This window comes from Wocania ichthyoenteri Th78 (genome assembly GCF_000789235.1).
GTDB classification, from domain to species: Bacteria; Bacteroidota; Bacteroidia; order Flavobacteriales; family Flavobacteriaceae; genus Wocania_A; species Wocania_A ichthyoenteri.
On sequence record NZ_KN525716.1, the window covers coordinates 1,775,543 to 1,819,158 of the forward strand.

General features: G+C 31.9%; 44 protein-coding genes and 1 pseudogene (1 of these 45 cut by a window edge). 29 read left to right on the forward strand and 16 right to left on the reverse strand.

Annotated features, from left to right (window positions below; genetic code table 11):
- A pseudogene (locus RG22_RS18320) lies at positions 1-247 on the reverse strand (ParB/RepB/Spo0J family partition protein); it reaches 203 nt to the left of the window's first position.
- Positions 248-510: 263 nt separating this feature from the next.
- On the opposite strand from RG22_RS18320, the gene RG22_RS07665 reads away from it, so the two are divergent.
- The 4 genes from RG22_RS07665 to RG22_RS07680 all read left to right on the forward strand — a co-directional run bounded on the left by RG22_RS07665 (position 511) and on the right by RG22_RS07680 (position 4,174).
- Positions 511-1,341, forward strand: coding sequence for a type IV toxin-antitoxin system AbiEi family antitoxin domain-containing protein (locus RG22_RS07665; RefSeq protein ID WP_034042186.1), 831 nt, complete (start codon positions 511-513; stop codon positions 1,339-1,341).
- Positions 1,341-2,150, forward strand: a complete 810-nt coding sequence (locus tag RG22_RS07670) for a nucleotidyl transferase AbiEii/AbiGii toxin family protein (RefSeq protein ID WP_034042188.1) — start codon at positions 1,341-1,343, stop codon at positions 2,148-2,150. Before RG22_RS07665 ends, RG22_RS07670 begins: the two co-directional genes overlap by 1 nt.
- Before the next feature lie 572 nt (positions 2,151-2,722).
- Entirely contained in the window at positions 2,723-3,682 is a 960-nt protein-coding gene (locus RG22_RS07675) for a hypothetical protein (protein ID WP_034042190.1), read from the forward strand.
- Between the two features lie 3 nt (positions 3,683-3,685).
- A complete protein-coding gene (locus RG22_RS07680) occupies positions 3,686-4,174 on the forward strand; it encodes a hypothetical protein (protein ID WP_034042192.1) in 489 nt (162 codons plus the stop codon).
- A gap of 11 nt (positions 4,175-4,185) precedes the next feature.
- Here the strand turns inward: RG22_RS07680 and RG22_RS07685 are convergent, their stop codons facing one another.
- The 8 genes from RG22_RS07685 to RG22_RS07720 all read right to left on the reverse strand — a co-directional run bounded on the left by RG22_RS07685 (position 4,186) and on the right by RG22_RS07720 (position 12,459).
- Positions 4,186-6,033, reverse strand: a complete 1,848-nt coding sequence (locus tag RG22_RS07685) for a P-loop NTPase fold protein (RefSeq protein ID WP_034042194.1) — start codon at positions 6,031-6,033, stop codon at positions 4,186-4,188.
- 435 nt (positions 6,034-6,468) lie between these two features.
- Positions 6,469-7,614: a hypothetical protein gene (locus RG22_RS07690; RefSeq protein ID WP_034042196.1), complete on the reverse strand. Its 1,146-nt coding sequence runs from the start codon at positions 7,612-7,614 to the stop codon at positions 6,469-6,471.
- A 169-nt stretch (positions 7,615-7,783) separates the two neighbouring features.
- Positions 7,784-8,407, reverse strand: a complete 624-nt coding sequence (locus RG22_RS07695; protein WP_034042198.1) for a hypothetical protein — start codon at positions 8,405-8,407, stop codon at positions 7,784-7,786.
- A gap of 31 nt (positions 8,408-8,438) precedes the next feature.
- On the reverse strand, positions 8,439-8,738 hold the full coding sequence (locus RG22_RS07700) for a hypothetical protein (protein WP_034042200.1): 300 nt from the start codon (positions 8,736-8,738) through the stop codon (positions 8,439-8,441).
- An 8-nt stretch (positions 8,739-8,746) separates the two neighbouring features.
- Complete coding sequence (locus tag RG22_RS07705) at positions 8,747-9,022, reverse strand: helix-turn-helix domain-containing protein (protein ID WP_034042202.1); 276 nt, start codon at positions 9,020-9,022, stop codon at positions 8,747-8,749.
- A gap of 80 nt (positions 9,023-9,102) precedes the next feature.
- A complete protein-coding gene (locus RG22_RS07710) occupies positions 9,103-9,765 on the reverse strand; it encodes a hypothetical protein (RefSeq protein ID WP_034042204.1) in 663 nt (220 codons plus the stop codon).
- Positions 9,758-11,101 carry a phage integrase SAM-like domain-containing protein gene (locus RG22_RS17265; RefSeq protein WP_052143679.1) on the reverse strand — a complete coding sequence of 448 codons (1,344 nt, stop codon included), beginning with the start codon at positions 11,099-11,101 and terminating at the stop codon, positions 9,758-9,760. The genes RG22_RS07710 and RG22_RS17265 overlap by 8 nt, the downstream gene beginning before the upstream one ends.
- Positions 11,102-11,355: 254 nt before the next feature.
- A complete protein-coding gene (locus RG22_RS07720; RefSeq protein ID WP_034042206.1) occupies positions 11,356-12,459 on the reverse strand; it encodes a formylglycine-generating enzyme family protein in 1,104 nt (367 codons plus the stop codon).
- 115 nt (positions 12,460-12,574) lie between these two features.
- Between RG22_RS07720 and RG22_RS07725 the strand changes: the two genes are divergently transcribed.
- From RG22_RS07725 to RG22_RS07755, 7 genes are all read left to right on the forward strand, one after another.
- Positions 12,575-14,137 (forward strand): arylsulfatase, encoded by a 1,563-nt coding sequence (locus RG22_RS07725; RefSeq protein WP_081997695.1) that lies wholly within the window; start codon positions 12,575-12,577, stop codon positions 14,135-14,137.
- 53 nt (positions 14,138-14,190) lie between these two features.
- Positions 14,191-15,048 (forward strand): YicC/YloC family endoribonuclease, encoded by an 858-nt coding sequence (locus RG22_RS07730; RefSeq protein WP_034042207.1) that lies wholly within the window; start codon positions 14,191-14,193, stop codon positions 15,046-15,048.
- Positions 15,049-15,133: 85 nt separating this feature from the next.
- Positions 15,134-15,724, forward strand: a complete 591-nt coding sequence (gene gmk, locus RG22_RS07735) for a guanylate kinase (RefSeq protein WP_034042208.1) — start codon at positions 15,134-15,136, stop codon at positions 15,722-15,724.
- Between the two features lie 2 nt (positions 15,725-15,726).
- Positions 15,727-16,305: a nicotinate (nicotinamide) nucleotide adenylyltransferase gene (nadD, locus tag RG22_RS07740; RefSeq protein ID WP_034042209.1), complete on the forward strand. Its 579-nt coding sequence runs from the start codon at positions 15,727-15,729 to the stop codon at positions 16,303-16,305.
- A 48-nt stretch (positions 16,306-16,353) separates the two neighbouring features.
- A complete protein-coding gene (locus tag RG22_RS07745; protein ID WP_034045885.1) occupies positions 16,354-17,091 on the forward strand; it encodes a lysophospholipid acyltransferase family protein in 738 nt (245 codons plus the stop codon).
- A 9-nt stretch (positions 17,092-17,100) separates the two neighbouring features.
- Positions 17,101-18,093 carry an acyl-ACP desaturase gene (locus tag RG22_RS07750; protein WP_034042210.1) on the forward strand — a complete coding sequence of 331 codons (993 nt, stop codon included), beginning with the start codon at positions 17,101-17,103 and terminating at the stop codon, positions 18,091-18,093.
- 64 nt (positions 18,094-18,157) lie between these two features.
- Positions 18,158-18,817, forward strand: a complete 660-nt coding sequence (locus tag RG22_RS07755; RefSeq protein ID WP_034042211.1) for an HD domain-containing protein — start codon at positions 18,158-18,160, stop codon at positions 18,815-18,817.
- Here RG22_RS07755 and RG22_RS07760 read toward each other — a convergent pair.
- Entirely contained in the window at positions 18,814-19,887 is a 1,074-nt protein-coding gene (locus RG22_RS07760) for a PA0069 family radical SAM protein (protein ID WP_034042213.1), read from the reverse strand. The two genes, RG22_RS07755 and RG22_RS07760, sit on opposite strands and share 4 nt — an antisense overlap.
- Positions 19,888-20,147: 260 nt before the next feature.
- On the opposite strand from RG22_RS07760, the gene RG22_RS07765 reads away from it, so the two are divergent.
- The 3 genes from RG22_RS07765 to RG22_RS07775 are packed head-to-tail and all read left to right on the forward strand — an operon-like array spanning position 20,148 to position 21,803.
- Positions 20,148-20,570 carry a TIR domain-containing protein gene (locus RG22_RS07765; protein ID WP_052143680.1) on the forward strand — a complete coding sequence of 141 codons (423 nt, stop codon included), beginning with the start codon at positions 20,148-20,150 and terminating at the stop codon, positions 20,568-20,570.
- Between the two features lie 2 nt (positions 20,571-20,572).
- Complete coding sequence (locus tag RG22_RS07770; RefSeq protein WP_034042215.1) at positions 20,573-21,412, forward strand: RipA family octameric membrane protein; 840 nt, start codon at positions 20,573-20,575, stop codon at positions 21,410-21,412.
- Positions 21,413-21,425: 13 nt separating this feature from the next.
- A complete protein-coding gene (locus tag RG22_RS07775) occupies positions 21,426-21,803 on the forward strand; it encodes a TIR domain-containing protein (protein WP_034042217.1) in 378 nt (125 codons plus the stop codon).
- Between the two features lie 157 nt (positions 21,804-21,960).
- Here the strand turns inward: RG22_RS07775 and RG22_RS07780 are convergent, their stop codons facing one another.
- From RG22_RS07780 to RG22_RS07800, 5 genes are all read right to left on the reverse strand, one after another.
- On the reverse strand, positions 21,961-22,743 hold the full coding sequence (locus tag RG22_RS07780; RefSeq protein WP_034042219.1) for an enoyl-CoA hydratase/isomerase family protein: 783 nt from the start codon (positions 22,741-22,743) through the stop codon (positions 21,961-21,963).
- 25 nt (positions 22,744-22,768) lie between these two features.
- Complete coding sequence (locus RG22_RS07785; RefSeq protein WP_244462130.1) at positions 22,769-24,211, reverse strand: sensor histidine kinase; 1,443 nt, start codon at positions 24,209-24,211, stop codon at positions 22,769-22,771.
- A 179-nt stretch (positions 24,212-24,390) separates the two neighbouring features.
- A complete protein-coding gene (locus RG22_RS07790; protein WP_034042223.1) occupies positions 24,391-24,939 on the reverse strand; it encodes a CopD family protein in 549 nt (182 codons plus the stop codon).
- Positions 24,940-24,942: 3 nt separating this feature from the next.
- A complete protein-coding gene (gene hemH, locus RG22_RS07795) occupies positions 24,943-25,974 on the reverse strand; it encodes a ferrochelatase (RefSeq protein ID WP_034042225.1) in 1,032 nt (343 codons plus the stop codon).
- A 10-nt stretch (positions 25,975-25,984) separates the two neighbouring features.
- A complete protein-coding gene (locus tag RG22_RS07800; protein WP_034042226.1) occupies positions 25,985-26,884 on the reverse strand; it encodes a helix-turn-helix transcriptional regulator in 900 nt (299 codons plus the stop codon).
- 188 nt (positions 26,885-27,072) lie between these two features.
- Here RG22_RS07800 and hemA point away from each other — a divergent pair, with 188 nt between their 5' ends.
- The 15 genes from hemA to RG22_RS07875 all read left to right on the forward strand — a co-directional run bounded on the left by hemA (position 27,073) and on the right by RG22_RS07875 (position 41,720).
- On the forward strand, positions 27,073-28,335 hold the full coding sequence (gene hemA / locus RG22_RS07805; protein WP_034042228.1) for a glutamyl-tRNA reductase: 1,263 nt from the start codon (positions 27,073-27,075) through the stop codon (positions 28,333-28,335).
- Entirely contained in the window at positions 28,328-29,902 is a 1,575-nt protein-coding gene (gene hemC / locus RG22_RS07810; protein WP_034042230.1) for a hydroxymethylbilane synthase, read from the forward strand. The genes hemA and hemC overlap by 8 nt, the downstream gene beginning before the upstream one ends.
- 72 nt (positions 29,903-29,974) lie before the next feature.
- Positions 29,975-31,423 (forward strand): hypothetical protein, encoded by a 1,449-nt coding sequence (locus RG22_RS07815; protein ID WP_034042231.1) that lies wholly within the window; start codon positions 29,975-29,977, stop codon positions 31,421-31,423.
- A 60-nt stretch (positions 31,424-31,483) separates the two neighbouring features.
- The gene (gene hemE, locus RG22_RS07820) at positions 31,484-32,509 is read left to right on the forward strand and encodes a uroporphyrinogen decarboxylase (RefSeq protein WP_034042233.1); all 1,026 of its coding nucleotides are present in this window, start codon (positions 31,484-31,486) and stop codon (positions 32,507-32,509) included.
- A gap of 53 nt (positions 32,510-32,562) precedes the next feature.
- The gene (locus RG22_RS07825; RefSeq protein ID WP_034042235.1) at positions 32,563-33,318 is read left to right on the forward strand and encodes an EI24 domain-containing protein; all 756 of its coding nucleotides are present in this window, start codon (positions 32,563-32,565) and stop codon (positions 33,316-33,318) included.
- Positions 33,308-33,853 carry a GNAT family N-acetyltransferase gene (locus tag RG22_RS07830; RefSeq protein WP_034045888.1) on the forward strand — a complete coding sequence of 182 codons (546 nt, stop codon included), beginning with the start codon at positions 33,308-33,310 and terminating at the stop codon, positions 33,851-33,853. Before RG22_RS07825 ends, RG22_RS07830 begins: the two co-directional genes overlap by 11 nt.
- 1 nt (position 33,854) lies before the next feature.
- Positions 33,855-34,202: a 5-carboxymethyl-2-hydroxymuconate Delta-isomerase gene (locus RG22_RS07835; protein ID WP_034042237.1), complete on the forward strand. Its 348-nt coding sequence runs from the start codon at positions 33,855-33,857 to the stop codon at positions 34,200-34,202.
- Between the two features lie 4 nt (positions 34,203-34,206).
- Positions 34,207-35,112, forward strand: a complete 906-nt coding sequence (gene hemF, locus RG22_RS07840; protein WP_034042239.1) for an oxygen-dependent coproporphyrinogen oxidase — start codon at positions 34,207-34,209, stop codon at positions 35,110-35,112.
- Positions 35,100-35,816, forward strand: a complete 717-nt coding sequence (locus RG22_RS07845) for a hypothetical protein (RefSeq protein WP_034042241.1) — start codon at positions 35,100-35,102, stop codon at positions 35,814-35,816. The genes hemF and RG22_RS07845 overlap by 13 nt, the downstream gene beginning before the upstream one ends.
- Before the next feature lie 8 nt (positions 35,817-35,824).
- On the forward strand, positions 35,825-36,814 hold the full coding sequence (hemB, locus tag RG22_RS07850) for a porphobilinogen synthase (protein WP_034042243.1): 990 nt from the start codon (positions 35,825-35,827) through the stop codon (positions 36,812-36,814).
- 29 nt (positions 36,815-36,843) lie between these two features.
- Positions 36,844-38,133: a serine hydrolase domain-containing protein gene (locus RG22_RS07855; protein ID WP_052143681.1), complete on the forward strand. Its 1,290-nt coding sequence runs from the start codon at positions 36,844-36,846 to the stop codon at positions 38,131-38,133.
- 40 nt (positions 38,134-38,173) lie between these two features.
- A complete protein-coding gene (locus RG22_RS07860; RefSeq protein WP_034042245.1) occupies positions 38,174-39,292 on the forward strand; it encodes a CNNM domain-containing protein in 1,119 nt (372 codons plus the stop codon).
- A complete protein-coding gene (locus tag RG22_RS07865; protein WP_034042246.1) occupies positions 39,292-39,765 on the forward strand; it encodes a methylated-DNA--[protein]-cysteine S-methyltransferase in 474 nt (157 codons plus the stop codon). The genes RG22_RS07860 and RG22_RS07865 overlap by 1 nt, the downstream gene beginning before the upstream one ends.
- A gap of 94 nt (positions 39,766-39,859) precedes the next feature.
- On the forward strand, positions 39,860-41,017 hold the full coding sequence (locus RG22_RS07870) for a serine hydrolase domain-containing protein (RefSeq protein WP_034042247.1): 1,158 nt from the start codon (positions 39,860-39,862) through the stop codon (positions 41,015-41,017).
- The gene (locus tag RG22_RS07875; RefSeq protein WP_034042248.1) at positions 41,007-41,720 is read left to right on the forward strand and encodes a 3'-5' exonuclease; all 714 of its coding nucleotides are present in this window, start codon (positions 41,007-41,009) and stop codon (positions 41,718-41,720) included. Before RG22_RS07870 ends, RG22_RS07875 begins: the two co-directional genes overlap by 11 nt.
- Positions 41,721-41,801: 81 nt before the next feature.
- Here RG22_RS07875 and RG22_RS17870 read toward each other — a convergent pair.
- The coding region (locus RG22_RS17870; protein WP_204244180.1) for an immunoglobulin-like domain-containing protein at positions 41,802-43,616 on the reverse strand (1,815 nt) is incomplete at its 5' end.

A 43,616-nucleotide genomic window follows, 5' to 3' on the forward strand; every position in this document is an offset into this window, starting at 1 on the left:
TCTTTCTGGTTTTTCGAACTGTGATGGGCTGTAAAATGCCATGTTATTGAATGCTTTTGGAAAGTAATTGTAAAGACTCCTCCTTAAAGGTTTTTCTGGGCTGATTGGGATCAGGGCTGATCTTGCCAATAGGAATCTCTTGAATTTGTAGGCTCACACTTTCGTTGTTCAATTTGGTCTTCACCGGATTTTTGGAATTCCTTCTGGTCTTTCCATTAACAGGTTTCTTTGTTGCTCTTGTTGTCATGATTTAAAATTTTTAGTTAAACAATATGTAAGCAGAACCCAAACGGAAGACAAAATTTTGTCTCAAATTTTCAAGTGAAAAATTGGGAGAAACCTTTGAGGGGGTGCCGATTTTTTATGCAGATAAATTTGAAAGCAAATATTTTGCGAGTTTATCTTTGTGGAGTATTGTATGAGTATATTATTTTATTCTTTAGTAAAAAATAACTTGATTGAATATGTTTTATATATAGTTAGAGGGGTAAATTACCCCTTTTACCCAATATGAAAGATAAAGTTATTACAGAAAATACCGCGGAATTTTTAAGATATCTTATTGATAATAAGAAAGCTTTTTTTACTGTAAGGGATGCTAAAAATTTCATGCCCTCTTTTGCAAAGGATTATATTCAGGAGCTTTTGCAAAATTTGATCGACAGGGAATTAGCCTTACGCATCAAAAGGGGGTTATACGTCATGTTACCATATGACACCGTACTTGAAGAGTTCTCTCCAAATAGACATTTAACAGCATCTGAATTAGTAGGCAAAAGAAGCTATTATATTGGCTATTATACAGCACTACAATTGCATGATTTAACAACACAGCCAGCACTTGTTGAACAAGTTGTGGTAAATAAACAAATGACACCTACTGAACAATCGATACATGGCGTTAAATTCCAATTTATATATCATAACAAGAAACATTTTTTTGGAATCAAAAAAACTTGGGTGGAGTATATAAATCAATCCTATGTCATCAAATATAGTGACCTAGAAAAGACCATAATAGATTGCCTATTCAAACCGGATTATGCCGGTGGTATTGTTGAGATTGGAAAAGCGATTTACCGTGTAGGGTATAAAATGGATTATACTAAACTTCTTAATTATATAAATCAAATGCAAAGTCAATCTGTAATAAAGCGACTTGGGTTTTTATTGGAGCTTTATAGAATTGAAACGCCTATAATTGATCAATTGCAGGCCCTTAAGACAGCCAGTATTACGGTTTTGGACCCAATACACCCAAAACAGGGAAGAATCCAGAACCGCTGGAGCATTCAAGTGAATATAGATTTAGACACCATGTTACAAGCACCCGTTAGTTAATGATTGCAAGAGGAGAAATAGATAAAATCGCAGCCAAAAATAAAGTAGGTGCTGTTGAAATAGAAAAAGACTATGTGATAACATGGGTACTTTATGGGATTTCAAAACAACAAGCTCTAAAAAGCATACTTGCCTTTAAGGGCGGCACTGTATTAAAGAAGGTATATTTTAAAGATTACCGATTTTCCGAAGATTTGGATTTCACTCTACTGGATGAAGATATAAGCAATGATGGCATTCTTGAATTGTTTGAAGCTAGTTTGCAAATTGCGACAGAGGAATCAGGGCTTCAACTTGAAATTGATTACGAAAAAGAGAAATTGCATGAAGAATCTGGAAGTCTAAAGTTCTTTATCAATTATGTAGCTCCTTTACAAGGGGCTATGGGTAGTAGACATCTTAAAGTGGATGTTACACGAGGGGAAATTCTAGAATTTGAATTGGAAGAGCGTTCAGTTTTTGCCGATTATTCAGATTTTGAGGAAGAATTCTCAATACTATGTTACTCTTTATCAGAAGTTGTTATTAAAAAAATGACTACATTAATGGGTCGAACCATTCCTCGTGACGTATATGATTTATGGTATCTTCTTGAAATTCATGGTATGGATATCACGCATCACAACTTTGAATTTGAACGAAAGGCCACTAACAAAGGACGGGATCCAAAAGATTTTCAAGCTGTATTTGAAAAAAAGGAATCCACTTTTAGGCGAGACTGGAATAAAAGTCTTGCAAATCAGATTCACGACCTTCCAGATTTCAATGAGGTTGTGCGTGAACTAAACAAACATTTCAGACAACTTTAATCAAAATTTTGAACTAGAAAAAATAGAAAGAATTGATTTACTTAATGTTAAATCATCTTTCTGCACCAATTAATAACAATCGCACAGCGTTATTTAATAAAAATTGTACAGACATAGAAAATTTTGTTATTACAAAGTAAGCGGAATAATGTAAATCGGTTTAATACTAAATAAAGAAGAAAGGCTAATTAGGTTTAATATTATTTAGTTTTAATTCGTGGCAAAATTCAATTAAATGTTAAAGTTTTCATAAAAAGAGACCTATACGGTGTCCATTGAATTTCTACCCTCTGAAATACCCTTTAAAACCTCATAATTTTGAATTCAAATTAGTTCCACCTTGAGTACTTAAAACCCTGTATTTACAGGGTTTTTTCGTTTATCTAGTCAACATTTAGTCAACAATCTGAAAAAAAGTGTAAAAAAGAGTTTCCTAAAAACTACCATAAACCCAAACCAAATACTTAACATTTTGTTAGAAAATCTGTTTATAATAAGCAAATCTTACAATTCTACGTACTTTTTGGATTACAAAAAGTATATTTACAAAACTTAATTGTATTTTTTTATAAATGGCAAAAAGCAATACCACTCCAACTAAATTTAATTTCTTTTCATTAAGATTTGAGCCATATGCGCATTTAAAAAGTGAATATACTTCTAAGAAAATACTTTTAGAGGTGTTTGGTTATTTAAGAGAATTGCGAAAAGAAGGCAAAGGACACTTAATTGATAGAAACGAGAATAGAGCAGAAAACACCCCTCGTGAACTTTTTATGGTAGGTACTAAAATTTTACCCAATCAAAGGAAGATTTTGTGTACCATGGCTTTGCTTAGAAAAGGCAGGCAGCCAAAATTAAAACCAGTTGACAAATTCAAACTATTGCCAATTGACCAAATTGGAGATATAGCAGAAGAAACACATTTTTTTATTGACTTTAGTACACATACAATTGTTGTTTGCGCAGAATATAATTATCATGGCCCAAGAGTTTCAGATTTAGAATTTTATCTTAGGAATGTTTCAAGGGATAAACTTTCATTATCTAAACAAACAGATGTTGCAATTCATTTTGATAGTACAATTGATAAAACAATTAATGAACTTAGGAACGTACTGCACATAGATATTAAACTTAAACCAAGAAACATTGCACAAATGGATAATGATATTAAAGGCAATTATTTTCTTGGTATGAATAACATAGGTAATATGTTAAAACCTCAATTTTTAAGAGTTGAATCTTATTTTCAAACACCTGGGAAAAATGACTCAAAAATCCAGCTTAATACAGATGCGAATAACATGATGTTCGATTTATTAGGTGTTTTTAAGAAAAGACCAAAAAATATAGGGTGCTTTGAAGATTTTGTTGTGAAGTATGAAAATAAAGATGGTGAAGATGCCGTTTTTAATCTTTTAAAGGGTAAAAAAGAATTAGTTGTAGAAATTGATTTAAAGAAAATTACTTTGCAAAAAATGTATGAATTAGTAAAGTTAGATTTTAATGATTTTGTTCTCAATCTATAAGAAATGAACACGTATTTTAAAAGCCCTATTCTATGGGATTATTTTCTAGTAACTATTATTAATGTTTTACTTTGCGTTTTAGTCAATCAAAACTTATTGTTGATTCCAAACGATGATTATAACCTATCCATGACTTCTGATATTTCAAATATCGGTTTTACATCGGCAGGATTTGTATTAACATTCTTAACCTTATTGATTACATTTAAAAGCAGCACTACAACTAATAAGGAAACTGGGTATGAAACAAGTACCCTTTTTAATTTATTTCTAGCAACTGGCTTATATGATGAAACAATAAAACATCTTAAGAACGCTGTTAAATCACTTATATTTATGGCAATTATAGGTTATTCTTTTAAACTGATATTAAATCCTACTTATCAATACCTCACTTATTATTTTAATATAAGTGGTGTTTTTTTAACGGCTATTACCCTATGGAGATGCCTAATAATATTAACTAAGATATTAAAAATGCAAAAGGATTAATTTTAGATATACTAATTATTTTTTCTTTCAATTGATTCATTAAAACGATTAATAATTTCATCAATTCTAACTAAAAGTTCTTCCAAAATAACCTTTTTTGGATTCTTTAAATCTTTTTGATTGCTGTAGTTAGTAATTAGTTCTTTTTGTGTTTCAAAAAATGGTAATTCTTTTTCAGGAAACTCTAAATAACCCTTTTTGTATCTATCAAAAAGGGCATTGCTAAATACAAGTAAATTTTTGTTTTTCAATCCTATCATTTTATTAAAAAAACTATTTGGATCAATAAACTCAAAAAGGCAGTTTTCAGAATTTATAACCTCATTAAAAAAATCATCTACTTCAACTAATTCTTGGTCTATTACTTCAAATATTTTATTTGCCTTGTTATATTTTTCGTTATTTCGTTTCTCATTATGCAGTTCAAGTATTTTATTTTCTATATCGTTTAAATCTTCTTTTTTCCTAAAGTGCATAATATGTGAAATTTCACTAATGTTAACTTCTGAATTTGTTTTTGAAATATCTAACCCTTTCAATAATAGGGTAATCAATTCTTCTTCTGTAACATCCAAAGAGCCAATTTTTATATGAAATGTGAGGTTACTAAAAATTGTTTGGTAAGAATACATTTTATATTTCCCTTTTTCGGCATAATCTAATACTTCTGAAATAGCTTTTTCAAGTTCATCATTTTCAAGAACCCTAAAATTATAACCCATAAGAGTATTATACGCATTTTCTTCTTTAGAACTACTACTTTTCCCATTTCTAGTATTAATCTCATGTTTTAGTTTATCCTCATCGAGATACCCTGTTAAAACAAACTCATATATAGAATTTGAAAATACATATCTGTCTTTTTCATTTTGACTGCTTAAATATTTGTCTATGAATTTTTCACTATAACTTTTTTCTTCCCCATCTACATCTTTTGACTTTATTGGCGTGCCAATCATGCCATTTACCACATCGTCTAGGTCAATAAATAACATAAAATCATCAATTCCTTTTTTATCTTCTAAATTGGTGATTGTTAATTCCCCATTTTTAAATTCATTGCTAATTAATGCCGTAAAGAAAAGCATCCTATCAACTTCCGTTTCACTTTCATCTTTGTAGTACTTATACAACTGGTTTAAATTTTCCAAATAAAAACCGAATGTTCTTAAATTTTGAATATTGTGGTTCTTAAAGAAGTGAATAATTGGTTTTTCATTACTGGCTAGGAACTCACTAAAATTTGAATCAGCAACATTTTCAACATAACTATTAAACAATTCATTGTAATTAGCTGTATAGTTTAGGATTCTACCAACTACTTTTTCTTTTATTCTGTTGTAATCACTTTCATCATCAATTTCTTCTTCTGCGGAAAATATGATTACTTTAGCATTTTTATGTTCTGTATATTCATTGATTAAACCCAAAATTCTTTCAGGTTCAACAGCGCATCTTTCTAAATCATCAAAACATAGTACAACTTTTGATACGTCAAGGTCTATTTTTATCCCTTTTGCAAAGTCAATCAACTGCGTGCCACGTCCAAAAATTTTACCAGCTACGTTTGCCGTGTTTCGTATTATCTTAAAAGCCGTTTTAGCCCCCTTGCTTTGCAGGTTTTTTGAAATGGGTAAAAGGCTGCCAAACAAAATGCTTTCAGCTTCTTTAACACTCTCTATACCATTAAGAGAAATATAAACAGGTCTAAATGTTTGTTCGACTGCCTTTTTTTCAAGTACATTTTTCCATAAATAAGTTTTACCACTTCCCCATTTTCCACTAATCATAAGTGCATAGTTTGTATTTTCATTATTTAAATAATCCTCAAATATTGATTCGATTTTTTTTGATTCCATACTGCAATGATTTAACCATAAAAATAGTTTAACTGTCTGAAACAAAACAAAGAAAATTAACGAAAAGCATATCAATCATTAAAAAGCGTTACACTTTTGGTTACAGTTTGTTGCAGTTTCGTTACAAAATAGATTTTGCCTATTTATTTTTTTGGGTTTTTGATTTTATGATTAAAATGAATTGAATAGTATTGAAGCCAAAACAATAAAATCAATTGTTTTAAAACAAAATAGGGGCTTTTTTGAAGTGTAACCGTTACAGTTACAGTTAGCGTTACAGTTGGTCAAAAAAGGTCTAAGCGTATGAATAACGGAGTGCGCAACGTATTGCATTAGAAGTGTTTAAGAGTTACAGTACCTTTTTTATTTTCAACCGGGTGCGTGTTAGTATGTTAGATGTATCTATTCTATGAATGGATCTGTAGATATATATCATTAACGCCGGCGCATCTTTTTTAACTTCTTTTTCCTAGCAATATAATTGCTTCTATTATTGCAGGATTTACTACAGTATTTAGCACCTCGTTTTTTCTTTGTGATATTAGTTTTGCACATCACACATTTACGGCGTTTAATTGGTGCATTTTTTTTGTTCTTTTTAACCTCATCAAAAAGGTAACGGTTTACGCCTTTATCTAAATCCGTAAAGCGTTCACTTTTATATTCTGAAAAGTTGCGTAAAGCGTTACCATTTTTAGGATGATTATTAGCTGATAAAGTTTCAAGTTTTTGCACTAATAATTTCAATGTTTCTTCCTGGGTTGTAGAGGTACAAAATTCACTTTTCAATTCCTGAAATATTTTTTTCGCTTTAAAACGTTGCGCCCTCGAAAATATAACCCAATTACTCGCATCCAAATAGAAAAGCCATTTTTGGCGTTGCTGCGGTGTCATTTCACGTAATTTTGCACCCTTATCATAAAATATCATATCACCCCAAACATCAATTAGTAATGGTTTTATACTATTTAGATTATCAGGGTTTAATACATCGGCTAAAACTTTAATATTATGCTTTTTAGCTAGTTTGGTACTTTTTACGGCTAATTCTATTCTTAACAGGTTTTCAGGAGTATCAGGGCTTACAATTCCTTTGTCATAAACTTTATAAATGTATTCCTGTCTTTTCAATTGTTTACCGTCAAATATTTCTTCGGTTTTAAGTGAACTAAAACAATTGTTTTGCCACGCTCTTATACCTCTAATTATCGTTTTTATGGGTTTGTTAGGGTTTATGTTAGCACCAAACTCAAAGTTTTGTAAAATGGCTTTATCTGGCTTGACTTTGAATGTATTTTGAAGTTCATTAATGGTTTCTTCAAGCATATTCATATCAAAATCAAAGGCATTATGTTTACCATTATTATAGTATTTTGCTAATGAACCACGAATTATTAAATGAAAGTGATTTGAAACGGTTGACGGCACTATTTTAAAAAAAAGTCCTTTATAAAAAGCATATTTAACATCTGATATTTCCCCTGTGTTTTCGTTTAGCTTTGATTGAAATTGCAATAATGGGTTATGCAACCAGTCTTTTGGGGTTGTAGAGATGCATAACAATTTTATTCCATCAATCAATTTTAAGAGGATTTTTTGTAATTTTGAAGAAGTATAAACGTTGCTAGTTTATTACATTTGAACAAAAAATTAGAGGGCTTTTAAAGGCTCTCTTTTTTGCTTTAAGGTAGAAAAAAGCCCAGCATACACCGGGCCTTAATCCTAAACTAACAAGTAACTAAAACAAAAACTAAAGTTTTCTTATGGTTTCGTAATTTGGGTTGAACCCCTCGTTGTTCAATGGAGTTATACCGTAACCTAAAAGTTTGTTAGTGGTTTTTATAATATCCTGTATTTGCCATTTATGAATTATCTTCAAATCAATTGCAGTATTCAGTTCTTTAGCTATATTAGTAACAGTCTGTAACTTTTGGTTTTGGGCTTCGCTTGTAGTGTAATAGTTGCCTTTTTCCTCAATATCCTTTAAATATTTAATATTCAATTGAACACCAGTTGACGTTACAGCAAAAATATCATCGCGAAAACGTGAAGAATTTTCATTTAACACCTTTTCGGCATTATCTACCATTTCGCCACTTATTCCATGCAGCTCTAAAAGCGTTTTAATGTTTGCTTTTGGAAATTGTGACTTGCTACGGTGCATTTCCTGTACTTTTTTCCATCCAAATTGCAGTATTTCGGTTTTTTCTGAAATAGTTAATTCTCTATCGAAAATTTTTTGAACCTCAACTAAACACTCATTCAAGAATGGTATTTTCTCTAAATTAAATTTCTTTTGCTGTTCAATCCACGAACTATCACGATATAAAAACATTTGTTTAAAATTTTTTGATTTTGTTGCTGTACTACTCATGTTGCTAATTTTTAATTATTTATTGTTTTAATTATACTCGCTGTTTTTGTTGAATTGCCGATGCTACAACGCCTATTTTTAAGGCTATGCGCTCTTTAAATTCGGGTGTGATATTTTCGCATTTTGATAATGCCGAATTAAAAAAATTCAATTTTATAGTAGGATCTGAATATTTAATTGGAAGTTGCTCAACCCTGTGTAATAATTTTTCGGCTAATAGCTTTGGGCAAACCTGTAATTTTTCAGAAAATGGTATTATCAATTTTGATGAAAATTGACAATGAATTAGCCCCTTTATCATGTATTCAGCGTGCATAGGTAGAACTTCCATAATTTGACTTATTTAAGTTCTACTAATGCAGCTTCTATATCTGTTCTACGGAAATATACTCTATTTCCAATACCAAGAGGTTTGAGTTTTTTAGACTTACACCAATTGTGTACCGTGCTTAAATCAATAGATAGCATATTTGCAACCTCATTTCTAGTAAGGTATTCAGTTGCTTGCTTTGGTTGAAATTCCTTTTTTAGTTCGTCTAATTGACTTTTAACACCTTTAACAATAACTTCTGTGAGTTCATCAGGTGTAACTTGGATAAATTGAATATTTGCCATAACTAATTGTGTTTGTTATAGCAAATATTTCGCTTGAAGTGTATTTTATTTAATACGAAATAGTATTATTTGGGATACATTTAATTTTTCTTCTTGTAAATGAGTTCTTTTACATCTAAATAAGTCTTACCTCTATCTGCTTTTTTGGTTGATGCCACATCTTTAGTTTTAAGCTGAATGGCTAAATCATAATGTTTGATTAACCAATTTTCAAAATCGGTTCTTTTGCAATCAATTAATTCATCATCAACCATAGTCCTATACATAAAACTCAAAAAGGAATGATTTTTTTTGCTTCTAGCATAAAGTTCATCCCATAGCTTAAAAGGCTTTTCATCACTTCCTGTAAATACTTTGGGGTAAGGGTTTGTATTTATTAATCTTTCATTTGTTGCTATTTCTTTATCTAACTTTCTCAATTGTTTCCAAAAAAACTTATCTAATGCATTTAATTCATTTGCGCAATGAAAAAAAGTCGATACTTCCTTTGAATCACTAGAATTCAGAAACTGTTTTATTGCTAATTTAGCATATGTAAGTTGATAAATAGAAGTTTCCAAAGAGGATATTCTTAAAGGCACTATAGAGTTTAAGTGTTCTTTATATTTAGTATTTAATTGATTAGGAAGGTTTAATAAATAAATTTTCGTTTTCTCTATTTCGTTAAGATTACGTGTTTTTTTATCTTCCAACCACTTATCAATTCCCTTGTAGAAATTTTCTATGTTGTTAGCACTATCCATTTGAAGTATTCTTTATAACCTCAAAATGAGGCTGCTGATTAGATTTAGGCTTTTTCTTTTTACTATCACTATAATACTTCATCATATCATACATATAATCATCAGTAGTTTTTCCAATATAGATTTTAAAAACTTTTTCGTTTTCGTGAGCCGTGATATTAATTAATATTGGCGTTGGAATTTTGCCGTAAAAGTTAGTTGCGAAGCTGCGACGGCAAATGTGCGAGCCAACTAATTTGTATTTAGGATAAGATCCTTTTACTCGTGGCATATAAGCAGTAAGTTTTTTATCTTTTTTGTGAACCTGTCTTTTTATACCCTCTAAAGGTTCTATTAAACCAGCTTCCTTACAAACTTCTTTAATGTACTCATTAAACTTTTGAATTGAAATTTTATAAGGAAAACCATCTTTTAATATTTCTTCGGCTTCTGGTATTAATGGTATCTTAACATATTTTCCTGTTTTTTGTTGAGTTAATTCTATTGCGTTAAAATCATCATACCTTACAATATTATCAGGAGTTATGTTTAATAAATCCCCACCTCTTTGACCTATTAAGCAACCTAATAAAAGCCATTTTCTAGCATTATATAATGCTTCACGCTTTAATTCAATTTTGGCAATTTTCTTTTGTTCTTCTTCTGATAAATAAACTATTGTTTTTGGTGTTTTTGTGTTTTTTTTCAGCCTAATTATTTTATCTAATTCTAGTGAGGTTTGAATTTCATTCTTTTTAGCGTAATTACAAGCTGCTTTTAAATTATCTATTGTTTTACCTACATAGCCAATAGAGTATTTTTTATTTAGCATCCACTTTTTTAAAGATTCGACAAAGTCAATATTAACTGATTTAACGAATATGGATTTGTGTTTTTCATTTTCGGCTTGAAATCTAGTAATTAACCCTTGTAATGTTTTATAGCCTTTAACGCGTGAAGATGATAACCCTATTTCACCATTTTGTTTAGTTATACTTGCAGAATTATCAATAATTTCTTGAATTTGATTTACTAATAAATCATTGTTAAGGTTTGGATTTTTATTATTTGCTATTTCAATTTGATTTTGCAACCAATTCCCATCAATTTCTTCACCAAGCTGCACGGCTGAATTATGGGCTTTTAATATTTTACTCCTTAATTCTTCTAAATCGGTTTTTAAATCTTTTAAGGTTGTATCTCTTGGATTAGGCATTGCCTTTGTACTACTCCAATCTTTAGGATCTATAAATAAACCTGTTTTTCTTTTGAAAACTGAATTTCTGCCAGCAGAAAACCTGACATAGATGTTTGAGGGGTTTGCTTTACTTTGAAGTAAAAATTTAATAGTTGCCATTATTTTGAATATTTGAACATTCAAATATAATAGTTTTAGTCAACATCTAGTCAACAATACTTCAATATTAATCTATTTCATTCCATTTACATCAATAACCAATTGATTATATAAATGCTCAAAAGTATTGTAAATAAAGGTTTTTTTGTTATTTTTATTAAAAAATGGATTACACTGAATTTTATAGGTTAAACTCCCAACTTGAGTACACAAACCTTTATCAAATAGATAGAGGTTTTTTTTATTTTAAAAAACTATTTTTTCATCAACACATCAGGAGTTACAACTGTTCTAAACCCAATATGCTCCGATGAAGAATCTGTACTAGAGCCCATTTTAGATGATATTCTATAACTGGCACAATACGTATAACTACATAAAAACGAGCCGCCTTTTATAATTTTCTCTTGTATATAAGGATTGTTAGGATTGTAAGCTTTATCGGCTCCTTTAGGGTTAATTATTGCTGTATTTGCTGATACTAATTCTTTATAATAATTTACATTATACCAATCGGTAGTCCATTCCCAAACATTACCAGCCATATCGTATAACCCAAAATCGTTTGGAGGATACGATTTTACTGGAGCACTTCTTTCAAAACCATCTTCTAAAGTATTAAATACAGGGAATTCACCTTCCCAAGTATTTGCTTTTTTTGGCAGCAAACTACTGTCATCTCCCCAAAAATAAGTGGTATTATTTTTATTGGCTCTAGCTGCATATTCCCATTCTGCTTCGGTTGGCAAACGTTTGCCTGCCCATTTGCAATAAGCTTGAGCATCTTCAAAAGAAATATGTGTTACAGGATAGTTTTCTTTACCTTCTAAAGAAGAATTTACGCCACTTGGGTGTTTCCAATTCACTCCAATAGCCCACTGCCACCATTGTGAGAAATCGTACAAATTAGGAACCGATATTTTAGTTTTTTTAAACATTAAGGAACCTGGTTGTAAAATTGTATCGTGAGGTTTTGGTGTTCCTTCTGGCAGTTGCTTTTTCATCTCTTCCCAATCAATCTCCCTTTCAGCTACGGTAATATATCCAGTTTCATCAACAAATTTTGAAAATTGAGCATTTGTAACCTCAGTTATATCCATAAAAAACCCATCGATACTAACTAGATGTTGTGGTTTTTCGTGCATCATAGCTATTTTATCTTGCGGAACTGCCCCTTGTAAAAAAGATCCTTTAGGAATCCAAACCATCCCCTCTGGCGGATTATTAACTAAACTATCTAATTTGCTGGTTTTAAGTTTACTATTCGTATCTTCAACTGTATCCGTTTTTTGCTCCTTGCAACTAAAAAAAGCTAAAAAACAAAGGCAAGGTATAAAACTGTATATATTAGTTTTCATTAAATTTTGCTAAAAAATTAATGGTAAAAATATTAATTTACTTTTACTAAATCTTTATGCTTTAAAGATAAAGTCTTTAATTTGTGAATTATTATACTTAAAATCACCCTGCATAATGCTAAAAACTAAATATCTCTTTTTCGTTTTTTTAATTTCATTTTATATTTCTTCTTGTAACAAAAAAGAAAAGGTAACGAATAACAACTCAGCAAAACCTAACATTATCTATATTTTAGCTGATGATTTAGGCTATGCCGAATTAGGTGCTTATGGTCAGGAAAAAATTGAAACTCCAAACATTGATGCATTGGCTAAAAATGGTCTATTATTTACTCAACACTATTCTGGTGCTCCAGTATGTGCTCCAGCTAGAGCTTCATTACTTACAGGAAAACACTTAGGACATTCTTATATTAGAGGAAATGACGAATGGCGCGAAAGAGGAAAGGTTTGGGATTATCGTGAAATGGCAAAAGACTCAACTTTAGAAGGTCAACGCCCTTTCCCAAAAAGCACATTAACTTTTGCTAAACTATTGCAAGAGTCAGGTTATGCTACAGGAATAATTGGAAAATGGGGTTTAGGCGCTCCAAACACCCAATCGTTACCAAAACACATGGGGTTTGATTACTTCTTTGGGTATAACTGCCAACGTCAAGCACATACATACACCCCTTTACATTTATATGAAAACGAAAATCGGTATCATTTAGCAAACGATACTGTTGCTCCAAACGAAAAATTAGAAAAAGATGCAAATCCTAATGACCTTGCGAGCTATAAAAAATATACGCAACCCTATTACGCTCCAGAGGTTTCTTTTGATAAAATGATAAACTTTGTTGATTCTAACAAAAACAAGCCTTTCTTCTTATATTGGGCATCTCCCATTCCACATGTGCCATTACAAGCTCCAAAAAAATGGGTAGATTATTATGTAGATAAATTTGGAGAAGAACCTCCTTACATTGGCAACAAAGGTTACTTTCCTAATCGTTACCCTAAAGCCACGTATGCTGCAATGATATCTTATTTAGATGAAAAAGTAGGAGCTCTTATTAACCATTTAAAATCCATTGATGAATACGATAATACGCTTATTATTTTCACCTCAGATAATGGCCCGAGTTATGCAGGAGGAGCAGACCCTGTTTGGTTTAACAGTGCTAAACCTTTTAATGGCGAATACGGAAGAGGTAAAGGATTTGTTTACGAAGGCGGTATTCGTGTTCCTATGATTGCTTCATGGTCTGTAAAAATCAAACCAAATACAACTACCAATCATATTTCTGCATTTTACGATGTGATGGCTACACTTTGTGATGTTGCTCAAATTGAGAGTCCAAAAAATACAGATGGCATTAGTTTTTACAATACTTTAGTTCAAAAAGACAAACAAAAATCCCATGATTACTTGTATTGGGAATTTCCAGAATACGATGGGCAAGTCGCTGTTCGTCAAGGGAAATGGAAGTTTGTATGGCCAAATATTAAAAAAGGTAATAAAAATGTTGAGCTTTATAATCTTGACGAGGACCTTTTAGAAGTGAATAACATTGCAAAAGATTACCCAGAACTTATAGAAAAATTTTATCAAATTATTAAAAAAGAACACACCACACCTGAAATTGATAAATTTAAAATTGAAGCTTTAGAAAACATTATTAATTCTAAATAATACATCTAAACTTTAGGTTTTACTTACCTTTGTGCAACTTAATATATTTGAATATGATACATTCAATGACAGGTTACGGAAAATCTGTATTGCAATTACCCACAAAAAAAATTACTATAGAGCTCAAATCTTTAAATAGTAAAAACTTAGATTTGAATGCTAGAATGCCTTCTATTTATAGAGAAAAAGAACTTACCATAAGAAAACTTCTTGCTAAAAAATTAGAACGTGGTAAAATAGATTTTTCAATTTATGTTGAAACAACCGCTGAAGATACCTCAACTCAAATTAATGCCCCTGTTGTTAAACAATACATTAATCAATTAAAAAAAGTGGTTGATGGAGACACTATGGATTTGCTTAAAATGGCAGTTCGTTTTCCTGATGCGTTAAACACCATTCGCGAAGAAATTAACGAAAACGAATGGAAAATTATAGAGAATGAAATTGATAATGCTGTTGCCGATTTAAATAATCACAGATTAAACGAAGGCAAAGTTTTGGAGCAAGATTTTAATAATCGTATTGTTATTATTGCCGATTTACTTGAGCAAGTAATTACTATGGACCCTGATAGAATAGATGGTGTTCGCGAGCGTTTAACAAAAGGTATTGAAGAGTTAAAAGAAAAATACGATGAAAATCGTTTTGAACAAGAACTTGTTTATTATATAGAAAAATTTGATATTACTGAAGAAAAAGTACGATTGAAAAATCATTTGAACTACTTTACTGAATGTTTAAACTCTAAAGATTCCAACGGTAAAAAATTAGGTTTTATAAGTCAAGAAATAGGTCGAGAAATAAATACTATTGGCTCTAAAAGTAATTATGCCCCAATGCAACAATTGGTTGTGCAAATGAAAGACGAATTGGAAAAAATTAAAGAACAATTGTTGAATGTGCTGTAAAAAGTTAACAGTATTCAGTCTCAGTTGGCAGTAAAAATAAGATTGTCAGGTCGAGCGCAGTCGAGACCTCATTAAAATACTATTCGTGGCAAAAGAAGAAAGTAAAAAACAAGGTAAACTTATCGTGTTTTCAGCACCATCAGGTTCTGGTAAAACAACTATCGTAAGACACTTATTGGGTATTGAAGATTTAAACTTAGAATTCTCAATATCGGCAACATCAAGAGCAAAACGCGGCGAAGAAATAGACACAAAAGATTATTATTTTTTAAGTGCAAAAGAGTTCAAAAATAAAATTAAAAACGACGAGTTTTTAGAGTGGGAAGAAGTATATCGTGATAATTTTTATGGTACTTTAAAAACCGAAGTCGAGCGTATTTGGGCTAAAGGAAAACATGTTATTTTTGATATTGATGTGTCTGGAGGATTACGTATAAAGCGAAAATTTCCAGAAGAAACACTAGCAGTTTTTATAAAACCACCAAGTATAGACGAACTTAAAATTAGATTAAAAAAACGCAAAACTGAAACTGAAGATAAAATAAATATGCGCATTGCAAAAGCCTCTGCAGAGCTTGCAACAGCACCTTTATTTGATGTAATTATTGAAAATGATAATTTAGAAAAAGCACTTAACGAAGCTGAAAATTTAATTAGCAATTTTGTAAATTCTTAAACATGAAGGTTGGATTGTATTTTGGCTCTTTTAATCCTATCCATATTGGACATCTTGTAATTGCAAACCATTTAGTAGAGCATAGCGATTTAGACCAAATTTGGTTTGTTGTAACACCACACAATCCGTTTAAAAAAAAGAGTAGTTTATTAGATAATTATCAGCGTTTAGAAATGGTTTATCGTGCCACGAAAGACTACACCAAACTAAAACCAAGCGATATAGAATTTAATTTACCGCAACCCAATTACACCATAAATACACTTACCTATTTACAAGAAAAATATCCAGATTATAAGTTTTCTTTAATTATGGGCGAAGACAATTTAAAGAGTTTTCATAAGTGGAAAAATTTTGAATTAATACTTAAAAATCATCATATTTACGTGTACCCAAGAATTTCTAAAGGTAGTATTGAAACACAATTCGATGATCATAAAAAAATTCATCATATCGATGCGCCTATAATGGAGCTGTCTTCAACCTTTATTCGCAACGCCATTAAAACTGGTAAAAATATTCAGCCTATGCTACCACAACACGTTTGGGAATATTTAGATGAAATGAATTTTTACAAATAACATTTACATTCCCCTATATTAAAACTAAGTTTTTATGTATTTTTGGGCATGCTTAAACTATTGTCGTACCCCTTAACTTTTTTGTATTACTTAGCTTTTTTATTAACCTTAGTAATATTCCATCCTATACAATGGTTTTGTTTTAATGTTTTAGGGTATCAAGCACACAAAAAAAGTGTCGATATTTTACAATTTTGCTTAATGCGTTGTGCTAATATTTTAGGAACTCGTTTCTCATTTCATAACCCACATAACATAGATACAAATCAACCTCTAATTATTGTTGCCAATCATCAAAGTTTACACGACATATACCCACTTACTTGGTATATGCGAAAATATCATCCAAAATTTATAAGTAAAATTGAATTAGGCAAAGGCATACCCAGTGTATCGTACAATTTACGTCATGGAGGAGCTGCCTTAATAGACAGAAAAAATCCAAGACAGTCTCTTCCAGCTCTTATGAAATTTGGCGAGTACATTGAAAAAAATAAACGTGCTGCAGTTATTTTTCCAGAAGGTACACGAAGCAAAGACGGAAACCCAAAACCCTTTCAAACAAAAGGTTTAGAAATTCTGTTTAAAAAAATACCATCAGCTTTAGTTGTTCCTATTTCAATTAATAACTCCTGGAAAATAGTCCGTTATGGTAAGTTTCCTATGGGATTAGGTACTCATATTACTTTTACTGTCCATAAGCCTATAAAAGTTAGTACCTTTGCAAGCAAGCAAGATCTTTTAAATAGTATTGAAACTACTATAAAAGAACATATTCATCCTTAAAATTAAATTATGTCGTCGAAGAATGTTAGATTAGAAGTCATGCAGTTTTTAGAAAAAGACGTTGAATCTCTAATAGAAAAATACCTTATTCCAATAGAAAAAATATGGCAACCCACAGATTTTTTACCAAACTCTGAAAGTGATCATTTTTTTGAAGACGTTAGAGAAATAAGAGAACTCTCAAAAGAATTACCTTATGATTTTTGGGTAGTTTTAGTTGGTGATATGATTACCGAAGAAGCTTTACCAACATACGAATCGTGGCTTATGGATGTTGAAGGGGTTAATCAAGTTGATAGAGAAAACGCTTGGGCAAAATGGGTGCGCCATTGGACTGGTGAGGAAAACCGCCATGGCGATGTACTTAACAAATACCTATACCTTTCTGGTCGTGTAAATATGCGTGAAATCGAAAAGACCACACAATATTTAATTGCTGATGGTTTTGATATTGGCACCGATAGAGATCCCTATAAAAACTTTGTTTACACCAGTTTTCAAGAATTAGCAACTTATGTATCTCACAATCGAGTTGCAAAACTTGCTAAAGAGAAAGGGAACAAGCAACTTGCTAAAATGTGTAAAATTATTTCGGGTGACGAAATGCGACATCATCATGCTTATTCTGAGTTTGTGGAGCGCATTTTTAAAGTAGACCCTAGCCAAATGATGATGGCTTTTCATTATATGATGAAACAAAAAATAACGATGCCTGCTCATTTTTTAAGAGAGTCTGGAGATAAAATAAGTACGGCTTTTGAAGAGTTTTCTAATACCGCACAACGAATTGGTGTTTATACATCAAAAGATTATGTAGATATTTTGCAAAAGTTAATTGACCGATGGGAAATTGATAAAATTACTAATCTTACTGATGAAGCTGAAAAAGCCAGAGATTACTTAATGAAACTTCCAAGTAGGATGTTACGTTTAGCAGACCGCGTTAAAATTCCTGAAAACTCTTTTGAGTTTAAATGGGTAGAGCCTGCAGTTATAAAGTAGTTAATTATATTTAATTTATAAATCAATTCCTTTCTTAATCGAAAGGAATTTTTATTTTTATATTATGCGTACTTCCACAGAAATAATAAATAAGACTATAACCTTTGTAAAAGAAACACTTGCCGGTGCAGAAGGCGGGCATGATTGGTTTCACACCCTAAGGGTGTACAATAATGCCTTACTCATTTCTAAAAATGAAGTAGTAGATGTGTTTATTGTACAGTTAGGCGCATTACTTCATGATATTGCTGATAGTAAATTTAATAATGGTGATGACACTATTGGTCCTAAAATAGCACGCGAATTTTTATTTAAACTCAATGTCGATTCTACAATTATTGAGCATGTTATAAAAATTATTGAAAACGTATCTTTTAACAAGTCTTTAGAAAAAGGACAAAATTTTAAATCATTAGAACTAGACGTTGTTCAAGATGCCGACAGACTTGACGCGATTGGGGCGATTGGTATTGCGCGTTGTTTTAATTATGGCGGTTTTAAAAACAGAGCGCTTTATAATCCAGAAATTAAACCAAATCTCAATATGAGTAAAGCTGAATATAAAGCATCAAATGCACCAACAATCAATCATTTTTACGAAAAACTATTGTTGTTAAAGGATAAAATGAACACCAAAACTGGGAGACGAATTGCCACAGATAGGCATGCTTATATGCTAGGTTTTTTAGATAAGTTTTATGAAGAATGGAACGGAAAAGCTTAAAACAACTTTAATTGTCCAACTTTATAAGTTTCGTGTAAATCGCAATTTAGTTTTGGCATAGCCTTACTTTTAAAATACTTTTTTCTAGCTAAACGTACCAACATATTTATTTGTTCTGCTATTTTACCTTCGCCTCGCATACGTGTTCCGTAGCGGCTATCGTTTAAATTTCCTCCATGGCAACTTTCTATTTGGTGCAAAACCTTATCAGCGCGATCGGGCATGGTTTTTTTAATCCAATCGGTAAAAATTTCGCCAATCGCTCCATTAAGTCTAACAATGGTATGCGCTATTCCTAGTGCGCCATAATCTGATGCCGCTTTAGCTAACGGTAAAATTTCGTGGCTGTTTATTGATGGAATAATGGGTGCTAACATCACGTTAACAGGAATACCATTTTCGCTTAATATTCTAACCGTTTCTAGTCGCTTTTTTATAGTTGCTGTTCTGGGTTCTAAAATACGTCTGGTATCTTCAGATAGTGACGTAATAGACATATTTACACCTATTAAATTGTCTTTAGCTAACGCTTTCAAAAGATCTAAATCACGAAGTATTAAGGCGTTTTTTGTAATAATTGCCACTGGGTGTTGGTATTTTAAAAACACTTCTAAACATTGTCGTGTTATTTTAAATTGCTTTTCGGCGGGTTGGTAACAATCGGTGTTTCCAGACATGACGATGGGGTGCGCTTTCCAACTTTTCTTTTTAATTAAAGCTTCTAATAATTTTGGTGCGTCTTTTTTTACCATAATGCGACGCTCGAAATCTAAACCTGCACTATAACCCCAAAACTCATGCGAATTTCTCGCATAGCAGTAAATACAACCGTGTTCGCAACCTTGGTAGACATTCATAGAGTATGCCATCCCTATATCTGGACTCTCAACTTTATTGACTATCGTTTTAGGAAACACTTCTAAATAAAGTGTTTTATTTTTATCACTTTCTTCGCCTTCTTTTTGACAGAATTCTAAAAAATCGTCACGCATTTCATGACTTAATTCGAAGAAACGATTAGGGACATTAAGTTGCGCACCACGCCCTTTTATGGCAGATTTTGGGTTCATTACAGTAAAATAAAGATTGAATGTGCTTTGAATAGCACTTTAAAATTACTTATAATTTGTTTTGAAAACTGTTAAAACAAAAATGGGTTATTAACAACTCGATAAATCGAGGTTTCATGATTAAAAATTCCAGAATAGGTAGCGATGTATATTCAACTTGACTTTGTAAAAAAATTCAGCTACCTTCGTTTAACGGCTGATATAAAACATTAAAACGATTTCATATCAGTTGAGCATTGTAGCACATTTGAGGAAAACCTATGGGAATATTTGATTGGCTCTTTGGAGAAGACAAAACTGAAAGACCGAAAAGAATTTTTATCAGCTTTTCAATGAAAGATGTTGAATATAGAAATCATTTGGTTAATCAAGCAAAAGACAAAAAAACACCATTTGAGTTTTTAGATTATTCCGTAAAACAACCTTGGGAACAAGCAGAATGGAAAAGAAAATGTAGAGCAAAAATCAAAAGGTGTGATGGTGTAATTGTGCTTTTAAGTAAAAACACTTGGCACGCTGGAGGAGCAAGATGGGAAATGAAATGTGCTAAACAAGAAAGAAAACCAATTTTAGGAATGCATATTAGAAAAAATGATAAAGGAGCAATTCCACCAGAATTAAAAGGAAAAAAAATAGTTAATTGGTCTTGGGCAAATCTCGAACAATTTATCAGTAATATATAATTATGAAAGTATTCGTTTGTTATAGAAGTTTAGACCAAATAGAAGGAGATAGACTAATTCAAAACTTATTATCGGAATCTGATAATAGCGTAGCTGTATTGACTGAAACCGAACATTCTGAAAATTGGAAAATTAATGTTGAGAAAAAAATTAACGAATCTGATTTTGTAATATTTCTTGTTGGAGAGGAAACATTTAAAAGTGAACAAATTATTTGGGAATATGCAAAAGCAAAAGACCTTAATAAAAGAATTGTTGGAATTAAACTAAATAACGCTTCTGAAGAATCTATTTTATTTTGCCAAGGTTTCCAAGTATTTAATGATGCTAAACAATCTTTAAACTTTTTAACTAAAGCATTTGATTATGATAGACAATTAAAATTAGAACAGTATAAAATTATGGTTAGCTCAACTGAAAAGGTTAGCGAGCAAAGGCTTAAAGTAAACAATCTATTCTTCACTATAACCTCTTCAATTTTGTCTGTTGGTTTTGTTTTAGGTAAAACTTTTGGATTTACATTAATTAGTCTTCTTGCAGTTTCTTCATTGACTTTATTAGCATTGTTAGCCACTTACTTTTGGGAAAAAATGATTAATTCTTATGGACAATTAAATAAAGGTAAGTTTATTTTAATAGATAAAATTGAGAAATCTTTAAGAACAAATATGTTTGAAGAAGAATGGAAAATACTAACACAAGAAATAAAATACGAACCTAATACAAAAACAGAAACTACTATTGTAAAAAGATTTAGAGTTTTTATAGTTATCATATTGCTAATTGAAATAGCTTATATGTTTTACAAACTATATCAACTTTATCCAATTTGCAGTTGTTAAAATTTAAATAATTATGGCTAAAAGAATATTTACAAGTTTTGCAATTGAAGACGTTAGAACAAGAGATTTATTTGTTGGACAAGCAAGAAACGAAAGAGTTCCTTATGAATTAGTTGATATGTCTGTAAAAGAACCTTGGAGTAGTGAATGGAAAACAAGATGTAGAACCAAAATAAAAGGTTGTGACGGAGTTATTGTTTTAATTTCAAAACACCTTAAAAATGCAAGCGGAGCAATATGGGAAATTAAATGTGCAAAAGAAGAAAGAATACCCATTTTAGGTGTTTATATGACAGGTTGCAATATTCTTGACACACCAGACGAATTGAACGGAATTAAAAAAGTTACTTGGACTTGGGCAAATATTGCTGAATTTGTAAACGGATTATAAAAAACGTGCTACAACATTGTATAAAAATAATGCTTAGTTTAGTGCTTAATCAAAGGTTAGTACGCTTTTGTTACGTCTGATTTTCCTTCGGAAAATCCTCGCACACAAAACCGCACTATTCTTATACGTAACCGTTAAACGAACCTCTAAAAGAAATTTATTTTCCAGGAAAATCAGCTTTACGCTTTTCTAAAAAAGCGGTCGTGCCTTCAGCAAAATCTTCAGTATCAAAACAGCTGCCAAATTCAGAAACCTCAACCTCAAAACCATTTATTCCATCTTTAAAATTCGCATTAATGGCTTTAATGGCTGCACTTATTGCCACTGAAGAATTTCGTGTTATTTTACCTGCTAATTTTTCGCAAAGCGGAATTAATTCTGCTTGAGTAGTTACGTGGTTTACTAAACCATAATTTAGTGCTTGATTGGCATCAATCATGCCTGCTGTTATAATCAATTCCATAGCACGTCCTTTACCAATTAATTGCGGTAAACGCTGTGTACCACCATACCCCGGAATAACACCTAGCGACACTTCTGGTAAGCCCATTTTTGCATTATCACTAGCTATTCTAAAATGGCAAGACATAGCTAATTCTAAGCCTCCGCCTAATGCAAATCCATTAACTGCCGCAATGGTTGGTGTTGATAAATTTTCAATAAAACTGAACAATAATTCTTGTCCTTTTTTAGCTAATTTTTTTCCTTTTTTTGAGTCGAAATTAGCAAACTCCGAAATATCTGCTCCAGCAACAAAGGCTTTTTCGCCACTTCCTGTTACAATAATAACTTTGGTATTTTTATCGTTGTCCGCTCTTTTTAAAGCCTCATGTAAATCCTTAATGGTTGCTTTGTTTAAAGCGTTTAGTTTTGTTGGACGATTTATAGTTATGGTTGTAATGTTGTTTTGAAATGATGATAAAATGTTTTCGTAATTCATGATTTATGTTTTGTAGATAACAGATTTATTCTCTTGGAAAAGACACCTTAAACGTGGTTCCTTTATCTTTTTCTGATACAAATGTAATGCTACCTTTATAGGTTTCTACTATATTTTTTACCATAGCTAAACCAAGTCCCATACCGCTTGTTTTTGTGGTAAATTTAGGTTCAAAAACCATTGGTTTATTTTCCTCTGAAATACCTTTTCCGTTATCTGAAACAATAATATTTACATGATTGTTTTCTAAAGTTACTTGAACAATAACACTTGGGTGTTCCTTATTTTCTGGAATGGATTGAATACCATTTTTTACTAAATTAGTGACCACTCTAACAAGTTGCGTCCTGTCTAATTTGGCAATAATTTTTTCTTCTTCGGTTTGAAAATGAATATAATCTTCATTAAAAATATCTAAAGCTAGCTTGACAATGCTAACCACATTTAAAGTTTCATTTTGTTGCGCAGGCATTTTTGCAAAATTTGAAAATGCTGATGCAATAGAACTCATAGTGTCTATTTGCTGAATTAAGGTTTTACTGTATTCGTCAACTTTTTTATGAATATTTTCGTCTTCTGGATTAAACTTTCGTTGAAAATTTTGAACCGTTAAGCGCATGGGTGTTAACGGGTTTTTAATTTCGTGAGCTACTTGTTTTGCCATTTCTCTCCAAGCTTGTTCTCGCTCGCTTTTTGCTAACTGCACCGCACTATCCTCTAGTTCATCTATCATGCTATTATAAGATTTAACCAAGGTTGAAATTTCTTCACTGGTTTCGTCTATATCAATTTTTTCATTTCGCTTTTCTAATCGCGTCGCATTAATTTTATCACTAATAGTTTTAAGCGATTTTGTAATATACTTTGATAATAAAAACGCAACTCCAATTGCCATAAGTAAAACAAACGAATAGGCATAAGTAATACGTTCTAAAAACTCGTCAAGCTCTTTTGAAAGAAAATCATCGTTCTCTAAATACGGAATATTTAATATAGCTAGCGATTTTGATTTTTGATCGTTAATATAAGTGTATAAGGACTGAAATGTTTCTCCGTTTTCTTTATGATAATCTATATATCGATGCTCAGGAATTTGAGATATACTATTAAGTTGAACGCTATTACCTATACTATTTAAAATTTCGGTATCAATACATTTGTCTTTTAAATTAGGTTGTAAATTGGCTTTCGATGAGATTAAAAGCGAGCCATCTAAATCGTATAAATTTATTTGCAGTCTGTGTATTTCGGCAATATTAGCTATTTCATCTTTAAAAATTAATGGGATGTTATCTGTTTTAACTTCCCATGTATTTTGCCTGCTGTTTAAAACTCTATTTATATGTGTTTTTACACTTTGCTCTTTACGTTCTAATCGTTGTTTATGGTAATCATTAGTCTCTTCTCTGTATTGGTATATGGCTATGGCTGCAATTAATATAGATGCCAATAATACCAAGAGTATCATGGTTAAAAAAATACGCGTCCTTAAAGAGAGTTTTTTAAGTTTCATTAGAGATTTTGCAATGGCATAAATATAGCAATAATCAAACCAAAAACACTTGATGTAAAATCTAAAAAAATAAAGTATCAAATTCTAATAAATACTTTTTGGAATTTAGTATTTGAGATTTGATGTTTTTATTTTTAAGCTTCTGGGTTTTTATCTCTAATGTTTTTATAAAATTTAAATCCGAGCATAATTAATACACCCAAAATAATGATGCCGACTACTCCAAACACCCAATCTATAGCACTTTTTAAGATGACTAAAAAGATGACTGCAAAGAGAATAAATGTGGCGCCTTCGTTCCAGACACGCATAAAACTTGATGTTTTTTTAACTACATCGCTCTGTAATTGTTTAAAATATTGATGGGTTTTTAGGTGATAAATGATGAGTAGTAAAACAAAAGTTAGTTTAACATGCATCCATGGTTGTTGTAGTAACGCTGGGTTTAAAACAAACAAGATGACGCCAAAAAATGTTGCTAAAATTGCAGATGGCCATGTAATAATATGCCAGAGTCTTTTTGCCATGAGCTTTAACTGTTTACCTAAAATTTCTTTATCTGGCGATGATTTATGGAAGGCTTCTATTTGATAAACAAATAAGCGCGGAATATAAAATAACCCAGCAAACCAGGTAATTATAAAAATAAGGTGTAGTGCTTTTATATAAAAATAGTACTCCATAATTTAAACTGTTTCTACTTTTGTGCTAGCCCATTTATTAATCCAATTCGATAGCAAATTAACAAACGCTTCGTCATCATTTAAACACGGAATTGTGGTAAAATTTTCGCCTCCCATTTCATGAAAAATTTCTTGTCCTTCCATGGCAATTTCTTCCAAAGTTTCTAAACAATCACTCACAAAAGCTGGTGTTACAATAGCCATGTTTTTTATGCCTTGTTTTCCTAAGCGCTCAATGGTTCTATCGGTATAAGGTTGTAACCACGGGTCGAAGCCTAAACGCGATTGAAAGGATGTTGAATAGGTGTTTTCCTTTAATTGAAGTTTTTCGGCTACCAATCTTGTTACTTCTAAACATTGATGTCTGTAGCAAAACTCGTGTGCTTTACTTGGGGTTACGCAACAGCTACCATCTATTTTGCAATGCGATTTTGTAACATCGCTTTTACGAATATGACGTTCTGGAACGCCATGATATGAGAATAGTAAATGCTCGTAGTTTTTATTTTTTAGATGTTGCTTTATTGAATTTGAAAGCACCTCAATATAATCTGGTTTATTATAAAACGCTGGCACAGATTCAATAGTGATATTAGGAAAATATTGTTGACGAAGTTCATCGGCTAATACCGTAATCGTTTCGGTTGTTGCCATAGCAAACTGCGGATATAATGGAAAAAGCAAAACCTTATCTACACCTTTATTAACTAATTCTTGAAGTCCTTTTTTAATGGTCATGCTACCGTAACGCATCGCTAAAGCAACAGGAACATCAACTTGTTTCTGAATTTTATTTTGTAATCTTTCAGATAATACAATAAGTGGAGAGCCTTCTTCCCACCATATTTTTTTATAAGCAGCTGCAGATTGTTTTGGTCTTGTATTTAATATAATACCTTTAACCAAAGCTGTTCTTGCAACAAGCGGGATATCGATAACACGCTCGTCCATTAAAAATTCGCCTAAATACTTTTTTACATCTTTTGGTTCTGGGCTATCTGGAGACCCTAGGTTTACTAGTAATATTCCTTTCATTTAAATTTTATTATGTCTGAGACATCAAATATTTTTTGGGTGTTGTGCCGTATTTCTTTTTAAAAGCAGCTATAAAATGGCTTGATGTGCTGTAGCCTACTTTATGCCCAACCTCATTTACATTATGGTCACCGGCTTCCAATAATTTTCTGGCTACCTCCATTTTGTAGTCAAATAAAAAACTAAATACCGAATCGCCATAAATTTGCTTAAAACCTTCTTTTAGTTTTTTTAAATTCAATCCTATTTCATCAGCAAGTTCTTGTAAACTTGGTGGTTCTGACATTCTTGAAATTATAATATCTTTTGCTTTTCGTATTTTAATAACGTTAGTTTCATCAACTAAAAACGGGCATTGCTCAATATTTGCATCTTCACTTCTATTAAAATACAAACTTAACAACTCGTATGCTTTTCCTTTAAAATAAAGACTTTTTATAGATTGATTGAGATTAAAACTGATTAACTGATTTAAAACAATGGCCATGGAAGGTGAAATTACACCGTCTTTATAATACTTTTTATCCCTATTATCTTCATTTAAAAATGAAATATAATCGGCTTCTTGAGAGAATAGCCCATGAAATTTTTTAATGGATATTAATAAAGACACCATCCAAGAATTAGGATTCACTTCTAAATTAATGGGCAAATCGCGTTGCGGATTGTATAATAACAATGAATTTTCTTCTTGAATATTTAAAGCATATCTGCCTTCGTTAAAAATAAATTTACTTAATCCTTTTACACAAAAATGAAATTGAATATAATCGCTATCTATATCTCTTGCAACATGTTGAACATGATTATCGTCATTTTTATATGTAAAAACTAAAAAGCCACTATCTACTTGAGTTTCGTTAAACGACCTTTTAGCGACATTTTTTTTTGCAATTTCTTCGTTATTCATTATCTTTTATTTAGATTCATTCTAAACTACCAAGATTAAATCCATTGATACGACTACAAAAGTATGACATTTATCATATAATAATAAAAAAAGAGCTTAAAAAACCACAAACGATATTAAAAGTTCTTTCAGCGTTGTTTTTTTTCTAAACATCCCTATACATTTGCTAACGAAATTACAAAATACTAATGCAGAAATACAATATATCTAGAAGTAACTACTTTTATGCTATTGGTTTAAGCTATAAAAAAGCTGATGCCGACATTAGAGGGCACTTTAGTTTAGACGAAGATTCTAAATTAGCTTTAATGAATCAAGCCAAAAAAAATGATATTGAAAGCTTGGTGGTAACTTCTACATGTAACAGAACAGAAATTTACGGTTTTGCACAACACCCTTTTCAGTTAATTCAATTACTTTGCGATAATACTAGAGGTACGGTTGAAGAGTTTCAAAAGGTAGCTTACGTTTATAAAAATAAAGACGCCATTGCGCATATGTTTCGTGTAGGTTCTGGTTTAGATAGTCAAATTTTAGGCGATTTCGAAATCATTAGTCAGCTTAAAAAAAGCGCGAAACTTTCAAGAGAATTTGGATTGCTAAATCATTTTTCTGAGCGTTTGGTGAATGCAGTAATTCAAGCAAGTAAGCGCATTAAAACAGAAACCGATATATCATCAGGTGCTACATCTGTTTCTTTTGCTTCAGTACAATACATCCTCAATACTATAGAAGATGTTTCAAATAAAAATATTTTACTTTTTGGCACAGGTAAAATAGGAAGGAACACATGCGAAAATTTGGTTAAACATACCAAAAATGAGCAAATTACATTAATTAACAGAACTAAAAATAAAGCAGAACAAATTGCTGGAAAATTTAATTTGGTGGTTAAAGATTATGCCAATTTACAAGAAGAGATTAATGCGTCTAATATACTAATTGTTGCCACTGGTGCACAACGACCAACAATTGACAAACACCTTATTAATACTAATAAACCGCTTTTAATTTTAGATTTGTCGATTCCTAAAAATGTTGATGAAAACGTAAACGAATTAGAAAATGTATCGTTGGTGCATTTAGATCATTTATCTAAACTTACCGATCAAACTTTAGAGGAAAGGAAAAAACATATTCCTTTAGCAGAATCTATAATTGAAGATGTAAATACCGAATTTAATGATTGGTTAGAAACCAGAAAATTTGCACCAACAATTAAAGCTTTAAAACTTAAATTAAACGATTTTAAAGTTGCTGAGTTAGATACACAACGCAAAAAATTATCAGACTTTAACGAGCAGCAAGCTGAAATAATTAGCAACAATATCATTCAAAAAATCACCAATCACTTTGCGCATCATTTAAAAGATGACAACATTTCTACAGACGAAAGTCTCGAACTTATTAAAAAAGTATTTCAGTTAGAACCTTCCACAAAAAATGTCTAAAACCATAAGAATTGGTACACGCGATAGTGAATTAGCACTATGGCAAGCCAACATAGTAAAAAAATTGCTTGAAGAAGCAGGTCATAAAACAGAACTCATTCCTGTAAAATCTACGGGCGATTTAGTTTTAGATAAACCACTTTACGAATTAGGTATTACAGGTATTTTTACCCGAACTTTAGATATTGCGATGTTAAATCATGACATCGATATTGCAGTACATTCATTAAAAGATGTACCAACAGTTTTACCAAAAGGCATTATACAAGCTGCTGTTTTAAAACGTGGTAACGTAAATGACACACTTGTTTTTAAAGATAATGAAGAGTTTTTAAGTGCTAAAGAAGCTGTTATTGCAACTGGTAGCTTACGCAGACGTGCACAATGGTTAAACCGCTTTCCTACACATACCATTACAGATTTACGTGGTAATGTAAATTCGCGTTTACAAAAACTTGAAGATAGTGATTGGAACGGAGCCATTTTCGCCGCAGCTGGAATTGGCAGAATAGGTATTAGACCAGAAGAAGCTATTAATCTTGATTGGATGATTCCTGCGCCAGCACAAGGAGCCATTATGATTACTGCTTTGGAAGAAGATGACTTTGTAAAAGAAGCATGTGCTAAACTAAACGATGAAGAAACTGAAATTTGTACAACTATTGAACGTGAGTTTTTAAATAAACTTGAAGGCGGCTGTACTGCGCCAATTGGAGCTCTTGCTTATATTAAAAATGAAGAAGTAAATTTTAAAGGGGTTTTATTAAGTGAAAATGGCTCAAAACGAATAGACGTTACGCGTGTTAAAAAATTAGGCGAACATAACGATATAGCACAATTTTGTGCTGATTTTATTATTGAACGCGGCGGAAAACGTTTAATGGATACTATTAAAAATTTCAATAAAAAAACGAATGTATATTCTACAAAATCATTTACCGAGAGTCAGCGTTTATTATTTCATGAAAAAATAAAAGTAGAAAGTAGCGATTTTATAAAAACAAGTTTAAATAGAATTCATCCTAGATTCTTAAAAAACGAAATAAAAAATGTTATAATTACTAGTAAAAATGCAGTAGAATCGTTAATCACCAATTATTCAGCAATCGAATTGCAATTCAAAAATATTTACTGTGTTGGTCGTCGAACAAAACGATTAGTTGAAAATAGAATAGGTAAGGTTACTCATTCAGAAAAGAATGCAAAAAAACTTGCAGAATATTTGGTAGAATATATGGATGGTACAGAAGTGACTTACTTTTGTAGCGATATAAGATTAGATGCTTTACCAAATATTTTAGAAGACAATCACATAAAGGTAAATGAAATTGAGGCTTACCAAACTAAATATGATGGTGTAAAAGTTGATGATTCTGTTGAAGCGGTTATGTTTTACAGTCCATCAACCGTTGAAAGTTTTGTACGCAGTAACAAAGGTGAAATTATTGCTTTTTGTATTGGCGAAACTACGGCTAAAGAAGCTAGTAAGCATTTTAAAGATGTTAGAATTGCAAAAGTTCCGACTGTAGAGAGTGTGATTGAATTAGTTAATGAACATTATGTATAAGAGTTGCTCACATTGTTTGGTTATGTGTTATTTTCCCTTTTAAATAAATTCGATGAATTTCTTTAATTAATTATGAAATTAAGAAATATAAACTTAAAAGCAACCTATAAAGGATTAATTTTATTTATCATTAGTCTTTTCGTTGTATCACTTAGTTTAAAAACAGGTATGTTTTGGGATAATGTCCTTTTCGGGTCTGAAATGGGAAACCCCTTATTTCAAAATGGGATTTTTAAATGGAACTCTATCCCTCTTAACTCAGACGCTGGACATCCTCCATTTCTTGCGACTTTATTGGCGACAGGATGGACATTATTTGGCAAATCACTAACTACCTCACATTTAATAATGTTTCCGTTTGTTTTTGGACTATTATGGCAACTATCTTGTTTTGTTGATTTTTTCGTAAAAGAAAAAACTCTAAAAATTTGGACTTTTATATTAGTCATTTCAGACCCAACATTGTTGTCTCAATTTGTTTTGGTAAATCCTGAAATAATACAGCTGTTCTTCTTTTTTCTAGCATTAAACGCAATATTAAGAAATAATATTTATCTAAAAATTATAGGGCTTGCTTTTTTAGGAATAGTAACATATAGAGGTATGATGCTTTGTGGAGGAATATTTATTATTGATGTTTTAATTCATACATTAATAAAAAAAAGAAAAATTATAACTTTTTTTTCAAAAAGGGTATTTTTAACTTATTCAATAGCTGCCATACCTGCTTGCCTGTATCTCATTTGGAGAATTATTAATAAAGGTTGGGTAATTTCACATCCATTAGAGATATGGGGTAACGCATGGGAATTCTCTTCAATTCAAGATTTCTTAATAAACTTTGGAAGAAATATACTAGTATTGGGGCATCAATTTACTGATTTTGGGAGAATTATTTTAACGCTATTCATACTTATAACTTTTTATATTAAGAGAAAACAAATAGATTGGAAAAAATATAATTACTTGTTGGTTATCGCTATTTTTTCAACAATTGTAATTTATTTTACCAGTCTGTTAATTAAAAATACTATGGGACATAGGTACTATATAACATCTTACCTTTCCTTTGGGCTATTATCCTTTTTACTTATTAAAGAATACAGAATGAAGAAATTTGTATATATTGGTTTATTAGTTAGTTTGCTACTAGGAAATTTAGTTGTCTATTCTGATTCCTTTGCACAGGGCTGGGATTCCTCTTTAGCACATTTACCTTACTGGGAGCTACGTAAAAAAGGTATTGAATATATGGACGAAAACGAATTACCTATTAAAGAAACAGCCTCTTTTTTTCCAAACTCCACTTCAATAGATAATATTGACTTAAATGGAGACATGCGCTCTTTTATCAAGTTTACTGGAAAAGAAAAATTTGTTTTCTATTCTAATGTATATAATTTAAGTGATTATAATCTTGAAATTTTAGATAAAGATTACTCCACCATCAAGTCATATACAAAACGCAACGTTAGGGTTCAATTAATGAAAAGAAATAGTAATAGCTCACAACATGAATAAACCCCATAAAAACAGAGGTTATTCAAACTGAAATCTCAAAACAATTAATTATTAACTACCATGTTAAAAAACGATTTATTTTTAAGAGCCTTAAAAGGAAAAACCGTAAACCGTCCACCAGTATGGATGATGCGTCAAGCAGGGCGCTATTTACCAGAATTTATGGCTATCAAAGAAAAGTATGACTTCTTTACACGTTGCCAAACGCCAGAGCTAGCAAGTGAAATTACCGTACAACCCATCCGCAGATACGGAATGGACGCTGCTATTTTATTCTGTGACATTTTAGTAATTCCTCAAGCTATGAATATTGAGGTGCAAATGAAACCTAATTTTGGTCCGTATTTACCAAACCCTGTACGCTCTCAAAAAGGTGTTGATAACGTAATTGTTCCAGACGTAAAAGAAAGTCTTAGCTATGTTTACGAAGCTATAAAAGCAACCAAAGAAAAACTTAATGATGAGATTCCATTAATAGGTTTTGCTGGTTCTCCGTGGACCATTCTATGCTATTGCGTACAAGGACAAGGCAGCAAAAATTTTGATAAAGCCAAAGAGTTTTGCTTTACAAACCCTATAGCAGCACATCAATTATTACAAAAAATCACTGATACAACCATTGCATATTTAAAGGAAAAAGTAAAAGCAGGATGTAACGCCGTTCAGGTATTCGATTCTTGGGGAGGTATGCTCTCACCTGTTGATTATCAAGAATTTTCGTGGCAATATATCCAACAAATTATAGACGCTTTAAAAGACGATGCACCAGTAATTGCCTTTGGTAAAGGCTGTTGGTTTGCACTCGGCGATATGGCAAAATCTGGCGCTTCTGCTTTAGGTGTCGATTGGACGTGTTCTCCAAGAAATGCACGTTATTTAACAGGTGGAAACATCACGCTTCAAGGCAATTTCGACCCAACTCGTCTGTTTTCTCCACCTTCAGAAATCAAAAAAATGGTACACCAAATGATTAATGAATTTGGTAAAGACAAATATATTGTAAACCTTGGTCACGGTATTTTACCAAATATTCCGTTAGATCATGCCAAAGCGTTTATTGATGCGGTAAAAGAATATAACGCTTAGAGTTATTTGAACGTTACAACAAGGGTTGTGCATTGTAAAATAAAACCAACGTTATGCTTAAAAATATAGCATTAGGAATTAAAGCTTACTTCGGTGCTTTCAGTTTAATATCTAAACTTAAGCTCTGGAAATACTTTGCAATACCAATATTAATCAGCGTTGTAACCGCTATTAGTATTGGAGTTTCAGCATATGGCTTATCCGATAATATTGGAAGTTATATTTCTAAAGTATGGATTTGGGAATGGGGAAAAGAAACCTTTACAACTATAAGTAATGTTTTTGGCGGTTTATTAATTATAGCTTTAGGACTCATCCTTTATAAACACATTATAATGGCTTTATCAGCCCCATTTATGAGTCCGGTATCCGAAAAAATAGAAGCACATTTAACTGGAAATCAAAGTCATTCACATAGAAATACTTCCTTTTTACAACAACTGTTACGTGGTATAAGAATCAATATTCGAAATCTTTTTATGGAGATTGGATTGACTATTTTAATATTAATCATCAGCTTAATTCCAGTTATTGGTTGGATTACTTCTATATTATTATTTATTGTTCAAGCGTATTACGCAGGTTTTAGTAATATGGATTACACTTTAGAACGTCATTATAAATACTCTAAAAGCGTTCAATTTGTTCGTAAACATCGCGGATTAGCTATTGGTAATGGTTTGGTTTTTATGCTATTTCTTTTTATTCCAGTAATTGGTGTTATTTTAGTGCTGCCTTTATCGGTAACCGCAGCCTCAATACAAACTGTTGAAGCTTTGCAACTTAAAAAAATTGAAAGTGCTATTTGATTTGAATTCATATTATATCGAACCCATAAAAACTCAAGACGCTTGGAATGTGTGTGATTTTATAGTTTCAAATGAAGATAGACTAAAACGCTATTTTCCAAAAACCTTAGAACAGAATTTAACACCAGATTTATCTAATATTTTTGTTGAAAAAAAAGTAAAACAATTCCAAAAAAAAGAAGAATTTTTATTCACTTTAAAAGAAAGAAAAACCAATCAATTAGCAGGTTTAATCTATATAAAAGAAATAGATTCAAATAAAAAACAAGGTGAATTTGCATATTGTATTGGCTATCCGTTTGAAGGCAAAGGGTTAACAAGTAAATCAATAAAAACACTAACTGAATTTGCTTTTAAAGAACTAAATTTAAAAACACTTCAAATTATTGTCCATAAAGATAATTTTGCAAGTGTAAAAGTTGCTGAAAACTGTGGTTTTATCTGGAAAAAAACACTAAAAAAAGAGTTTACACCACCTGGAGAACTACCATTAAACATGGAGCTTTATGAATTATATAACGAAATAGATCCCTAACATGCCGCATTTTGTAATTGATTGCTCAAAAGATATTTTAGAAATACAAGACCCTAAGTCTGTCGTGCTTCAAGTTCATAATGATGCCAATAATTCAGATTTATTTGAGGAAAACGATATTAAAGTACGCCTAAACCCCTTTGCAGATAATTATTTAGTTGGTGGAAAAGAAGCCTCATTTATTCATGTATTTGCAAATATTATGGAAGGCAGAACTACCGAGCAGAAAGCAAAACTTTCAAAACAAATCGTGTCTGGATTGAAAACAATGTTTCCTAATATTCCCTTTATTGCTATTAATATTAGAGATTTTGAAAAAGCAACATATTGTAATAAATCGATGATTTAGAATAATGAAAAATAAATTCTACCAATACATACAAAATTTACAAGATACTATTACTTCTAAACTAGAAGACATCGATGGTAAAGCCAAATTTAAACAAGACATTTGGAAACGTCCTGAAGGTGGCGGCGGAAGAACACGCGTAATTGAAAACGGCAACGTTTTCGAAAAAGGAGGTGTAAATATTTCGGGAGTTCATGGTAAATTACCAAAATCCATGCAAGCCTATTTTAAGGTTGGTAATGTGGATTTTTTTGCATGTGGACTAAGTTTAGTTTTGCATCCAAAAACCCCGATGGTACCAACCGTTCATGCGAATTGGCGCTATTTTGAAATGTATGATAAAGACGGAGAAATTATTGATAGTTGGTTTGGTGGCGGACAAGATTTAACGCCTTATTACCTATTTGAAGAAGATGCAAAGCATTTTCATCACACCTGTAAAACAGCTTGTGATAAGCATAACCCTAAGTTTTATCCAACTTATAAAAAACGTTGTGATGAATATTTTTATAATGCACACCGAAATGAAGGCAGAGGCATTGGCGGTTTGTTTTTCGATTATTGTAAAGCAACAGAAACCATGACTATGGAAAATTGGTATAACTTTGTAACTGAGGTTGGTAATAGTTTTATTGATGCTTATGTGCCTATTGTTGAGAAACGAAAAGATTTACCATATACTGAAGCACAACGAAACTGGCAAGAAATCCGCCGTGGGAGATATGTAGAGTTTAATTTAGTGCATGATAAAGGCACCCTTTTCGGTTTAAAAACCAACGGACGTATTGAAAGTATTTTAATGAGCTTGCCACCACGTGTACAATGGGTGTACGACCATCATCCAGAAGCTGGAAGTGAAGAAGAAAAATTAATAGCCGTTTTGAAAAGCCCTAGAAGATGGATAGTATAACTTTTTTTAAAGGAAAAGGTAAAGACTTATTTAATCATGCCGTTTTTTCTTTAAAATATAATCGAGAGATTATTTTCATAAAAAGCTTACAAGATTTGGTTGATTTAAGAGGCATTAACGAGCCACATTGTCTTGTTCGTAAAGGTTCAATCCTTAGATTCCTCTTGTTAACTGATGGCGGATACTATAACATTATTAATAAAGAATATCATCAAAAAATAAAATTCAAATTTGATTCAAAATTAAATGAGACAAAAAAGACAAATCTTGTAAATGATAAATCATTTGTTTTTTCGATAACTAATTTGAATTTTAATAAAGCAACAACGGGCATACCAATAGATAGCTTTTTAAAACAAGTTGTTATGTCAAATGCAGATAAGTCTTATGATGAATTCCTCAATCTAGCTCACATAGAAAAAGAATACACCGTAAAAAAGATTATCGATTTAATAGCCAATGGTCATGGCGGTGTTCACATAGAAAAATCTTGGAGTAAAAAATTAAATATTTCTGATGTGTTTTCAGATGAAACTAGTCCTCTAAATATTAGTTTTAATAGTAAACTGCATAATATTGTTGACGATATCTCACTTATATGCATTGAAGCAATGCTTCCTATATGTGAAAAAATAGTTTCGCAACAAGAAAAAAAAGTTGACTTAGTTTTTAAAGCACAAGTATCTTTACCTAACACAAAATAACCTAAAATATGTTCCCACTAAGAAGAAACAGAAGATTAAGAACCAACGAAGCCATCCGTTCTCTAGTTAGAGAAACTATCATCAAACCAAACGATTTTTTAGTACCGCTTTTTGTTGTGGAAGGCAAAGGTGTAAAAGATGAAATTCCATCAATGCCTAATTACTTTCGTTACAGTTTAGATTTATTAGAAGGTGAAGCTAAAGAACTCTGGAAGCTAGGTTTAAAATCGGTATTACTTTTTGTAAAAGTGCCTGATAACCTAAAAGATAATAAAGGAAAGGAAGCCTTAAATCCAAACGGATTGATGCAGCGTGCTATAAAAACGGTAAAAAATGTGTGCCCAGATATGTTGGTTATGACCGATGTGGCGCTAGATCCATATTCTATTTACGGGCACGATGGCATTATAGAAAATGGTGTTATTGTTAATGATGATACCGCAGAGTTTTTAGCAGAAATGAGTATTTCTCATGCAGAAGCTGGAGCCAATTTCGTAGCACCTAGCGATATGATGGACGGACGTATTTTAACCATTCGCGAAGCTTTAGAATACGAAGGTTATACAGATATTGGTATTATGAGTTATTCAGCAAAATATGCCTCTGCTTTTTACGGTCCTTTTCGAGATGCTTTAGATTCTGCTCCGGTAGATTTAAAAAACATTCCAAAAGACAAAAAGACCTATCAAATGGATTTTGCCAATAGACATGAAGCACTCAGGGAAACCGAAATGGATATTGATGAAGGCGCAGACATTGTTATGGTAAAGCCAGGAATAGCATATTTAGATATACTTCGTGAAATTAAAAACGAATTTGATGTCCCTGTTGCCGTATATCAAGTTTCTGGAGAATATGCGATGATAAAAGCTGCTGCAGAAAAAGGTTGGTTAAATCATGATCAAATTATAATGGAAACAACCACAGCTTTTAAACGTGCTGGAGCTGATGTGATTGCGAGTTACTTTGCCAAAGATATTGTAAAAATGATTTCGTAACTTTCAAGACCATTATTATCATTCTATCTATGATTCGTTTTAAAGTTTTTACAATTTTATGCTTACTGTTTTATGTTCAAACAGCAAGCGCACAGCTAAGCTACGACACGCCAGAATCTGTTGGATTAGATTCAACTTACATAAAATCCAATGTCGATGCTATCATGCAAGATGCTATTATTCAAAAAGCATTTCCTGGAGCACAATTGTTAGTCGCTAAACAAGGCAAAATTATTTTCCATGAGGCTTATGGGTTTCATACTTACGATAGTATTCAAAAAGTAAACTTAGACGATGTATACGATTTAGCATCTGTTACCAAAATAACAGGACCCCTTCCTGCTTTAATGAGACTTTATGAAGAAGGCAAATTAGATTTAGATGCTCCTTTTAGCAACTATTGGGACGATTGGGAAAACAAAAAAAGCAAAAAACATATAACACTCAGAGAGCTTTTAGCACATCAATCAGGGTTAAAACCATATATTGCTTTTTTAGGCGACGTTTTAAAAAATGGAAAAGTTAAAAAGCGATTTGTTAAAACTGAAAAAAGCAAACGGTTTTCAAATCAGTTTTACAACAACATGTACGTAAAAAACAGGTTTAAAAATAAAGTCTATAGAAAAATTAAACGCGTTAAAGCCGATGGAAAAAAGGAGTATTTATACTCTGGAATTGCTTCATTAATTTATCCGCAATTAATAGAAGATATAACAGGTGTCTCTTACAGAACATACATTCAAAATAATTTTTACAAACCATTAGGTTGCAGCACACTTGGGTATCTTCCAAAAGATAAAAATTTTAAAAACGCTATTGTACCCACAGAAATAGATACCATTTTTAGAAAAACACTTGTTAAAGGCTGGGTGCATGATGATAACGCTGGACTTTTAGGAGGTGTTTCTGGTAATGCTGGCTTATTTGGTAGTGCAACAGATTTGGCAAAATACATGCAAATGTTTATCCAAAACGGAACTTATGCTAACAAACAATATTTTAAACCAGAAACCGTAAAAGAATTTACCAGAATTCAATACCCAGAAAATAATAACCGTCGAGGTTTAGGCTTCGATAAGCCCTTAATTGGTAACGATACTTTAAACATTAAAGAGGCTTATCCTGCGCCACAAGTAAGTCCAGAAAGTTTTGGTCATTCAGGTTTTACAGGCACCTTTGTTTGGGCAGACCCAAAAAACGAACTTGTTTTTATATTTCTTTCAAATCGTGTGTATCCAAGCAGAACACATCGAAATATCTACAATTTGAATATTAGACCCAAATTGCAACAAGTATTTTACACCACATTAAAAGATTAAGCTCACAAATAATTAGTATTTTAGACATTTAAAATATCTTATGGGATTACTTCTGTTTTACGCCTTTATTTCTATTTTCTTTTCGTTTTTATGCTCTATTTTAGAAGCTGTATTATTAAGTGTTACAAGAACATTTATTAATGTAAAAAAGCAAGAAGGTAAAGATTATGCCTCTGCTTTAGAAGCCTTAAAAAAAGATGTAGATAGACCATTAATTGCTATTCTTACATTAAACACTATTGCACACACCGTAGGTGCTATTTTAGTTGGTGTACAAGCGAAAGTGGCTTACTCTGAATTATACGGCTCGGAAACAAAAACGGTTTTTGGTTTTACGTTTACAGAAGACTTAATGGTTGGTGTGGTTTCTACAATTATGACTATTTTAATATTAGTAGCTTCAGAAATAATACCAAAAACCATCGGCGCAACCTATTGGAAATCTTTAGCAAATTTTACAACCAAAGCATTAAAAATTTTAATCTTTCCTTTAAAATGGACAGGGTTATTATGGTTGCTTCAACTCACCACAAAGTTAATTGGTGGCAAAGGTCATGGTAGTATTTTAAGTCGAGAAGGCTTTTTGGTGATGACAGATATGGCGCATGAAGAAGGTGTATTTCATGAATCTGAAAGCAAAGTCATTAAAAATCTTTTAAACTTTAAAGAGATTAAGGCAAAAGATGTGATGACACCTCGAACGGTTATGAAATTAGAAAATGAAGCCACAACTGTTGAAGCTTTTTTTAATGAAAACTTGAACCTTCGTTTTTCCAGAGTTCCAATATTTACCGATACTGAAGATAATATAAAAGGCTTGGTTTTAAAAGATGATGTCTTTAAAGAAATGGCACTTGGTAACGGTGGTAAAAAACTTTCTGAGCTTAAACGAAATATTATTATTGTAGATAGAAATATGGCCATTCCAACACTATTTGAACAACTTGTTGAAACTAGAAACCACATGGCTTTAGTTGTTGATGAATACGGAACAGTTAGCGGTTTAGTAACTATGGAAGATGTCATTGAAACCTTATTGGGTTTAGAAATTATGGACGAAAGCGATAACGTATCAGACTTACAACTGCAGGCCAGAAAAAATTGGGAGGCAAGAGCAAAAAAATTAGGCATTTTAGAGGAACCAAATTCTGAAAATTAATGGAAGCCTGCATCATCAAATCCCCTTTAGGGTTCACTAAAATTATTGGTGACGAAGATGGTATTACTTCTGTTACTGTTTTAAATTCTGAGGAAAAAATTACCGACATTATTCCTGTTGAATTAGAAGATTGTGTGATTCAGCTTAACGAATATTTTGAAGGCACACGCAAACAATTCGATTTAAACCTCAATCCAAAAGGCACCAGTTTTCAACAAAAAGTTTGGAACACATTAGAGCAAATTCCATATGGAAAAACTCTTTCGTATTTAGAATTATCAAAACAACTAGGCGATGTAAAAGCTATAAGAGCAGTCGCCAATGCCAATGGTAAAAACCCCCTCTGGATTATCGTTCCGTGTCACCGCGTTGTTGGTAGCGATGGTAGTTTAACGGGTTATGCTGGTGGATTACATCGTAAACAATGGCTATTAGAACACGAAAGCCCATATAAGCAACAATCTCTTTTTTAAATTAATAAGAAAACAACTATTAAATAAGCTTTATTTTTATAATTTTTTATCGTATAGAATTTCTTATCTTTATTTCTACATTAAAAATTAATAGATGAAATTCTTAAAAAAATTCTTTAAGTGGATTATAATACTATTTGGATTATTGGTGGTTGTACTTTATGCAACCGATACCGATTATTTACTTAAAGCTGTAAGAACCATTTACCTTACCGGGCATTCTACAGCGTATTTAGAAGATTACAAAAAATTTGATAATCAAGTTGTTGAAAATGGCACACCTCAACCGTGGCCAAATCATAAAAATTATAATTCGGTACAAGAATCCAAAAGTTTAAAGCAAATAAACAAAACCAATAAAACTATTGCCTATGTTATTATAAAAAATGATAGCATTTGGTTTGAAAACTATTATGATGGTTTTAATGAGAATTCTCAAACTAACTCTTTTTCTATGGCTAAAAGCTATGTATCTGGGCTCATGGGAAAAGCTATTCAAGAGGGGTATATTAAAAGTTTAGATCAACCTGTTAGCGATTTTTTACCAACTTTTAATGAAGGACTTGCCGCTAAAATGACAGTTGGCGATTTGTCTTCAATGGCATCTGGTACCAACTGGGACGAAAAATATTATTCACCCTTATCCATTACAACACGTGCTTATTTTGATGACGATTTAGAAAAAGTGATGTTAGGTTTAAAAGTTGTTAGAGAACCTGGAACCTCTTATAAATATGCTAGCGGAGACACCCAAATGCTAGCCATGGTTATTGAAAAAGCTACAGGCAAAAAAATGTACGACTATTTAACCGAAAGTTTTTGGAAACCATTAGGTTCTGAAAACCCAACACTTTGGCAAGTCGATAGCGAAGATCATGATTTAGTAAAAGCCTACTGCTGTATTGCTAGTAATGCTAAAGATTTTGCGCGTTTTGGAAAACTTTATAAAGATTACGGAAAATGGAACGGACAACAAGTGTTAGATTCTGCTTTTGTAGCTAAATCTTTAAAACCTCGTTTTCCTGAAAGTCCAGAATACGGTTACGGTTGGTGGTTAAAAACTATCGGAGATAAACACTTTTTTATGATGCGTGGACATCTTGGGCAATATGTTTTTGTAGAACCCAACGACAATATTATTATTGTAAGATTAGGACACTCTAAAGGCCCAGGAGATGCTGTGGCAACATTTACTGATGATATTACGACTTATATTAAAGAAGCCTATAAAATGCTAGGTTATGATCTCTAAACTCAATTTAGAAAACATCTTATTTTTGGACATTGAAACCGTGCCAGAAACACAATATTTTTCTGATTTAGATGAAACCAAACAAGCCCTTTGGGAGCACAAATCACAGTACCAACGTAAAGACGAATTTACAGCAGAAGAATTTTACGAACGTGCTGGCATTTGGGCAGAATTTGGTAAAATAGTTTGTATATCAGTTGGGTATTTTACGCATCAAGGTGATAATAGAAAATTTAGAGTCACTTCTTTTTATGGCGATGAAATTAAAATTCTTAAAGATTTTAAAAACCTATTAATCTCGCATTTTAGTGAAACCAAGCACTTGCTTTGTGCGCATAATGGAAAGGAATTCGACTTTCCGTACATTGCCAGAAGAATGATTATTCATAATATTGAATTACCGTACAAACTTAATTTATTTGGCAAAAAACCTTGGGAAGTTCCACATTTAGATACTTTAGAATTATGGAAATTTGGCGATTATAAAACTTACACATCACTAAAACTATTAACCAATGTTTTGAGAATACCATCACCTAAAGATGATATTGACGGTAGTGAAGTTTATAGAGTATATTATGAAGAAAACGAAATAGATCGTATTATTATTTACTGTGAAAAAGATACGATTGCAGTAGCACAAATATTCTTAAGGCTACGTGGTGATACGCTTTTAAGCAGTGAAGAAATTATTCATATTTAACAATTCTCAAAATTTATCAAAATAAAAAAAGTCCGGATAATAATTTTATCTGGACTTTTTCATAACGTTTAAAAGGTTAAGTTAATTACTCTTAATAAACTTTTTTGTCATAGTTACATTGCCATCATTTACTTCTATATAATACATTCCAGCTTCTAAGTTATTTACCCTAACTTCTTGGGTAGTTTTTCCTGTATTAACAACTTGACCTAACATATTTATAATTTTGTAAGACATATTTGCTCCTTTTGAAAGTTTAATATTTAAAACATTGCCTTTAACTGGGTTTGGATATAGCATAAATGTATTTGCAGTATTCGTATCAACATCTAACAGCTTCTTTTTTAAGTTATTTTTAGCTAATGCTGATGTTGTTGTTAAGCTAATATTATCTATAGCAATATCTGCTTGCCAAGTACTTCCAGTTACTCTATTAAATCGTAATTGAACACTATTACCAACATAAGAAGATAAGTCTATACTCTCCGTTTGCCATGAGTTGCCTTTATTACCAGACTCACTCCAAATACTTGTCCAACTTATACCATTATTATTACTTGCTTCTAAAGCAATAGTTCCCATATCTGAAGATCCATACATATGATAATTAAAGCTAAATATTGCTGAAGATTCTCCGCTTAAATCATAGCAAGGCGAATTAATAATGGCTTGTTTACTTGGTGTAGCATTACCAGAAGCCTCAACATAGATATAATAACTTCCTTGAACCGCACTAGAAGGCCCTGTGTTATTTGAAGGGGTTCCGTTAGCATCAACTGTCCAATCGATATCATCTGATGCAGATTGTGTCCATGCACCCAAAGTGTTCTCAAAACCTTCGGCATAAGGGAACGATGTAATACCACCTGAACATCCTGATACTATAACTTCTCCTTCAATCATACTAACATCATCAATAGCTATATCTGCTTTCCATGTACTGCCAACGAATCTATTAAATCGTAATTTAATACCTCCACCTGTGTAAGCAGAAACATCAACATTTGCTACTTGCCACGAATTACCTTTATTACCAAATTGACTCCAAATACTAGTCCATGTATTACCTTCATCTGTACTTATTTCTAAATCTAAAGTACCCATATCAGCATCTCCAAACATGTGATATTTAAAACTAAATGTTGCTTCAGATAAACTACTTAAATCAAAGCAAGGAGAATTTAATATTGCTCTTTTATTTGGATAACCAGTACCATTACCAGAGGCCTCAACATAAATATAATAACTACCTTGAACTGCGCTAGAAGGACCTGTATTATTTGATGGAGTTGCATTAGCATAGATTGCCCAATCGATATCATCTGACGAGGATTGTGTCCATGCACCTAAAGTGTTTTCAAAACCTTCTGAATAAGGAAATGAAGAAACGCCTCCAATACATCCACTTGGAACTTCTGCTACATTAACTGTTCGTGTTACTTGTGTAGCGGCATTTCCTGCGGTATCGCTTACATTATAAGTTACAACATATGTGCCTGCTGTGTTGGTGTCAACCACATCGCCTGCTACAACTACACTGGCTGTAATATCGCCATCTTTATTATCATTCGCTGTTGCGCCTTGTTCAGTGTAAACATCTCCTACGTTTAAATCTATAGTCGATGCACCGTTTAAGGTGATGACTGGAGCAGTAGTGTCTGGGATTACGTTTACTGTTCGTGTTACTTGTGTTGCGGCATTACCTGCGGCGTCACTTACATTATAAGTTACAACATATGTGCCTGCTGTGTTGGTGTCAACCACATCGCCTGCTACAACTACACTGGCTGTAATATCGCCATCTTTATTATCATTCGCTGTTGCGCCTTGTTCAGTGTAAACATCTCCTACGTTTAAATCTATAGTCGATGCACCGTTTAATGTGATGACTGGGGC

What these genes read in the sequence shown, in the direction of transcription:
- RG22_RS07665 (WP_034042186.1), top strand. Translation starts at nt 511, where the DNA reads ATGAAAGATAAAGTTATTACAGAAAATACCGCGGAATTTTTAAGATAT.
- RG22_RS07670 (WP_034042188.1), top strand. Translation starts at nt 1,341, where the DNA reads ATGATTGCAAGAGGAGAAATAGATAAAATCGCAGCCAAAAATAAAGTA.
- RG22_RS07675 (WP_034042190.1), top strand. Translation starts at nt 2,723, where the DNA reads ATGGCAAAAAGCAATACCACTCCAACTAAATTTAATTTCTTTTCATTA.
- RG22_RS07680 (WP_034042192.1), top strand. Translation starts at nt 3,686, where the DNA reads ATGAACACGTATTTTAAAAGCCCTATTCTATGGGATTATTTTCTAGTA.
- RG22_RS07685 (WP_034042194.1), bottom strand. Translation starts at nt 6,033, where the DNA reads ATGGAATCAAAAAAAATCGAATCAATATTTGAGGATTATTTAAATAAT.
- RG22_RS07695 (WP_034042198.1), bottom strand. Translation starts at nt 8,407, where the DNA reads ATGAGTAGTACAGCAACAAAATCAAAAAATTTTAAACAAATGTTTTTA.
- RG22_RS07700 (WP_034042200.1), bottom strand. Translation starts at nt 8,738, where the DNA reads ATGGAAGTTCTACCTATGCACGCTGAATACATGATAAAGGGGCTAATT.
- RG22_RS07705 (WP_034042202.1), bottom strand. Translation starts at nt 9,022, where the DNA reads ATGGCAAATATTCAATTTATCCAAGTTACACCTGATGAACTCACAGAA.
- RG22_RS07710 (WP_034042204.1), bottom strand. Translation starts at nt 9,765, where the DNA reads ATGGATAGTGCTAACAACATAGAAAATTTCTACAAGGGAATTGATAAG.
- RG22_RS17265 (WP_052143679.1), bottom strand. Translation starts at nt 11,101, where the DNA reads ATGGCAACTATTAAATTTTTACTTCAAAGTAAAGCAAACCCCTCAAAC.
- RG22_RS07720 (WP_034042206.1), bottom strand. Translation starts at nt 12,459, where the DNA reads ATGAAAACTAATATATACAGTTTTATACCTTGCCTTTGTTTTTTAGCT.
- RG22_RS07725 (WP_081997695.1), top strand. Translation starts at nt 12,575, where the DNA reads ATGCTAAAAACTAAATATCTCTTTTTCGTTTTTTTAATTTCATTTTAT.
- RG22_RS07730 (WP_034042207.1), top strand. Translation starts at nt 14,191, where the DNA reads ATGATACATTCAATGACAGGTTACGGAAAATCTGTATTGCAATTACCC.
- nadD (WP_034042209.1), top strand. Translation starts at nt 15,727, where the DNA reads ATGAAGGTTGGATTGTATTTTGGCTCTTTTAATCCTATCCATATTGGA.
- RG22_RS07745 (WP_034045885.1), top strand. Translation starts at nt 16,354, where the DNA reads ATGCTTAAACTATTGTCGTACCCCTTAACTTTTTTGTATTACTTAGCT.
- RG22_RS07750 (WP_034042210.1), top strand. Translation starts at nt 17,101, where the DNA reads ATGTCGTCGAAGAATGTTAGATTAGAAGTCATGCAGTTTTTAGAAAAA.
- RG22_RS07755 (WP_034042211.1), top strand. Translation starts at nt 18,158, where the DNA reads ATGCGTACTTCCACAGAAATAATAAATAAGACTATAACCTTTGTAAAA.
- RG22_RS07760 (WP_034042213.1), bottom strand. Translation starts at nt 19,887, where the DNA reads ATGAACCCAAAATCTGCCATAAAAGGGCGTGGTGCGCAACTTAATGTC.
- RG22_RS07765 (WP_052143680.1), top strand. Translation starts at nt 20,148, where the DNA reads ATGGGAATATTTGATTGGCTCTTTGGAGAAGACAAAACTGAAAGACCG.
- RG22_RS07770 (WP_034042215.1), top strand. Translation starts at nt 20,573, where the DNA reads ATGAAAGTATTCGTTTGTTATAGAAGTTTAGACCAAATAGAAGGAGAT.
- RG22_RS07775 (WP_034042217.1), top strand. Translation starts at nt 21,426, where the DNA reads ATGGCTAAAAGAATATTTACAAGTTTTGCAATTGAAGACGTTAGAACA.
- RG22_RS07780 (WP_034042219.1), bottom strand. Translation starts at nt 22,743, where the DNA reads ATGAATTACGAAAACATTTTATCATCATTTCAAAACAACATTACAACC.
- RG22_RS07785 (WP_244462130.1), bottom strand. Translation starts at nt 24,211, where the DNA reads ATGATACTCTTGGTATTATTGGCATCTATATTAATTGCAGCCATAGCC.
- RG22_RS07790 (WP_034042223.1), bottom strand. Translation starts at nt 24,939, where the DNA reads ATGGAGTACTATTTTTATATAAAAGCACTACACCTTATTTTTATAATT.
- hemH (WP_034042225.1), bottom strand. Translation starts at nt 25,974, where the DNA reads ATGAAAGGAATATTACTAGTAAACCTAGGGTCTCCAGATAGCCCAGAA.
- RG22_RS07800 (WP_034042226.1), bottom strand. Translation starts at nt 26,884, where the DNA reads ATGAATAACGAAGAAATTGCAAAAAAAAATGTCGCTAAAAGGTCGTTT.
- hemA (WP_034042228.1), top strand. Translation starts at nt 27,073, where the DNA reads ATGCAGAAATACAATATATCTAGAAGTAACTACTTTTATGCTATTGGT.
- hemC (WP_034042230.1), top strand. Translation starts at nt 28,328, where the DNA reads ATGTCTAAAACCATAAGAATTGGTACACGCGATAGTGAATTAGCACTA.
- RG22_RS07815 (WP_034042231.1), top strand. Translation starts at nt 29,975, where the DNA reads ATGAAATTAAGAAATATAAACTTAAAAGCAACCTATAAAGGATTAATT.
- hemE (WP_034042233.1), top strand. Translation starts at nt 31,484, where the DNA reads ATGTTAAAAAACGATTTATTTTTAAGAGCCTTAAAAGGAAAAACCGTA.
- RG22_RS07825 (WP_034042235.1), top strand. Translation starts at nt 32,563, where the DNA reads ATGCTTAAAAATATAGCATTAGGAATTAAAGCTTACTTCGGTGCTTTC.
- RG22_RS07835 (WP_034042237.1), top strand. Translation starts at nt 33,855, where the DNA reads ATGCCGCATTTTGTAATTGATTGCTCAAAAGATATTTTAGAAATACAA.
- hemF (WP_034042239.1), top strand. Translation starts at nt 34,207, where the DNA reads ATGAAAAATAAATTCTACCAATACATACAAAATTTACAAGATACTATT.
- RG22_RS07845 (WP_034042241.1), top strand. Translation starts at nt 35,100, where the DNA reads ATGGATAGTATAACTTTTTTTAAAGGAAAAGGTAAAGACTTATTTAAT.
- hemB (WP_034042243.1), top strand. Translation starts at nt 35,825, where the DNA reads ATGTTCCCACTAAGAAGAAACAGAAGATTAAGAACCAACGAAGCCATC.
- RG22_RS07855 (WP_052143681.1), top strand. Translation starts at nt 36,844, where the DNA reads ATGATTCGTTTTAAAGTTTTTACAATTTTATGCTTACTGTTTTATGTT.
- RG22_RS07860 (WP_034042245.1), top strand. Translation starts at nt 38,174, where the DNA reads ATGGGATTACTTCTGTTTTACGCCTTTATTTCTATTTTCTTTTCGTTT.
- RG22_RS07865 (WP_034042246.1), top strand. Translation starts at nt 39,292, where the DNA reads ATGGAAGCCTGCATCATCAAATCCCCTTTAGGGTTCACTAAAATTATT.
- RG22_RS07870 (WP_034042247.1), top strand. Translation starts at nt 39,860, where the DNA reads ATGAAATTCTTAAAAAAATTCTTTAAGTGGATTATAATACTATTTGGA.
- RG22_RS07875 (WP_034042248.1), top strand. Translation starts at nt 41,007, where the DNA reads ATGATCTCTAAACTCAATTTAGAAAACATCTTATTTTTGGACATTGAA.